Genomic DNA, 56,003 nt, shown 5'->3' on the forward strand with positions numbered 1-56,003 from the left:
CAAAGTTTGAAAAAAAGATGAAGACGCTAAGCGGCGTCGGACCATTTCTTGAGCAGTTAAAAAACATGTACAGTTTATTCATCAATGGACGAGGAACTCCTCGAGAATTGATGCTGATGGGAGGCGCACTCCTTTATTTCATTATGCCTGTTGATTTAATACCAGATTATATTTTTCCGATCGGCTATATTGATGACGCTGCCGCCGTGCAAGTCATATTAAACCAACTGACAAATAGGGCATAGCAGGAAAAGAAGCCATGAAAAAACAGTACAGCATTGACTTCGCACTTTTACTCACTGTTATTTGTTTATTTGTCATCAGCCTACTAGCTGTTTATAGCGGATCGGGACAGTATGAAACGCAAGATATGCTTTATTTCGTCAAAAGGCAAATTTTCTGGTATATCGTCGGTTTCGGTCTCATGGCAGCAGTTGCCTACTTTGATTATGAGCTGCTTGAGCGTTTATCTTTTCGGTTATTTGCATGTGGTATTTTTCTCATTATTCTTGTGCATTTTTTCGGAACGAGTCAAAATGGTTCCCAAAGGTGGATCAGCTTCGGTTCAATCAAAATTCAGCCATCAGAGTTCATGAAAATTTTTGTGATCCTGCTGCTTGCGGCTGTCTTGAACCAATACAAGCATCAGCGATTTTCTTTTCAAGAAAGCATCATTCCTACAACTAAAGTCATTTGCTGGACGATCGTCCCTTTTTTCCTCATCTTAATTCAGCCTGATTTAGGAACAGCTCTCGTGATCTTATCCATTGCCTTTACACTGATGCTTGTATCAGGGATTTCGAGCAAGATGACGGCTGCATTAATGGCTGCTTTTCTTGCACTTCTTGCCTTTTTGATCTATCTGCACAATCATCATTTTGAGCATTTTACGAAAATCATTAAGCCTCATCAGCTTGATCGCATTTATGGGTGGCTCTCTCCTGATGAATTTGATTCAACATACGGGTATCAGCTGAAACAATCGATACTCGGCATTGGATCAGGTCAATTATCAGGAAGCGGTTTTACAAAGGGGCAACAAGTACAAGGTGGCAATATCCCTGAAGCCCATACGGATTTTATATTTGCCGTCATTGGTGAGGAGTTTGGTTTTATTGGCGCCTCTCTTTTGATGTGTCTGTACTTAATGATGATTTACCGAATCATTCACGTGGCTATGCACGCTAATACACTCTATGGATTATACATATGTGCAGGTGTCGTTGGGCTAATCATGTTTCAAGTTTTCCAAAACGTAGGGATGACAATCGGTTTAATGCCTGTGACGGGACTTGCACTTCCTTTTATCAGCTATGGAGGCAGTGCGCTATTGACCAACATGATCGCCATTGGTCTCGTGTTTAGTGTCAATCTTAGATCATCATCCTATATGTTTGGTCGCAATTGGGGTTGAAGATGATGACATTCCTTTTATCCCATCTCAAAAGAATCGACCGCATTCTTGTTGGTACGATTGTGTTTCTCTGCTTATTTGGTTTACTGATGGTCTACAGTGCAAGTTATCCTTTAGGAGAAGTGAAGTATGAACAGGGCAGCTATTTCTTTATCAAACAATGGCAATGGCTCGTGATGGGGGGATTCTTTTTCTTCATTGCCGCTCTTCTCCCTTATCAGATTTATCGCAAATGGATAAAGTGGCTTGTCTTACTGTCATTGCTATGTCTCATCCTTGTCCTGCTTCCTGGAATTGGTGTTGTCAAAAATAATTCACAGCGGTGGATTCATCTAGGTTCTCTTATGCTCCAGCCTTCAGAAGCTGTGAAACTAGTGATGGTGATCTATTTTGCCTATGTGTATGCGAAAAAACAAGCGTACATTACATCTTTTAAAAAAGGTGTAATGCCGCCACTCATTCTTTTAGGGATTGTTTTTTTATTGATCTTAAAGCAGCCGGATTTAGGCACAGCTGTGTCTATTTTATTAAGCTGCGGCATTATTTTATTATGCGCTGGACTGAAAATGCGCCATCTTATTTTGCTGGGATGGACTGCCGCAGCGGGAATCACTTTTTTTGCTGTGACAGCTCCTTACCGTTTAAAACGGCTGACTTCTTTTCGTAATCCTTTTCAGTATGAAAATGGGGATGGATATCAGCTGATTCATTCGTATTTCGCGATGAATTCAAGCGGGCTGACGGGAAATGGCTTAGGCGGAAGCATTCAAAAACTGGGCTTTCTTCCTGAAGCCCATACGGATTTTATCATGGCCATCATCAGTGAAGAACTGGGAATCATGGGGATTTTGCTTGTGATTGGTGCATATCTCCTCATCATGTATCGAGCCATGCGAATTGTGCAAGCTTTACACGACCCATTTGGAAAACTGTTAACGATCGGGCTCACGTTTCAAATCATGCTCCAAGCAGCATTTAATCTAGGAGCTGTCTTCGGGCTTCTCCCCATTACAGGCATACCTCTTCCCTTTATTAGCTATGGCGGCTCCTCCTTAATGTTTATGATGATATCGGCTGGTATTCTCGTGAATCTTTCTTCATATGTAAAAAAGAATCCATATCGGGCGCATGCCAAATAGACACCTTCTGATGAAAGGTGTCTATTGATTTTATTCTTCTATTTGATGATTCGCTTTTTCGCTTTTTCTTGGTTGTTTGATCTCGTTTGTCAGCTCTTGAATGCTTTGCTTCACATTGCCTTTGCCAGAAAAGTTCTCAATAATTTCTTTCACATCTATTCCAGAGGATGCTTTCAGGCTTTCTTGCAGACTGGACATGAGGTTTGTGGCATAGCCAGTGACTTTATTAGCACCGCTGCCTTCCCCGTTACCGCCCGTATCCACAACAGTAATTTTATCAATGTTAGAAAGTGGCGCAGATACTTGCTTCGCATATTCAGGTAGCATTTTCACAATCATATCAAGGATTGCTGCTTGACCATACTGTTCGAATGCTTCAGCGATTTTCTCTTTCGCTTCGGCTTCTGCAAGTCCTTTTAGTCTAATGACTTCCGCTTCTGTTTCCCCTTTTGCACGATCCGCTTCCGCTTTGGCAAGCCCGTCAATACGGACTTTCTCAGCTTCTGCTTTGGCCATTGCTTCAATGCTGTATTTCTTCGCATCTGCTTCAGCGAGGCGTTTCGCTTTTTCCGCGGCAGCCGACTGCTCAACAGCATAACGGTCCGCATCTGCTTTCTTTTTCACTTCAGAATCGTATTGACGTTCACGACGCTGAATCTCTTTTTCTTCTAATTCAATTTGTTTCTGACGCTCAATGATTTTGACTTGCATTTCTTGTTCAGTTACGTGCTGTCGGTTACGAGCTGTTTCTAGATCGTACGCTTGGTCAGCACTTGCTTTTGCCGTATCCTGTTCACGTCTGAATTCTGCTCTTTTCAGCTCATTGATCTTTTCTGCTTCAGCGATTTCAGTAGCACGCTCAAGCTCAGATTTCTTCGCATCTTTATCTGCTTCGGCACGTTTGATACGTGTTTCTTTATCTGCTTCAGCTGTTGCAATATCTGCATCGCGTTTTACTTGGGCAATTCTTGGTTTACCTAGAGATTCTAAATAGCCATTTTTATCACGAACATCTTTAATCGTAAACGATACAATGACAAGACCCATTTTCGCTAGATCTTGAGAAGCGACACGTTGTACTTCTTGAGAGAATTTCTCTCTGTTTTTATAAATCTCTTCAACTGTCATTGATCCTAAGATGGAACGAAGATGGCCTTCTAATACTTCTCTTGCTTCGTTTTCACGGTCTTCTTTTGTTTTCCCTAAAAATTGCTCTGCAGCAGTCGCGATTTCTTCAATCGATCCGCCAATTTTAATGATGGCTGTTCCATCCGCCATGACTGGTACACCTTGTTCGGTATAGACTTCAGGTGTTGAAACGTCTAGCTTGCTAGATAGTAAGCTGAGCGGCTCTGCTTGTTGAAAGACTGGAAGTACAAAGGTACCGCCGCCTCTCACAATCTTAATCTTGTTTCCACCTTCATCCACGTGGACATTTTTACTTCCTAGGTAACTTCCTGTGACGATTAATGCTTCATCTGGACCTGCTGTCCGGTATTTAGAAACAAATACACCAATAAGTGCAATAAGAATCACAAGCACAATTCCAATGATCACTAAAATAGTTGTTCCTGGCATAGCATTCCCTCCTAGATTTCTTCATTTGGTATAACAGATAAGACGCCTTTGTTCACTTCGACAACTAGCACACGGGTTCCATATGGAATCTCCTCTTGGTCGAAACTGACAGCTGGCTTTGAGATTTTCCCGCTATTACTGATTAACAGCACTTCTCCAAATCCGTCTTTTGGAACAGATACAATGATCTCCCCAGTTCTTCCTTTTAAATCGGCCTCCGTATAAGAGAGAGATTCTTCAGCAGAGGAAAGCGGGACTAGTACAAATACATTCAAACAGGTCACAAGGATCACTGCGAGGATGGCAGATAATACTGCGCCAAGTCCACTTCCTACAATTGCTGTTTTTTCAGAGATAAACCCTCCAGCCGAGAAAAAGGTAAGAAATGCGAGGATCAATGTTGGTTGAAGGAATGGAACAGGGATCGCTTCAAACAATCCATCAAATACATCGCCGAAAAAGACGAAAACAAGTGTCAGGATTCCTGATATCATTAATATGTATAAATACAGCGTCTGAAGAGGCAGCCCGAACACATCCATCTTCCTCACCCTTTCTTCATGAAATGAACATCTTTTGTTTCATTTAGACCACACTCACCTCCAATGTATTCCTTCTAACAGGTAATACGAACCACTTTTGTAAAGGTTTCATATTTCATCACAATTCTTCAAAGGGTTTTTCGGATAGCTCAAGAATGATTGTCATGTACCATTATGTTAAAATTTGATCTTGAGGTGATGAAGAAAATGAGTTTATTACATGAAGCGAGACAAGAATTGTGGCACGAGCTGCAAGGTTTGAGCGAAGAACAATTGAACCAAAAATTATCTGATGATACTTGGAGTATTCAAGAGGTAGCAGATCATTTAAAGAAAATGGACCTAGTTGCAGCCAAACATCTAGCAGCTGAGGGTAAAAAAGCACCAATTAAAGAATATGAACCAAAGCCGGTAGAAATGGCAGAGGACCGTTCGAAAAAAGCCACTGCGCCTAGTATTGTTGAGCCTGAGCGCAAGCATGTCACACCTACACATTTAAAGGATGAGCTCGATACTGCACGTGAGCAGCTCAATCAAATTTTATCAACATTTACTGAGGAAGATTTCAAACGCGTCATTGCACACCCTGTGTTTAAAGAGCTATCCCTTAAGCAATACCTTGATTTTATCGGTGCACACGAAAAACGCCATATTCATCAAATCAAAGAAATTAAAGAACAACTATAGACATAAAAAAGACTCCCTTTTGGGAGCCTTTTTTCTTTGTTACACCGTTTTAGGTGTTAACTCAAAGCAGCGAGCATAAATCCATTTGTACGCTTTTTCGTTTAAATCTCTTGGGTTTCCAACTGTTTGCGGATCTTTCATCGCTTCTTTAGATAAACGATCAATCATATCTTTTGATACACCTTGTTCTTCTAATGAAGGAACTTCTAAATCCTCCACTAAATCATACATCCAGTTCACAGCTGCTTTGGCTGCTTCCTCTGTTGTCATTCTGCTTGTATCAATCCCAAACGCTTGCGCAATTCGAGCGAATTTTTCCGGATACCCTTTCCAGTTATACTCCATTACTGGTCCCATCATCGCTGCAACACACTGACCGTGCGCTACAGGAATAATACCTCCGAGTGTTTGACTCATCGCATGTGCAGCTCCAGCTGATTCACTTCCATAAGAAAGCCCGGCAAGCATCGCAGCTTGTGCCATTCCATATCTGGCTTCTAAGTCCTCGCCATCAGCAAAGGCACGGCGAATATAATGAGCAGCATATTCAATTGCCATGAGCGCTACCGCATCTGTAATCGGCTGTGCAAATTTCATCGTATAGCATTCAATCGCGTGAGCAAGCGCGTCAATTCCAGTCATTGCTGTCACATGAGGCGGCATGGACACATGAAGCTCTGGATCAATTACTGTTAGATGAGCTGCAATGAGAGGTCCACCAGTATTGAATTTGAATTCTCTTTCTTCATCAGTAATGACCGCCCACTGCGTTACCTCTGAACCTGTACCAGCAGTTGTCGGAATAGTGGTTAAAGGAGGGATTCTGTTTTCTAGCGGTTTTTTTCCCTCTGCCGCTTCGTAATCAAGGACTGAGCCTTCATGAGTCGCCTCTACTCCGATTGCCTTTGCTGTATCCATTGAACTGCCGCCGCCTACTGCGACTAATCCATTACATCCTTCTTTTTCATATAAAGCAGATCCTTCGTTCACTAGACGGACTGGCGGATTTGGTTCTACTTTATCAAATAGTACGACATCGATTTGCGCTTCTTTTAATGAAGCAATGACTGGGTCCACCACGCCGGCTTGATAAATACCAGGGTCTGTTACAAGCAATACCTTTGAAACGCCGTATGCTTTCACTTCTTCCCCAACATGTTTCACTGCACCAATGCCGTGTTTGATGACAGTCGGGATTTCAAATGTGTGGAATTTCTGCATGCTTTCAATTTTCATATTTAGTGTCATAAAGAATCTCCTCCAAATGCTTAATTTTTATTTAAACCAATGAACCGCTTCAGGTTTTGTATTTCGATATAAATGCTTCAGCTCGGTATATTCTTCAAGTCCCGTGCGTCCTAATTCGCGCCCAATGCCTGATTGCTTGTAGCCACCCCAAGGTGCTTGAGCAAAATAAGGATGGAAGTCATTGATCCAAACCGTGCCCAATCTTAATTGTCGAGCCACTCTTTCGGCCTTGCTGATATCAGAAGACCACACAGCTCCTGCTAATCCATAAATCGTATCATTTGCCAGCTTGATGACTTCTTCCTCTGTACGGAAGGATTCGACTGTCAGGACAGGTCCAAAGACTTCTTCCTGTACAATCCGCATATCTGACGTGCAGCCTGAGAAAATGGTCGGCAAGTAGAAGAAGCCATTTTGCAGCTCCTCTGCGTCAGGTCTTTTTCCGCCTGTCTCTAACTTAGCGCCTTCTTCTAAACCGATGCTAACGTATTTTTCTACTTTTTCTCGATGCTCAGCTGAGATGAGCGGCCCGCTCTGGGTGTCTTCATCAAAGCCGTTGCCTAGCTTGATTTTTTTCGTACGCTTCACCAGTTCTTCTAAAAATTCATCATGAATAGATTCTTCCACCAGCAAACGTGAACCTGCTGAACACACTTGCCCTGCATGGAAAAATACAGCATTCATTGCCTGGTCAACCGCTACGTCTAAATCAGCATCTTGAAACACAATATTCGGATTCTTTCCGCCAAGTTCAAGGGCTATTTTTTTCACATTCCCGCTGGCTCCCTGCATAATTTTCTTCCCTGTTTCAATACCGCCTGTAAATGAAATCAGATCTACTTGATCATTTACAGCAAGCTCATCCCCAACGGTTGCCCCAGGTCCAAGCACTAGATTTGCAACGCCTGCTGGAACGCCCGCTTCTTCCATGAGTTTAAATACTTTTATTGTGGTGAGAGGTGTGATTTCACTTGGCTTTAGAACAATTGTATTTCCCGCCGCAAGTGCAGGAGCGATTTTCCAGCTTGCTTGAAGCAATGGATAGTTCCAAGGAGTGATTTGTCCGCATACACCGACAGGCTCTCTGACTAATTCACTTTTCGAGTTTGGAATTGGTGATGCAATGATTTCCCCGCCATCTTTATCAGCCAGACCTGCGTAATATTGGAACACGTTCGCAATATCGTCCATATCTGCTTTGCTTTCCTCTAATGTTTTGCCTGTATCAAGCGATTCCAATTTGGCTAGTTCATCAAGATCACGTCTAATCAATTCAGCTATCTTAAACACAATATTTCCTCTTTCAAGTCCAGGCAGGTTTGCCCAGTCCCCTTGATCGAAGGCTTTTCTCGCTGCTTTAATGGCTAGCTGCGCGTCATTTCTAGATCCTTCGCTGACTGTCGCGATCACTTCTTGATTGAACGGATTGATGATATCCCGTGTGTCGCTACTTTTAGCGCCAACCCATTGTCCGTCTATAAATAGTGTTTGACTCATAGAAGGAACCTCCTCTGATTCTCTTTGGTAAGTTTGTTAAATAAAAATTTAACGTTTTGAACATAATTAATTTATCATGTTCAAATTTTTCTGTCAAAGGGAGATATGCTTCATTTATTTTGACATTTTGTATTCTTTCGTTAACATATAGTCCATAAAGATTTTTTTGAACGGATTGAATTTTCTTAATAGAAAGCAGGGACAAAATGAAAAAGCAGGAAAAACCGCAAGCAGAAGATCGTATTTTAGCTGCTAAAGATCTAGTCATTGATTCCATAGCTGAAACGATGGATCTCTATGGCATTACAAGAAGTGCAGGTATTCTATATGGAACGATGTATTTAAATGAGGAAATGACACTCGATGAAATGCGTGAAGAGCTGCAAATGAGTAAGCCGAGTATGAGCACGGGTGTGAAAAAGCTGCAAGACATGAATATTGTCAAAAAGACGTTTCACCGTGGCCGAAGAAAACACAGCTTTGTTGCGGAAAAAGACTTTTTTAAGTTTTTCACGAACTTCTTTCCGCAAAAATGGGAACGTGAGGTCGAGGTCAATTTAGCGGCAATTGAAGAAGCGCAAGAGCAGCTTCAAGAGGTGTCGCGTGATGATCAGCTGGAGGAACATGTAAGAGAAGAAGCGCAGCAGCTCATTGAGCAGCTTGAAAGCTCAAAAGCCTATTATGACTGGCTGAGACGATTAGCCCATTCTGTTCATTCTGGTGAAATTTTTGACTATATTCCGATTGAACAGAAAGAAAAATAGACGATGTGTTTACGTTTTACAGCTTGAATTTCACAGGAGGATTGATTATAATAAGTTATGTCGTCATACCTCGGGGCATTAGCTCAGCTGGGAGAGCGCTACGCTGGCAGCGTAGAGGTCAGCGGTTCGATCCCGCTATGCTCCATACGAAAAACCATTCTTGAAAAATCAAGGATGGTTTTTTTATATACATATCTCCTACAGTTCTGTTTGTTCTTTGGTTTTTCTTAATAACTTTATGATGCGGTATGTAATCACAGAAAGATACGTTAGGATGAGAATAATTGTGTAGGACAAAGGAAAATCGCTCGTCATTCCGTGATAAATGAAATAGATGAGCAGCACTGACAGCATGATGATCTGGAACAGTTCTTTTTTCATTTTTCTCTCCTCTCATGATAGTGATTTGGTTGATTATATCACACATGATGTCATTTTTTGTTAGCTATCAGCAAGGAGGTATTTCCTCACTTGCTGATAGCTTTTTTTATAGATCATCACTTCTTCTGTAGTTGTTCGATTTTGTTCTTCGTCTTCGGTCCGTAAATTCCGTCTGCAGCTAAGCCGTTCATGAGCTGGAACCGCTTGACCGCATTCGCCGTTTTCGGTCCATAATAGCCGTCAATCCCGTTGTTTTTTGCCCCTTTGTCTGGGTAATAATAGAGGGATGATAAGGCTTTTTGCACGGCAGTGACTTGAGGGCCTTTTGTTAAGGGCTTGGTGACTTTTAAAATGCCTGATGGCAGATTTGACGATTTCTGTTTGGAAACGGGTGCTTTGTGGCTCAAGCTTTCTGTCTGAACTGGTTTTCTTGTGCTTTTGCTGCCGGTATGTGCTGTGGCTATTCCAGCTTTAAACTGATCCCATCGTCCAAGAAGTTTCCTTGGACACTCTTTCCCGCTCCAATGTTTATGAGGCACTACATTTGATAAAGGAATTCCGAAATCTCCCATCAGCTTTCGAATGAGCCATTGGGCATTTTCAACTGCTTGTTCAAAGCTGCCGTCTGCATTTTCACAAATTTCAATTCCAATTGATTTCATATTGCCGGTGCCTCTGCCATCCCCTGCGTGCCAGCCGTTTTCGTTTAACGGTAAATGCTGATAAATCACCTGATCATCAACGGTGTAATGCCAGCTCACCCCGGTACTTGAACGTGCAATAAATGCTGCATGACTGGCTGCATTAGCACCTTTTGCACTGTTAGACGTATTATGCACTGTAATATAGAGCGGCTTCATTGTGTTTCCTGGTCTGTTGCGATGTTGTTTTGGAATCAAGGCTTGAATGATTTTTACCATGTTGTTTCTCCTTCAAGTATTATTTTGTTAGCCCTCTTTGTTTCAGAGCATCTTTTTGTAATTTGCCTTTGTAGGTCACATAATTGTTTTTAAACCAAGCTATTACCGCTGTGACCATAGTGAAAATTGTAGAACCTGCCACATAAAGTGCCTCACCTGCGGTTTGTACTTGCTCCTCACTAATCGGCAGCACCGTCTGTCCAAACATGACAAGTGTTTGATTGATCAGAGCAATAAAAAGAAGCACTGTGCGAATCACAGTGCCTTTGTCGAATGTTTTCATGAGTTTTCCTCCTATTTTAAATTTCGTTCTATTTTGTCGAGTTTGTCGATCACGACATCATACTTTTCACTAAACTTTGCTAACACATCATTTTGCGCCTCGATTTGCTCATTGAGCTTGTTTTCTCGTTCCTTTGTGGTGTTGAGAACATAGAACAGAATCCAGCAAAAGAGAACGGCAAATGGGCCTTGGGTCATTAAGTTTTGAACAACATCTACTTCCATTGGAATCACCTTCTTTCCGACAAAAAAATAAAGCCATTAGGCTTCGTATTTGTCTCCTGTTATGTCTTGATAGTCGTCTGCCGAGATCCAGCCGATGCTTACATAAAATGCAATGTCCTCTGGGCCGTAACATTGCCAGTCCCAAAATTGTTTGATATCTGCTACAGTTGGAAACATCATTTTGATTCAGCTCCTTTAAAGATAGCAAATAGCTGCGTTAATTGTTTTGATAATAAAGCATTTTGTTTCTTTAATAGTTCTATATCATTTGGCGGGAGAGGGGCTGGTTTTAAGCTATCTATATACTCCTGTGTCGCTGATTCATACCATTGTTGTTTTTCCACATCAAAAGCTGCTTTATAAAAAGAAGGATTATTGGGTGGAGCAATTGTTGTGCATTGATCTGGAATGATATAATTTCCTTCATCATCCCTCTCAAACACTACTATAGGTCTGACCAATTCATTTTGATGATTGTACTCATAAACTTGTATCATACTATCACTTCCTTAATTTAATGGGACGACTGTGTCTAAATAGTAGCCAGTTACTGCACTTTCATTTGCTGCGAGTAAACCAGTTAGCTTTAGTTCTCCTGTCTTATATATAAGTAATTTACTATGACCGGTTGTACCTGATACGGGAACTGACACCACAAGACCTTTCTCTGGTAAACCTTCGGCTGGAATCCGTCCACAGATGATTTCTCTATTTGCTTTTAGATGACCTCTCAGCAACAACAAATTTCCCCATTTCACATATTCAACGGGTCTATCCCCTATAGATGAACTTTTGTCTAAGGTAACACTAAGCCACGTGACATGTTCAAACTCAGCATTTGTCACTAGCTGTTTCCAGCCCTTGAAGATTCCATCAGTATGAGTAGTTCCGTACCAATGGCTGTTATCATAGCTTCGACTCACATGAAAAGTTTTGCGGTTATTTCCCGTTTCTAAAATATCTACATTAAACCAAGAAGCATCGGTCGTTGATGGCATATTTACTGCATTCGTTCCAGAGACATAATAAAAACCAGAAGGCAGAGTGAGTATATCTGTACCAGTAGGAATAAGCATTCTATTTCCATTCGCTTTCAATAATGGGTGCTCGTTCAACCTCTTCCAGCCGCTCCATTCTTGCTGAGTACCGGTAACATCTGTCGTCGATCGATTGATGTATACATCGCCTGTATTATTCGCCCCAATGATCCAACCATAAGTATTTTCACTAAAGACTGATAAGGCCCTCATAGAACTTTTTGTAGGCAGATCGGGGTGTGCTTCATGAATATACCAAGAATGCACGCCCGGTAATTTGATAAGTTTATCTAAAATACTAGGATCGTTTGCATTAATTCTTTCATAAGCTTTTCCATCGTCAGCAGTGATTTTAGATAGTTGTCCTGCGTCCCATTTGTTTTTTTCATTTTGTGTCGGCAATTGGAGCCAGTTAATTCCGACGTCATTCACATGATAGGAAAAACAAAATGCATTGCCTGATGTGTCAATCGCGATTCCTACGCCAATATTATTTTGACCTACAAGCTGAAAGCCTCTTAATGCAGTATTACCTATAGCAGGAGAATCGACTACTCCAGAACCTCCCGGAGCATAGAACGAGCAGGCACCTAACGATTTAATCCCGTTATAAATACTGCCGCCAGCAGGGATATTCACCAACTGGGACCCGTTATCATTTGTCATTTTATATAACTGAGATTGATCCCATTTCTGCTTTTCTGTTACAGATACATGAGATGTTGCATCATTTTTGTGTTGATTGATTTGATCCAAAAGTCCAACATCATTTTCAAGAATAACCTTGATCATGTCATTAAACAGATCTGCATGGGCTTTGTCACTGACTTTAAAAGAACGAGGTGTCTTTATCTCCATGAACATTCTCCTTTTATATTTCAGCTCTAAATATTGATTTTATTAGTTTCACCTTGTGCTGAACTTAAAACCAAATGTAATAAACTCAGTGGGATTGGCGTTATTTGAAGATGATTGTACACATACATTACCCTCTTTATCTATTAAGGTACGATGGAATTGTGGTACTCCTGGAGTCCCTATACTAGAAGCGACTCCTACAAAATGCATTGCCTGTTTCGGCCGATATTCTTCAGGCAAATTAAACACTGCATTATTTCCTAATGTCCCACCTTTTACAGCTCCTACTATCTCAACTTCACCTAGGAGATTCTTGCGATATTTTACTGGTAAATTAATAGGGTCATATTCCTTCCAATTGCTTTTAATCTCTTTAGGTGTTTCCCAAGATCCTTCTAATAAATCTGATAGCGTGATTTGCTTCTCCCATGGTGTCCATGATTCTGCATTGTGTTTAAGAACTCTAAAGTATGTGTTCTTCCCATAAACAGATTCGTATGCTATTTGCACTAATGTACTGCCATAACTCATGACCAATAAAAACACTCGATTAAAGGATGATGGACCGTTTATACCTTGGTTATAAATGAGGTACATTCCTGTCTGAGTGAGGGTGTTATAGTCTGTTTCGCTAGCAAATCCATGATAAATGGGTTTTCCATTATCTTGTGTGATTTTTACTAATTGACCGTTATCCCATCTATTCATATCACTTTCTGTAGGCAGCTTTGTCCATGAAATCGATGTATGTCCAGCATCATAATAGAAAAAATAAGCATTACCTGACATATCAATCGCAAAGCCAGATCCAATATTTTCTTGCCCTACTGTCTGCAGTCCTCTTATTGATATATTCGGTAAGGCAGGTGAATCCTCCACGCCAGCAGCTGCATAAAATGTACATGTTCCTTTGTCTTTTATCGCATTAAATATGCTTTCCCCGGCTGACACATTGATAAGCTGTCTTCCACTATCAGCCGTGATCTTATAACGCTGGGATTCATTCCATTTTTTCTTTTCTGTTTCAGATGCGTGTACTCCGCCATCATTTGTATGTTTTAAGAGATGGTCTAATAATCCAGTATCATTTTCAAGTAATACTCTGACCATGTCATTAAACAGATCTGCATGCGCTTTATCATTCACGTTAAATGGTTTTGGTTCTTTTATTTCCATTCGGTTTTCACTCCCTTGCCTTGAAATTTGGTTCAATCTCTTGCAGCTGCTCTAAAGTGAGTATCCTTTGCACGTATCCTGCATTTAGATCTTCCATTGAACAATCACCTAGTTCAATTGCCTGTTTGACCAATCCAGGTGTCACCCATTTGAAATATAATGCCATTACCCAATAATTCATGTTTCACTCTCTCCTTTAATGAAAAGGATGTCTTTTTTTAGCGCTTTTAGTTCGTTTGACAGAAGATCACATTGATGTTCAAGCTGTTTTCTCATCAGCTTTTCTTTTGCTACTTCTTGTGCTAGATAATCTAGCGGGAGCGGTGGTTGATACCTTGGATTGGCTTGTGATTCCTCCCACCATTTTTTCAACTCTTTCTCTGTTGGTTTGGGCACATCCAGATACCATTCATCTATATACGAACCAGCACCGTCATTTCTTAGTTCAAAATCCTTTTGCGGATCCGCAGCGGGATATTTATATTTAATGGCTTCATATAAAATCATCAAAACCCTCCTATACTCGCGGGAAATTTCGGCCGCCTACTTCTGTAATGTCAAAATAGTTGTACCAGCCTGAGTTATCTGATATATAACGACTAACGTCTCCGTCATATCCTGCGTACATGTAAATTTCTAAATAATCCCCTTTATTAGCCGGTACATTGGCAGAACCATAAAGTCCCATACTAAAACTCAACGTATCAGATGGGCTTGTCGGACTTTGTCTTTGATGTGAAATATTTTTATATCTTTTTCCATTTAAATAGATCGATAATTCAAAGTTTGCATACCGTTGAAAGCTTTCAATATACACACCAGCATTCACTGAATACATTCCGTTTTCAGGGCAGATGAAGCGATTATTTTTGATATCAAAATTGTTATGACTGTCTTTTATCTTTCGATTAAAAAGGACTTTTTGATACTCTCCCTTGGTTAATAACTGCTTCCCAGTTGTACCTATATTGGCATGACAGAACCCAGAGAGTTTATGCCAGTCGGTCCAACCCGACCCAGTCCACCAATGACGGCACCACGTACCTGTGCTATCAAAATAGCTGCCTGCTTCGTTTCCAGTCCCATAATAATATTGAACAAATCGAAAGTTACTATATTTTTCATTTTTCACAAAGCCGAATCTTGTAGGGTATCCCGTATCATTGGCTTGACCAATATCCATGAATGTAATACCTATTGGATATTCCTCGCCGCTGACTGTTGCATCTTGAATGGCTTGATCCCCTGTTAGTTTGAATAAGCTTTCATTTGTGATCCCTGCTATTTGTTTACTAAGCGCATTGTCATTTTCCACAAGTGTGTCGACCATCCGGTTAAACAAATTGGCATGTGCTTTGTCAGAGGTTTCAAACGGTAAAGGTGATTTTATGTCCACTTCATTTCTCCTCCATTAATAAATATCATCAATCTCAAAAACAAATTCGATGTCGCCATCTTTTTGTTTGTCTGTCATGGTGCGGATGGCGGTGAATTTACCGTCTTCGTCGACAAGTGCTAGTTCGTTGATCACTTCTCCTGCCAGTTCTCCTTCCGCGATCGTGCAGGTGTAGCGGATTTTTGCTGGTTCCATGAAAGTAAACGAATCAATATTTTTTTGAACTAGTTCTTTTTTGAGTTTTTGTTCAGTGCCGTCTAGTGAGATCGGTTTTCCATCCTTCGTTCCCCCATTTCCAAAGGCCATTTTGACGACTTTTGTAAGTTTTGTTCCTTCGGCTCTTGCCTTTGCCATTTGTTGACGTGCATACAGTGTTGTTACAGTTAATTGATCAGCCATTGTGATCCTCCTTATAAATCTATTTTTTTAGAAGTTGCTGCTAGCATTTTTGATCCGTCCAGCGGAACAGATCCATCGAGAATCCAGTAATGATCCTTGATCAGTAAGCTTCCACCCTGCTCAGTTTGGACATGTACTGGCAGACGGAACGTCATCTTCTTCTTGGTTTGATACTGGAGATGATTTTTTGTGCGTAAAGTCAATGCCGCTCCTTGCTTCGTTTCATGTACCGCTCCAGTCATGACATAGTTCATGCGATATGCTGTGTCTGACTGATGTTGAAGCGGCATTCTCATGTTTAATGAGTGCCGAAAACGAGCAGGCACATCCGTTGTCCCTCTTGTTCCGCTGAGATAAAACGTACCATTTAAGACAAATTCACCATTGAGTAAAATTGGAATATGATCGAAAAAACCCACTCTGCTGCGCAGTGTGAGCCTCACGTGATGATCATTTTTTTCATGTACATCAGTATGATGAAAAGCCGTGAACGTATAAGCCAAGTGTGCGGGTTTTAACGTTTCAAGTATTTCTACAATATATCTCGTGTTTTGCAAATCATCTAGGTTCACACGTAAAGCGAAGTGATAGCGATTGGTTGTGAGACGGATAACAGCACTTGGATTCTTGAGAAAGCGATTGACTGATTTCTCTAATGAAAGGTACGTGATTGGGGGAATATTTGACATCATATTGAGTAAGCGTGCCCTGCGCAGTTCAATTGAATCATCTGATTCCCGCTGCACCTTCAGCATTCTTTCCCATCTATTCAATCCCCATGTCGCTGTTAGAGGAAAGAACTGATCCGTTAAGTCGAAAATAGATTCGTCCAATCCCTCAAATTCCGGTGCCTCTGTCTTGAGCAGGTGATCAACTTCATAAATCTCTGTAAAATATGGCGGCAGGTAGTTTTTCATTTCATCCTGTTTGCTCAATAACCTTCACCTGCCTAAGACGCGGAATCTCAATGTCCTGTAATACTAAGTTTTTCGACTCTCCATTCAATAACACATCTGCATAATCTGACACACTTTCTGAATGGTACAGAATATCATTTAAGGCGGACATTCGAATGGTACTCTTTTCAAATGCGATTGATTTCAACAGTGTCTTGACCTTTTCTTCTATTTCTTTCTGAGCGCCTTCAAGGGTCCAGTCCATTTGAAGTTCGACAGCCACTTCAATGTCGATATCCAGCCATTTGGCGCTTTCAACGGTTGCTTTCGAGCCTATAGGCGCTTGTCCTTCTCCTTCACCTGGCACTGGGTCGATATATTCCTGTACCCTTTTGACAAGAAGGTCTGATGCAACATCTAGATTGCCATCTGTGATGACAATTTTGACTGTCCCTTCTCCGTTCCAAAGCGGGAACACTTTCGCTCTGCCAACACCGGGCACTTCCTCAGCCCATTTTTTATAATGCGCCCTGTTGGCACTGACAGCCTCCCGCCTCGCACGTATTAAATATCGATCATATAAAGAAGCGTCATCTTCCTCCTCTTGACCTGGTATCACCAGTTCTTTCATCTTAATCGATTCAAGTCCTGGAATTGTATCAAGTGACAGCAGCGGCTGATCTGTTAATTGAACATTGCCAGCTTTACCAGGTGTCTCGCATTCTAGCGTACCATCCTTCGAATACTGGAAATAAACGTCTTCAATAAAAAAACGTGAGCCAGCTGGTATGTTGATATTGTTTGGCTGAATGACCGCTGACCAAACCGCTTTAGTGGCTGATTTTCTTTCGATCCCTACTTCAGCAGCCCGCCGATCTAGAAACTCTCTTTGTGCTGTGTCTGCAAAGACCAGCTCAAACACTTGGTCAAGCCAAATATAGGACTGGGCCAGTTCAGCGGCAGCAGGTGCCAAGGCATTCCAAATGACGCTGTTTTCTCTTTTATCTATATCATCTGGCAGTCTATCCAGCATTCTTTCCATTAATGCTTCGTACGTCTGTTCCTCAAACATCGCCCTCCATCACCTCCTCTATTTCTAATGTGCCCTCATCTGTGACAATCGCTAGTTTGACATGAAACGAGTCATTTTGTTTTGTGACCTCTAACTCTTCAATATGATCAATCCGTTCGTCAACGAGCAGTGCTTCCTCTATCAGCCTTGGAATCTCCATTTCTTTGTATTCATCCGTAGCTTCTGTATCCGTCAACAGCTCCTGAATTTCAGTGCCAATGTCGTGGCTGTAGATAGGATGTGCATACCGCTCTGTCCTAAGTGTCATATAAATAAATTGCCGGATTGCCTCAATACCTGAAATGGTTTCGCCTGTCAGTCTGCCAGTTTCAAAATCTATTCGATACGTCGTTGAGGTTTCGACCTCTTCATCTTCTTCTATTTCCTCGATTTCTTCCTCTGGTGAAAGTGCCACGTTCATCACCTCCCTTACAATTTGTCGATGATGTAAAAGGACTGGCCTCCTGCCATTGCAAGCACCATAATACTGTCTCCCCTTTTCAGCTCATCATCCTCACCCTTATTTAAGCGCTTCGGCCAAATCAGTAATTCTTCTGGAATGATCAGCTTATGATTTTCATTTAATCGGATGCTCAGAGGGGAAACTGCCGTGACTTCTCCGATAACAAGATCAATTGGCGATTCTGCGTCTACTGCATTCACTGCTAATCGTTTAATCGCTTCACTTAATCTCACGCTTGATCACCCTTTGGCATGGAATTTTTCTCAACAACATCAATGGTCATGGTGTGTTTCACCCCACTGAATTCATGTTTGTCTTGATCGATCCAGTAAGTTTTTTTTACGTTGATTTCAGGAATTTTCAAATAGATTGGGAGACCGCTTTGCAGCTCAGGAATTCCTAGGGCTTGTATACTTTTGACTTCTTGTTTGACGCCTTTTTTCTCTGCCAGCTGTACTTTGGCTCTTTTTTGCAGCTGCGGTTGGTTGATTTGCCCAGTGACTGTCTCAACATGCTGTAAAATACCGTATTTATTCTGACCGGCTTTATCCTGTTCAATCACCACAATCTCGGATTTACTGCCTTTTTTCTTATTCTTCCCCTGTTCATCAGCTGACGTACGCATCTTGACCCGAGTGGCTGTCTCTTCGATCGAGGTGCTGTATTGATAGCTGATGAGATTGACGCCTGATTCAATGACCCAGACGTCCTCTGGATCAGGCCAGGCTCTCAGTCCCATCTTGCCTTTAGCAGAATAGATTTGATAGTTTCTTCCTGTTTGCCGCTTCGTTTCTTTCAATGCTTTCAATATCATGTCATACAAGCTCGTATCATTTTTAAACACTAGTGATTTTATGACATGTCCTGTATTGGCGATGGAGGTCATTGGAATTTGAAAGTCAGCTCCAATCCGCCTTAAGATTTGATCTGCTCTTTGATTTGAAAAAACATAGACATCTTGGTTTTTCACCAAATATTGGAGCATATCGTATGCGGTAAAGGTCATCTTCCCTTCAACAGGTGTACGGGAAAAAACAATGCCTCTAAACAGCTCTTTTCCTTTCCATTTAAAAAGAACCGTGTCCCCTTCCGAGACACGGTAATATGTTTGACTGCCTTGCTTTGTGATAATATTTGCCTGAATTGAGCGAGGGGCTTGATACCTTTGCCCCTGAAGTGTCACACTCTCTGTGACAAGCTCATACATGGTGCCGCTTCTGATGGCAAAAAGCTCGATCAATGCCAGCCCCCCTATTGTGGTATTTTTAACCTTTGTCCAGGGAAAATCCAATGCCCCGGCTGCTTAATATTGCGTCTGCTACGTTTAATCATCGCTAATTTATTGGCATTCCAAATACGCCGCCATTTTGTACTGTCGCCATAAAACCTGCCAGAAATGGCCCATAGCGTATCCCCTTTTTTGACGGTGTACATTTTTGGTGGTGTTTTTGAAGGCCGCTTCTTTTTCGTTTGTTTTGCTTTTTTCTTTCGTTTGATTTTCCTAGGCGATGCGGTTTTATATTCCTTTAACTCGATCGTAAATTCACGATCTCCAATATCATATGACCCTTCCTTGTGGGTGAAGCTTTCAATGCTGCACGTCATATTGATTTTTGTTCCAGTTACAATCAACCGCACGGATTTCTTTGAACGCATCATTCGTTCAATTTTCGCGATCGCATTCTCTGGTGATGGAATGTTTTTATATTCAGCAATCGGCGAATATTTCTTAGGAAATAATGAGGTGAATGATACTTGTTTCGCCGATGGTACGTCAATAAAGGTCAGTTCTCCAAAAGAGGCGACCTTTACCGTTTCATTTTGTACGTTATTTGTGATTTCGAGTTCGGATGGAAGGACAGGGAATCGCAACTTGTCCTTTCCTTGGGAAATCCACAATTGATACACTGATTTACCCATCAATTACGACCCCCTTCGTTCCTGTATGAATCTCTACTTCTAGTTCATCTACAAGCATTTTTTTAATTTTTTCGACTAGCGATTGCTGATCTTGTCCATTATGGAAATGCTGATCTCCATTGAATTGAATCGTGATTTGTTTATTACCTGGCGATGTTGTACTGCCAGTAGACTGAACTGAGGTAACTTGCTGCATCTGTGCTTCTGGTAAAGGAGCAGATGCATTTGATGGATCATATACTTGCATCCCAAGTGCTTTAGCTGCCTGCGTCAATAAATACCTTCCGCGAATGCCTCTTTCCTCAGGAATAATCCATTCGCGTTTATTTCCTTCACCGACTCTAGCAACCTGCTCTTGAGTAATCAATCCGCCATTTGCATAGCCTTTATAAGGGCCGCCTCTTCTCATACTTCGTAATCCCGGCGTGTTGAAGACTGTTCCATATCTTCCCTTAATGTAGTTAATGGCTGCTACGGCATTATGAATTGGGTTCCAAATGTCATTCATGCCTTTGCCTTTATTGGAATTAAAAGTCGGTCCAATGGTTTGCATTAAGCCTTTAGAAGGTGTTCCCTTTTTGGCGTTGGAATCCCATAAGTTGATCGCTCTCGGGTTTCCATTTGATTCATGCTGCGCGATGGTCATCAAACCAGGTAGCCAGCTCATAGATGTGCCAGTTGCCATGAGAGCTGCCATAAGCCATTGCTGAACACTAAGGCCTGAAGCACCCATACCGCTAAACGCTCCGATTAATGAACCGGCTTGATTCTCTGCGAATTTCTTCACGTCAACTGAATCAAGACCTTTGACGACACCAATCGATGCAAATTTACCAAGACTCATCATGACGCGTGAAGGGGAATGAATGTCTAATTCCTCTCTAAACGCCTGTTCTACTTTCTTCGCCATTTCTTTGGCCGCTTGCGTGACTTCGCTTCCTTTGGAACGCATGCCGCTGTTAAAGGCGTCAATCATTCCTGAACCCCATGAAGGTGATTCTTGTCGAGCGGATAAGAAAGGTTGTCTTACATTTTGATCTAAGAATTGATCTGTGTTAGTTGGTGTCATGTTTTGACCTGCAGCAAAGCCGGTGACAGTTTGTGCGCCATAAAGTGGTGTTGATGCTTGAATTTGAGAAAATGGTTGATTAATATTGTTCTGCTTCCATTTCTCCATTGAAATGATTTTATTGTTTAGTCCCTTCTCGAAATTAGAGGTGAACTGTTCCCCATATTTTGAAGCATTGCCTGTGTCTCCAATAGATACCGATCCACTTGCAGAAGTGGAAACTGATGAAGAAACTGCTGTTCTCATTGGAAACGATGAACCTACTAAAGAAGTTGGTGATGTACCGCTTGGCACAACAGACATTCCGAGATGTGAAGCAGCCTGTGCAAGGAGCATCTTTCCTCGTCCTTTGTTGTTTTCAGTGGGAATGACAAATTCTCTCCCTGCTTCTCCAATCCATGAAAGTGTCGGTTTTGTGATATAACCACCGGTGGCGTTTCTTTCTTCTTTCTTCCCTTTATGCGGTTTAGGTTTCCACCCTGTTTTTTCTTCACCTTTTTTAATAAAGATATTAAGAAAATTCCCACCAATTTTATTAACTGTATCAAATACATTTCCTACAACACCAAAGATGCCTTCCCAGGTTCTCTTTAAATTTTCAGCATGATCTTTCAAAGGATTAAATACTTTCTCTTCAAACCATGAACTCACTTTTTTCCAGATACCCTTGATCGTTTCCCATGCTTCATTAAATTTTTCCCACACGAATTCAATTGCTGGCTTGGCATATTTTTGATAGGGTTGCCATACATTTTCATCAAACCAAATTGAAACTTTCTCCCAGGTAGTTTTAATCCAGTTCCATGTATTTTGAAACAAATTCCACACAAATGTAATGGCTGGCAGGGCATATGTCTTAAACGGCGTCCAAACGTATTCATTAAACCATTCAGAGAATACACCCCATGTCTCCTGAATCCAGTTCCACGTTTCAACAAATTTATTCCATACCCAGCCAATTGCTTCTATCGCATATTGACCGAATGGGTCCCAAACATTTGTTAAAAACCATTCAGAGAATACACCCCATGTTTCCTGAATCCAATTCCATGTGTCAACAAGCTTATTCCATACCCAGACAATTGCTTCTACTGCATATTGGCCAAATGGTTCCCAAACATAATCCATGAACCATTTAGATGCTACTGCCCAAATATTTTTGATAATTGTCCAAGCAACATCAAATACACCAACTACAAAATTGATAATCGGGACTGAAAAATTATAAATAGGCAGCCAAACTTTTTCCATGAACCAAGAAGAAAGCTGTCCCCATTTTTCAGTGATCCAATTCCATGTCTCACCGAAGAACGATGTAATAGGAATTAAAACATTATTATTGATCCAGCTCGAAACTTTGTTCCAGATATCTTTAATCCACTTCACTGCATTTTCAGCACCTTTGACAATGTCATCCCATTTTTTCTTCAAGGTTCCATCATCAAACATTTTGCCGATCCATTTTCCTAAGCTTTCACCTAAAATACTACCTAAGATTCCGCCGATTGCTGTTCCAATACCTGGTGCAATCATTGTTCCTATCGCGGCACCACCCATACCACCAGCGACGCCCCCGCCGAATCCTCCTACTTTTTCGCCTACATTTTCTTTTGTTGTGCCGATTAATTCTGTTGCACTAAGCAAGGGCCCAAGAATTGGTACCTTTTTTAATAGCTTACCTGCTCCTTTACCTAAATTTTTAAATGTATCTCCTAAGCCTTTTAGCTTATCGGTATCTTTGAGCATCCCAGCGAGCCCTGCGATAGCCATAACACCTGGTATTTTTTTGGTTAGACCACCTAATTTAGTTGGGAGCTTTCTATTCTTTTCCACCCGTGAAGTTCCCGTTGGATTATTCGGTTGGTTTTTGGGTCCATTTCTATTATCTGTTCGGGCAGTTCCCGTTGGATTTAAACCTTTTGCACAGCAAGAACAGCAGCTTACTCTAAATAGACCTTTTTCATTTTGCCTTTGGTCTGAGTTTTGGTTACCCGGCTGCCCTGATGAAGCATTATCATTAGATCCACCCGAGTCATTCGTTTGATTTTTTGGACCAAGGATCCAATCTAATCCTTTGTTAACCCATTTATCTAGATAATCCTCAGGATTGATCTTAATCTTCTCACTAATTCGTCCAATCACTTCTTGCTTGTATTCGTCGATTTTTGTTTCGATCCAAGGTAGCGCCTTCTCATCCCAAAATTTTCTAGGACTCAATTTTTCCTTCAGTTTATCTGAAACGTCACCTGCATATTTTTCAATTTCCTTTATTGCTTTGTTTTTCAAATTTCCAAACCAACTCTGTTTGTTTTCATTCGTTTTTGTAGCAGCTGTTGCATTAGGTTGCTTTTTTACTTTCTTTTCTTTCACTACAGACTCTGCCTGATCTCGTTTTTTCAACTTACTTTTTGCATTGTCTTGAACTGACACTCTGATTTCGTGTTTGGACATCGTCAAGCTTTTGAGTGTCTTTTTGATTCGTTGAATTGCAGCGGTGGCTTGGTCAACCATGTTTAATCTCATATAGTACGTTCTGTTGATGAGCTGAAGGATTGATTTTTTGATTGATGATATTTTACCTGACAATTGATCGTTCAGTTTAAACGTCATCATAATGGGGGTTGTTCCCATTTGTTTTAAACGATTTATGCTGGATTTGATGACATCCAGCCCCTTCGCTTGAATGGATATGATCAGATGATTTGGAATCATATTTAACCGATTGTTCAATGCTTTTAGATCCCGATAGATTCCTTGATCCAGCCTCATAGAAAATACTGAAACTTTCCGCAGCGATAAAGTGAGGTTTCTTAATTTCTTTTCATCCATTTCCAGACTTATTTTCACTGGTTTTCTAAATGGTTTGAGCTGCTTCTCAAACGTTTGAAATCGTTTTTGAATGCGTAATAACTTCTTCGACACCCGGTCTTCTAATTCAAATCGTGCTGTAAGTTTCGCCAATTATTTACCTCCTTTCTTTGCTTCTTTTTCTAGCATGTCTAGCTTGTAGCTGATGAGTCCGAAAAGGAATGCTTTGAACGGTCTTGGTGATTCGTATAATTCCAGGAGTTCAGATGGGGAGTAGTGAAGCTCGTGCATCGCGTAATATAAAAACACCGCTTCTTTATCCCCATCTTTTATTAGTTTTTTGCTGCTTCTTCTAAATCTTCAATTTCATCTTCGAATCCGTTGATTTCGATCGCTTTGTTTAACCAGTTCGCATATTCACCGCCTACTGACAGGACACGTTTTGCTACTTCAACTGGATCTTGTGTGCTGTAGGCTTCTCTTAATTCCTTTGAGCGGAAATCTGGATAAATCGTCGATTCAATCGCAATACGTGCGTAGAAGCGCTGGCTGTCTAAGTCTTTCACGCGTCCTCTGCCTTTGACATTTTTGAAGGTTGTGTTTTCTTTTTCCAATTCATCAATACGTTCAGTTGTAATAGCTTTAAAGACAAAAGGAATGACATTTCCTTTTTTATCAACAAAACGCTTAGAAATCGGTACTTTGACTTCTTCCGCTTCTACTGTTTGTCCTGGCATAAAAAATGAAAGATCAAATGTTTGTTTTTCACTCATGTTTAAAAACTCCCTTTGTTATGTTTTTTTGAATGCAAAAAAGCACATCCATTTTTGAATGTGCTTTCCAATCTTTTCATGTATAATTTAAATTGTACAATTGAACGGCTTGCTCAAGGGCGTCTGGCTCATCCCCGATAGGAAGGGGGTGATGCATATGTCAACATTTGAAGCGATTTCCCTTATGCTTTTATTCGGGATGTTTATCTTTACTTTGTTGACGTATATAGACAAAAAATAGACTCCCCTTGAGCTGTGGAAGGTTAAAGGGAAGTCTACCTAAAGAACCTATTCGATAAGCCAGCCCCTTGAAGGGCCTCATTGTACATTGCCGGGATGTTAGAGCATCCTGGCTTCTTTTTATTTTATGCAAATTGCTTTGCATGTAAACATATTTTAATGAATCGAATACAAGACGTTACCAGACGAAATGAAGACGGCATCAAGACGGTTGTATTACAACTGCATTATAGCATATTCAGCTGTTATTTAGCTAATTAATTAGCTAATTTCCTCCACTTTTCTTAGAAAGTATTCTTTAACTTCTCAGGAAGATCAAAGTCTTCAAACGTGAAAGGAACTTCTTCTTCAAGTGCCTCTGAATCAACATCCAATCCAGCGATTTTAGCAGAATCAAAGTTGACATCAAATAATGTCACACGCTCAGTGCCACGGCCTGATGATTTATCGTCAATGACAGCTTGAAGAGTGAAATATGGATCTTCTCCTTTTTTCACATAATTGAGCATTAATTGAACGAAACGGGACGTAACTTTATAGAATGTTGCCGTTCCTGTTCCGTTTGCTCCCGTTGTTTTATGGCCAGTCATTCGGCGGCCCATGACGTTGACTTCTGATTTATTTTTCTCCACGTTTGCTTCGAAGGTTTTGATAAATGCAAGCTCCTCACCTTCTAAGAAAAGACGACCTTCTTTACCTGAAATTGTATTTTGCGCTTTAAAAGCCATCTTACTTCACCTCCACATTGAAATAGAATTTTTCTGCTGCATCTACTGGTTGAATCGCTAAATCGATGATAAATCCATCACGATCTTCATTGAGGCCAATTACGATATCTGTTTCTGAATTAAAGCCTGTAATGCCGCTGCCATCTTGAAGCTGTGTGAGATACTGGGTAATCAGTGTTTTCACAAGCTGCACTCCATCATCTGATGCTGGAATGTCATTGCCATTGGCTTTACGTAATTTAATCAGATTTTTTAATTCGAATGTTAAATCATTGTTGATCGCATCAAGCACACGAATGATTTTGTTTTTCGCCATTTGCTGGTTCTTTTCAGCTGTGAAGCTTGTCAAGGAGTTAATATCTTTTTCAACACTCACGGTACGATCTCGCGCATCAAAGGTGAAAAGGAACTCCCCTTGAGATAATCGGTATTCTACTTGATCATTGTCAAGGCGTTCTAATGTATCGACCGCTCCTTCGTATTCAACAAAGGTCAGTGACTGATTGAAATTTGCTCCGGCACTTGCACCTGCGACCCATGCTGTTGTTTGAGCAGGTGTTAGTTCGGTTCCATCTTCGAGTACAACACCGCTTGTCACATTGATGATTCCTTCTTGGTCAGCTGCATAATTCGCCACAACCCCTTGCACCTTACGTCCTTGCTTATCACGCAAACGCTCGATAAATGAAGCGAAGGTTGCTTTTAATTGCTCACTATTATCGACTGGAAGGGCAATAACATCGAAGTATTCTGTTTCTGCTACTTCTAGGAAAGCTGTATAATCTGCGACACTTGCCACCCCGTTTTTCCCGCCGCTTAGTGCCACACCAGCTGTGATGACAGCTTCACCTTCACCAGAAAATTGAACGTATTTGTTTTTCACAAGATCTTTGACATCAGTGACAACCTGTTTATCCACAATGTCTGTTCCAAGATAAGTGATCACATCGCGTTTTGCGCTATCAAGTACATTTTCTGCGACTTGTACTGTGATCTCATTTCCTTTTTGGCCGCCATAATTTGCTGTGACGACAAAATTTTCAGCAATTTCGGCTTTGGCCGGCTCTCCTTCATTGAGGCGGTAAAGCAAGACTGTTTGCGCTTTTTTCTTTGCTTCACGGAAAAGAAGAAGTGACTTATCATCAATGTTGAGTCCAACCTTTTTATTTAAATCTTCCATATTTGAAACGGAAATAAAGGTTTTTGGTTCTCCCCAGCTCATCACAAGAGGAAGTGCCACCGTACCTCGATCGCCTAAAGTAATTCGCTGCTCTGCTGTTGTTTTAAAATTAAAGTAAATACCAGGACGCTTTTTCTCTGTACCTGGTGTAAAAGTGCCTCCGTTCATCCTTTAAACCTCCTTGGACAAAAAAGCATCAATGTGCTTTTTCGCTTCTGTTTTTGTAATTGGTTGATGTTTGATATAAAAAAGAGCACCTTCAAGGATTTCTGGTTTGACCCCAAAAAGATCCTTACTGTGCTCCTTTAAGGCTTCAAATGAAAAGCCAAATTCTTTTTCTTCGCCGGCTGTTTGAGCGGGCTGTGCATGTTTAGTCTTGCTCACGTTTGATCACCCCATCTGAAAAGTTGATATCTTCAAGGCTTGCCTGTTTGTCACGGTTGTACCAATAGCTGCTATCCCACGTCAGGACAATCGCTGCTACGCCTTGATCTATCATTCTTGTTTCCACTCTCTTTATGCGGACATAATCATCAAGCACCTCTCCGTCTTCACTCATCATCTGAATGATTTGACGATCAGCAAGCAATGCATCAACGATTGTTTCTGCCGCATCATGTGCTTTTTCTGTATCAATATGAAAGACTTTCACTTGCAGCGAATAAGATTTCATAAAGGTAGAGACCGTATCTGGACCACTGATCACTGTCACAGGCGGCACATAAACGGATGGCACTTGAAAGCGTTCTGGCAAAAGACGATCATACATTGTCACAGGAAAGTGTGTGTAGATATAATGCATGATTGCCCCGACTTCTTGATTCATTCCATCACCTCCCAAAATGTCGATCGAACCAGCTTTGCAGCTTTCGATCCAGCGACTGTTCAAACATTTGCTCATAGAGCATGACAGCATGATCCCAGTAGCCATTGCCATCAATCCATTGAGAGGCAAGCATCATTCCTGTACTTGCATTCGGATCATATTCAAAGCGGCTGCCAGTCCATCTGCCAGGCACCCATCTTCGCTCTCCACTTGAAGAAGTGGCATGTCCGTCATTGACATAGGAGGCATATTCAAGCTGCGTTCCCACTTCAAGTGTGAGACCGCCTTTTGAAATGAGAAAATGATTCTCCTTATCGCCTTGTGTAAAGGATCTAAGAAGCCGGCCTGTATCGACAGCATTCTCCTTGATTAATTCATCCTGAATGATGTCTAAAAACTGCAGGCCCATGTCCTCCAGCCAATCTTGATATTCTGACTTTAAGCCGCCATCACCCGCTGTCTGCAGCTGTGAAATCAGCCGGTCAAGTCCATCAATTTTCATAGATTTTCCTTCCTGACTGCTATCACTTCGATGTGATGATTTTTCACTTTTTTAGGCTGCTGTAATTTGAGTGACACTCCATTCCACACCATTTTGTCATACAAGCGAATATCACTTCCTAAAGGAAAATGAACAAGATAGGATTGATAAATGACTGTATTCGGCTCTTCTTGCACAAGTGACTGGTTCTTTTCTATGACATAACAAGCTAGATCAGTCAGGCTGGGAGCATCGGGATAGGAAAGTGTTATTTGTAAATCATCAGCTGGAATTCCAAATTTCCCGCGGGCAGACTCCTGCTGTTCAAGGTGAAAAAGATCACAGCGATCTGTTAATAGAGATTGATAGCTCATAATGACCTCACCTTTAACTTGGCACTGCCGCCGGTCAATGTTGGTTCAATATAATCTACAAGCAGGGCATATACATAGGGTCTGCCTTTGACTTGATCAGCTGCCTTCGCATATGAATAATCGCCCATTTTTTCTGACGTAAAGCCTTTCATCATAGATTCGTCATCATTCAGCATGGCAAAATATTGGGCCATTTTTAATAATGCGATTCTTGCTTTTTCAGGGAGGGGCTGATATTTTTCGCTTGAGAAATCGTGACCTACGATCTGAAATACCGCAGCTTCTGCTTCGATAATATCTGCTGTCAGTCTTTCCACAGATCGATTTTTCACACGATCAAAGACAGAATAGGCTTGCAGTTCTTCAGCAGAAATGATCATGGCCTGCCGTCACCTACTCTTTCACTTTCATCACTTTTGCTACAGCATCCTCTTCCTCAAATTTGCTGTCTAGCTTCGCTGTGAGGACAATAATAAATTTACGGCTGCGAATATCTTTTTCTACTTCAATTCGAATATGACGAGAGAAACCTACGATAATATTTTTAGGGTGTGTCAGCAAAATATCTGATACGTCTGTTCCCGCTTCGTCATATGGCTGCATATTGGCAAGACCTTTGACCGGCACACCGAATGCAGAAGAAAGTCCGCCTTGAATGGCCGCATCTCCGAGGCCTGTCTGTCGGTTTGCTACTTGATCCTTCCACTCAACCTCTAAACTTGGGGATGTGTAGAAACGGAAATCCTGAGGCACACGTAAATATTTTGACGGCATCGCTTTATAGGCTTGCTTAAACATTTGGCGGCTGATTTCCGCTCCATTAGCATCTACGATATGAGATACCGCTTGTTTTCTCACGCCATCCATTTGAGCTAAAAATGGATCTGCTGAAGTCGTATCACCATTGACGATTAGCTCTTCAATGTCAACGGCTGCTCGTTCAGCGAGCATTTGCATAATCGTCTGCTGAATTCCGTCTTTCTCAATATTGTTTTCAATGCTGTCATAGGTCATATGAATCTCTGCGATGACCTCTTTCGCATTTAGCTGGACAGTGCTTGTCGCTGGGACAACACGGTCTTTCGCATCAAGTGCTTTGCCTTCTTCTGCTGGGCGTAAAATACGCTGGCCAAAGCCGATTTTTTCGATTTTTTGTGAATCACTTTCCATTGGAATGATACGTGCATCATTTAAAACGGTTGGTGTATTTTGCATCATTCTAATGAATGTGTTGGATTGGGTTGCGTTCATGAGACCGCCGGTTTTTAAGCTGGCAAGTGTCATTTCGGCCTTGCGAATCAACTCTTGATTTCTCACACTGTTTCCTCCTTATTTAGGCTTATAGTAAGCCATCCCATATGGGCTTTGTACTGTCGTTTTGTGTATCGTGGATTGTTTGTTTTGACATACCGCGCGCTTTTTCAAGCATGTGAATCCGCTCTGAAATAGGCAAAAGCTGCTGCTGAAGCACTTGCTCAAGCGATGCTTTTTCTCTGCTGGCTGATTTCTCTAAGGAAGAAAGCTGATGACGAATCGGTGCAACGACTTGCTCAAGCACCTTTTGGACAGGTTCTTCCTCTGTTTGATCTGTTTCCTGCTGTTCTGCCTGCTGTAAGACGTGTTCAATGGCCATTTTTGCTTTTTCAAGCTCTTGTACTTGCTCCGTTGTCAGAGCGGCATCTTGTTTTTGTACGGAGGCTGGCCTTTCACCAATCGTTTGAAGCACATCCTCTGTCTTCAAAATGTCCTGCACGATTGGCAGCAATTGCTCAAGCGCTGATCTTACACCCGCCTCATCACCATCACTTGACTGTAAGGTTTCCAGCAGATGGTCTAAAACGCTCCAAAATTGTTGTGACATGTTTGCACCTTCCTCTTTCAAAAAGAAATTTTTCAGCAAAGAAAAAAGCCCTCTCTCATTTGTGCTTTGAGATAGGAGCTGATCTTGTTCTTCTATTGCTACGATGTCCGCCGTTCCAGCCATTGAATACCCTGTAATGTGGCCTTTCTGAATTTGATCCCAAATCTCTTGGGAAGCCTTTGTTACAAGTACCCACGATCCTTTTCGAATCAGCTCACCGCCTACCTCAAAATCAGCGGGGGCAATGTATGATTCAACAACCTCGCCCACACCATGTTGAAAATCATGCTGCTTGTCAATGTGGCGGGCATCCTTCATAAAACCATGTGCCGCTCTTTCAATTTCTTTTGCAGACATAAAGTCTTGGTGTGCATCAGGTGTATTCGGTTCATACACGACACCATACACAAGGCGATGAGCATCTTCTGCCTTTGTCAGCACACTAACCTCCTTTTGAAAGTCAGGCTGACTCTTCTTTGCCTTCATCAAAAAGAATTTCTTTTTGTTTGCGGCTCTATCCACATAGGAAACATGCGTAATTTTTGCGTTTTTTAATTCTCTTGGCATATGTTCACCCCCTTTCAAAAAAGCGCATGCGCTTCGGTTTATTTCTTCAGCTGATTCGCCTCTCGTTGAGGCTGTTGTTCGGCTGATGTCATGCGGCTTTCTAAAGGTCTGTGATAAAGATCCTCCGGCCATTCCTCTAACGTTTTCCCAAGGATACGTCCCGCTAGATCTCGCAAATCGTTTGGTGACACTGCCCCAGCCTGAATAAACGGTGTCAGAACCTTGGCAATCTCTAATGGATCTCTAAAGTCAGGACCATTTAATAGGAAACGAACATGCCAAATATCAAGATCCGGCAAGAAAAGGGTATTGAGCTTTCCTGTGATGAGATGCCGTTCAGGCTGAAATACCTGTTCTTCTGTTGTTTTTCGCGCCGTATCGGCTGTCGCTTTGTTATAGTCTTGAGACTCACCTGTGTAAATAGGCGGCAGGCGAAAAGCAGAGCGGATTTTGTTTCTTGTTTTTTCATCGTATTCTAAAAAGAGTGCATCTTCTTGCAAGATCTCTGCTAGGGATTTAAAATTCACTTTGACATTTGAGACATCTTCTTCTCCAGTTAACCCTTTTTCCGTCGGGAGACCTTCGACTTCAAGCAATAGAAATTTATGTGCATGATCAGAGCCTTCAATATCGTCCATATAATCCTGAAGCTGCTGATAGGAAGACTCAGACAGCATTCCATTTTCGACAATGATGGCACCAGGTACATGCCGCCCTTGTTTAAAATAAAGATAGTTCAATTCTTCTGCCTTGCGTGCCCCATACATATTGACGATGTTGCCAATCCAGCGGGGAATCCCATACATTCCACTGCCGATTTTAAAATGAATCACTTCTGTTGCGCGCAGCGGCTCCGGGGTGGTGTCATCGTATTTGCCTGTTTCACAATGTAAAATGCGCGGATCACCATACTCCTTGAAGAAGACTTTCTTTTCATTAATCACCTGCACATATTTACGGAATCGTTTCTTTCGATTCATTGTTTTCAATTCGCCGTTTTCTGTATACCGGAATTCAACATCAACTGGCTCACTAAGCTTGCAAATACGGATATGGAGCGCATCTAAATACTCGATTCCTGCCGGCTTTCCCTGACCATCTCGGAGAACCTCTAAAAAACCATTCCCCGTTTTCTCCCGGTCTTCGATGACATAGCCAAGCACCACATCAGCAGACTCATCATAGTTCATGTATTTCGTAAACTCTTCAAGTCTTGTCCATTCCTTCTCTGCTGCTTTCTTTTTTGCCGGTTTCACACCTTCTGCATTAAAGTCAAAGGCATATTCTACACCAAAACCAAAGCCTAAAATATTGGTCTTATACGCATCAATACATTGCTGAAGAATGGTTGAATATTCTGCCATGCTTTTTAATTCATTGAAATTGTAAGGCGGGGGAACAATGTCATCTTTTTCGTAGGAAAATTCATCTGCATACATTTGTTTTGTATGATCAGACATGTTTGCCTTCATAATGGTTGCTTTCAATTGTTTCATTGTATGGACCTCCTCTCTCTGTTTGGACGGACACGCTCTGAGGCGGTCTGTTTCAAATCTGTCACTTCATAATCATCCAGCGCATACCAGATGGCTGATAAAGTGTGCGGATCGATTTGAAATTCATCTTCCTCTAGACGTCCATCCTTATCTGCCTTATAGGTTAGTGATTGAAGTTCATAGATGGTATATGGACAAGCATCAGAACAAATAATTTTCTTAAACCGTTTGATTTTTTTTGTATACTGCAAACGTGAGCCTTGGAATTTATGTGCCGCTATCATTTGAAAGCCGCGCTGCCGAAAATAGTGAATGGTTTTAGGTTCGGCTGCGTCGGCTTTAATCAGTTCCTTTGATTCAATGAACTCTTTCAAGTCAGTGGCTGTTTCATCATCTGTTTTCCCGCGATCGTAATATTCCCAATAAATATATAAGTACTTTTTTTCATGATCGACAGCTAACCGAATGAGCGCATTGTATGATTCAACAAATCCAAAATCCATCCCTGCTCGTTTCAGCGGTCTGTCAATCTGCTGAATGGCTTCTAATACATCAGAATGGTTTCTCACCTCAAATTGAGGAAAAACCTTTGTGCCATTAATGCCGAAATACCCCTTCCTCGCAATACGATAGAGATCTGGATCATACTCTTTCAGCTCATCCAGCTGCTTCACGTAGCTTTTAGGAAGGAATAGGTTATCTTCCGCCGTGGAGTGATGGTAATACGTATCCTTGATGACAACGGTTCGCTTTTTGTATAATGTTTCGTCATCTAAAACAAATCGCTTCAGCTGTTCATCTCGAAAAAAATGTCTGTACGTCCAATTATCCTGACCAACAGGATTCGTCGATAACATCATATAAAGCGGTAAGGATGGATGCCTCAGCCTTCCAAGCAGCTCTTTAAAACCTTCATAAGAAACCTCTGAACATTCCTCAATCCAAATGATCGAGATGTTGTTGATCGATTTCAATTTTTCAGGCTTGTCCAGTCCTTTAAATAGGATGCTGCTGCCGTTTCGAAATGTTAGTGCAAGCGGCGAACTTCGGCACTTCACCACGTGGTCGATGCCGAGGTCGCTAACGATTTCTTGTAATAAAGAAAAGGTTGATTCGCGGTGCGTATCATACACTTCTCGAATGACAAGTGCTGTCCGCTTTTCTTCCAACAGCTTTAAGACAAGCTTTAAAGCAATGTGATAGCTTTTAGAGGAGCCATAGCCCCCTACTAAAAATTGAAACTTTTGATTCCAATCGAATAGAAAATGTTCAAAATGAGGATTGACTTCTTTTTCAATCAATGGCGTCATGAGTCGTCCTCTTTTCGCTTGATCATAATTTGAAGATCTTCCTCTTTTTCTTCACGCACTGCTTTTTTCGTTTTTTCGATCGTCAGTTCAATTTGCTTCAGCCTTAATCTTCGTTCATCCTTCGCATGTGCGAGCTCTTCAAACTGTTTTATTAGACGTCTGAGTTCACCCATTGCACGGGATTGTGCATTTAAAAACGTGGCATGCCGATCCCATGAAAATTGAAACGAGTATTCTTCTGAGGTGATGTCTAGTTCTGGCTGAATGCCTTCGCCTGTTTCTTCTAATGAAGATGGCATGTATGCCGCCTTTTTCAGCTCTTTAATCATGTCCTCTTGATCTGCTACATACATGATTCGCTGCGCACGAATAATGGCTGCATATTGAATTTGAATTTGATCCCAGATTAAATCAAGCGATGTGCGTCCATCCATTTTCTCCATGATTTCAATCGTTTCATCTGAAAGAAATTGATTGAAAATCGAGTGTGCTTGCTTTGACGAAGTTTTTTGTCTTTGCCATCCGTATCGCCTTTTCCACGATTTGACGGTATGGATCGAGACATTGTAATAATCAGCAATTTGCTGGTACGTCATCCCCTTCATATAATCCTGCTTGGCCTCTATCCGTTTATCTTTCATTTACATTCACCTGCCGCCTCCTTTTAATTCGAATGATTCCCTCTGAAGGAATCATTTGTGTAGGGCTAGCAAACATTCGTTTGGTCTTTCTAACTATAGGTGGCAACTGTAAGACAAGCTTTAGCTGTTTTATTTTTGAACAGAAAAAACACCTATTCAGCAGCTCTGAATAGGCGTTCTTGTACTTTTTTGGACATCTTCGTCCGCGCTCTTTCCATATGTTTTTGGACAGTTCCTTTTTTGACATCCAGCATAACCGCAATCTCGCTAAACGATAACCCTTGTGTTGTGTGCATAAAGAATACGTCCTTTTCTCGATCTGTTAAAACAGACAAAGCTTCATCAATTCGTCTTTTGTCTCTCTCACTGACTTCTCTTTCTTTCTCTTGAATAAGGGTATATTCATGTGATAAAGCCTCTAACACTTCTGGATTTGCGAGAATGGTACGCTGATAGACTGAACGTCTGTCTAATCCTCTGCGCGCACCTGGCTCTCTTCCGATTTGAAGCCATTCTACTACGTATTCCAGATCGCTTACCATACTGGCGATCATTTTTTTATCATGCTTGTCTTGAACGGACAGCTGATGTTCTTCTTTTTCTTTAAATGGTTCATATTGTTTTCTAGCATTCTTTAAAGCTCTTTTATATTCAATGAGTAAATCTTGCATATTGGCTCTCTCCCTTTTTTAAGAAAATAAAAAACGGACACCAATCAAGCCCCCTTTTAGCAGGGTCTTGATCAGTGTCCGCAGGCTTTCCGTCTTGGACATAATATTGTGCTTTGATGTGTTCAGTCAGTTAGCTGATTTTAAAACCAATCTCGTGATCTACTCTTGCAAAATGACCTTTTGCCGTTTGAATAATGGTTTTTCCATGTTCAGGTACATCCATTTTATAAGCCGTTCCTACATTCCCATCTAACACAATGACTTGAATTTTTCCTTTTTCCATCTCACCGACAAATGTTTGGTTTTCTTGAATGAGTAATTGTTTTGGCTCGTTCATATGCTTGTCTCCTTTTTTAGTAATGGCCTCGTGCCACCACCTACCGTATTGATAATGATTTCAACTCTTGGGCACATACTATAAAACTGAGAAACTCTTAAATCGACCACCTGCAGAGGGACTTCATCAGCTATAGAATGAAGTGCTTCTTGAATATGCTGTAGACTTGGCTGAAAGATGCTGACGTGTACCGGGCGTATCAACCCTTTTTCTGCGTATGTACGCTTTTTTTGGCAGTCAGCTATGTCAAATGGCATGTGATCAAATAAACGAATTTCAAGTGATAGTGCGCCTTTTAATTTTTGCGGGCATTGCCCTTTTGCAGCTGATCGTATTCTTTTCATCAATGTCTCTTTTGTTAACAAATGCTCATGTTCAATAATTAAATGGATGACCATGTTATGATCTCCCGTCATCCTTTGACCACTGGCGGATGTCTTGTTCGTTTTTACTCGCTTTGAGCAAGCATTTCAAAAATGTCATGATTTGCTTCCATCGTTTCACGTTGCCCTGATTCCTCCTTTTTTGTATCATCGACCTTAGCCTCCAGGAGGGTCATATATGTCTCTTTATCTTCTGCTGTGGCAAAAACAAACATCGGTTTCTGACGATGAAAGGCGATCCAGCCGCCAGCTTGATCTAAACAAAGCTGCGCTTCTTTTCTAGCATCAAACGTCAGCTGATGTCTCATCTTCTTCAGCTCCCTCCAAGCTGTCCTCAATTTCTGTTTGGTATCCATATCGTTTCATGTCATATAACCAATAGCTTTTTGGATAACCAAAGTCACTCATCTGAGTCACCATCGGATGTTCAATATTCATTCTGCTCGTCTCCCCTTTTCTAAGAACCGATCTTCCCTTAAGGAATTACTCTTTTCGTGTAACTTTTGGTCAAAAAAAAGCTCTTGAACCCCGGTATTCAGCAAATCTGCAATATGCTTTGCTATTTCTAAGCTAGGCTTCGTTCTGCCCATTTCGATATTCGCATAGCCGCTTGTGTACTTATATCCCAATTTTTTCGCCATATAGGTTTGTATTTTTCCTTGCAATATGCGCTCTTCTCGTAAATTTTCAAGTTTCATCTTTCCACCTCTTACTCAATATGTGTAAGTTATATTCATTATGATAATATACACGAAACGAGTAAGTCAATCACATTTTTATTCTTTTTGTGTATTTATTTATCTTTTCCGTGTAATTCATGATAAAATTTATTCATAACAAGAAAAAAGGTGTTTCTGATGGATAATTTGACTGGGAAGATTCTAACTGAATTAAGAGAGAAGCATGGATGGAGCAAGTCAACAGTTGCTAAAAAACTCGGATTAAAGGCAATGTCCACTTATGCAAACTGGGAATACGGCTTGAGAAAACCCGACGGTGAAATGATTGTGAAAATTGCCGAGTTATATGGGGTCTCAACCGATTATCTTCTCACAGGTAAGGACAAAGGCAGGCCCGATGACGATCTTGCAGACGATCCTGATTTGCAAATTGCGTTTAAAGCAGCCTCAGATTTTTCCGAAGAAGCACGAAGACAAACCATCGATTTTATTAACTACATTAGAGAAAAAGAGAAGCAAAAAGGTCGTCAGCCAAAAAAGCGTGACGACCATTGAGCATCTCTTTTCATCTGCTTTACGCTGGGACGAACCCAGCTTTTTTTATACCTCTTTTTCCCTTAAAAAAGAAATAGCATATGAATAAAAAATCATGTCTTTTCCAACAAATATGTGACAATTTTCATCATAATTACTCTTTTTTTCATATATTTTAATTGACAAATAATTCTATTATTATTAATATATGTATATACCAAAAAAGAGGAGTGTTACCGATGAAAAAATTCATGAAAATCTGTACATTGTCTTTAGCTGCTGTAGGTGCTCTTACGTTCTCTCAAACTGAAGGTGCTCATGCAGCTGCACAGCCAAAAGAACCAGTCATAGCAAAAGCTCCTATTATGAATAAAGTAATTACGGTGAACCGTACACTTTCTGTAGGTTCTTCAATCGCCGTCTCTCTTCCAGCAAGCCAAATTTCTGTGTCGGGTGCAACGTATGCGATTCAATTAGATCAAACAGCTCCAAACTTTACTTGGATTCGCGCTGTACAACGCGGTTCTGTAACAGTTTCCTACTATAATTCACTAGGCGAGCTTGTGATTAACTATATTACTGTTCGATAAACAATCTAGCTTTACATATCTAAAGGCGATGACATGAAGTCATCGCCTTTTGGTGTTTAGAGTCGGTTTCATCTGAATCATGATTGCCAACATCCGCCCAATATGTTAACTTTTAATAAAAATAAGTTAACATATTAAGGGGGCATTCATGATGAGAGAGCAGCTGTCTTTGTCTTGGGAAGCGATAGTAGAGAAAGCGCTGAAAAATGAACCGATCACGGCGCAAGAGGGTCTAGACATTCTAGAAGCTGACGATAGAGAATTGTTATCTATTATGCAAGCAGCCTATCAGGTACGATTTCATTTTTTTCAAAAAAAGGTGAAATTAAATATGATTTTTAACGCGAAAAGTGGATATTGCCCTGAGAACTGTGGATATTGTTCACAGTCGATGATTTCAAAAGCACCAGTTGAAAGATATACAATGCTTGATCAAAAGACCATTGTAGCTGGTGCGCGTGAAGCTCTTAAAAGAAAAGCCGGGACTTATTGTATTGTGGCAAGCGGGAGAGCGCCTTCTCATAGGGAATTAGATGAAGTCACAGCAGCAGTCAAGGAGATCACTGAAACGATGCCTTTGAAGGTGTGTGCCTGTCTTGGGTTATTAAATGAAGAAAAAGCGAAGCGGCTGAAGGAAGCGGGTGTTCATCGGTATAATCACAATATCAATACACATCATGATCATCATGCTCAAATTACGACAACTCATACATACGATGACCGCGTGTCGACCATTGAGCAGGTCAAACAGTCTGGCATGTCACCTTGCTCAGGGGTCATTATTGGAATGGGTGAGACCAATCAGCAGATCGTTGAAATGGCTTTTGCGCTTAGAGCACTTGATGCGGATTCAATTCCAGTCAACTTTCTTCATGCCATCGAGGGAACACCGCTTGAGCATCAAAAACGAACACATCCTATCAAAGCATTGAAAGTGCTGGCAATGATGAGATTTGTCAATCCAACAAAGGAAATTCGGGTATCCGGGGGCAGAGAATTTAATTTACGGACGCTCCAGCCGCTCGCACTTTATGCGGCAAATTCCATTTTCGTTGGTGATTATTTAACAACAAAAGGCCAGCAAGTCCAAACGGATCATCACATCATTGAAGATTTAGGGTTTGAAATAGAAGAATGTGCGTTATAAAAAAAGTCTGCCGATTCACCGGCAGACTTCTAAGATTAGAATCTTTTATGAAAATCGACAGTTCCGCTTCCATCTTCTCGGTCAAAGCTGCCAACAAACGTCCAGTTAATATATCCACCGTCGCCATTATTGACAAACGTACCATCTTCAAATACCCAAATACCAAACGTAATACCGTCATATTCAACACTATCATAGTAAACAACATTGTTCAGACCGCTAAAGTCGTGGTCTTGGCTTAAGTTTTGGACAACTACGTTGTAGTTTTGACCTGCTTCATAGAACGCACTGTATGCTGCATTTTTTACGAATCCATCACGATTTTGAGATGACTTTACTGCTTGTTCAATTTTATCGGCAATGGCTACTGGATCAATTGAGACACTTCCATCAACACCTGTTGTTGTAGCAGCTTCAGCCGTTTGACCAAAAGTCGTAAGAGATAGAGGGGCAGCAATCATTGACGCAGCGATGACAGAACCAACAAACATTTTGCTTGTTTTTCTCATTATTTCTAACTCCTCCTTTAATTGGTATGTTTATGTACTACCCCTTTATCTGTCTCTTAAACACTAATTTATGAAAAAAATTCTTATTCTACCAATTAAGAGGGTGTTTTTACTGTTTAATTAGGCGAAATAACAAAAAAACTACTCTTATAAAAGAGTAGTTTACAGTATTACATGAACAGGATAAATAAAATCACACCTAGGATAATTCGGTATATCGCAAAAGGCACCAGTTTGATTTTATTGATCAGTTTTAGGAAGAATCGAACCACAAAGAGAGCCACAACGAACGCACTCACAAAGCCGACGATAAAGAATGGCAGCATGTCTGGTGTTAAATATTCGGCATTTTTCACAAGGGTTAACAAGCTTGCTCCTGCCATAATCGGCATCGCCATGATAAATGTAAAGTCTGCCGCAGCACGGTGATTCAAACCAAGAATAACCCCGCCTGCGATCGTCGAACCTGAGCGCGAAAAGCCTGGCCATAATGCTAAACATTGAAACAGTCCAATATAAAGCGCTTGTCTGTACGTCATGTTATCGACAGAGCTTGTTTCTGTTTTTCGTTTATTGATCCAGTCAGCGACAAGCATCAGCACTGCCCCTAAAATTAAACCGACAGCGACCGTTCTGACGTCAAATAAGTATTTATCAATATAATCTTCAAATAAGAATCCTAAAATGACGGCTGGAACAAGTCCAACTGCAATTTGGGCGATGGTCAGTTTATGCCCGCTGCGCTTTTGCTCTTCGGTGATATTTTTCTTTAAGCCCAATAAGTTTAAAATACGATCTTTAAACACGATCATAACAGCTAAAATTGAGCCTAACTGAATCACCACTTTAAATGTGTTAGCCGCTTCTGGCGTAATAATTTCCTTTGATTTTAGCCAAAGATCATCGACAATGATCATGTGACCTGTAGATGAAACAGGTGCGTACTCTGTTAATCCTTCGACAATTCCTAAAACCAGTGCCACGAATAAATCCCATAGATTCATGATTTTCTTTCCTTTCAATTCTGATCTTTTGAACACGCCAAACATCTATGTCCACATAAAGACAAGCTTCCTTCATCGAAAGCTCGTCTTTATGATACTATATTTTTTTCAAAAAAAGATTATGACATCAAACCTTTTCTTCTTTATACAAATTGGACCGCATTTTGAACCAATCAAATAAGTGAGTCGTGATGACCTTCAGAACGGCATACGTCGGAATAGCGACAATGATGCCGACCACGTTGAACAATTTACCAGCTGTTAATATAACGAAAATAATCGTAATGGGATGAATATGAAGGTTTTTCCCCATCACCTGAGGAGAAATGAATTTCCCTTCAACTAGTTGAACCACTGTCCAGACTATAATGAGTTTTAACAGCATTACTGGTGACGTCACAAGTGCAATCACAATCGCTGGTGTAATCGCAATTGTTGGACCAAGGTAAGGCACTATGCTTGTACATGCAGCAATGATAGCGAGCAGCAGCGCATAGTCAAGTCCAATGATCATATAACCGATTAACAGAAGAACACCGATACAGAAGCTGACAATGATCTGTCCGCGAATATACGAGCTCAGACGGTGGTTCATTTCGTGAAGCATGATATGTGTATGTTCCCTCATTTTACTTGGGAAAAATTTCAATAGATAGTCAGGCAGCTTTTTGCCGTCTTTTAAGAGATAAAACAGAATAAACGGCACAGTCACGATCGAGATGATGACTTCTGTGAGCGCCCCTAAGAATGTTCCTACACCGGTAAAGGTGCTTTCCAAAATCTTCGTCGCTTGACTGGATGCTTTACTTACTAATTCAGACACGTTAAAGTTCATCGAGTTTTGCACTTGATTAATAAAGTTACTTCCTGTTAATTGTCTAATTTGATCTTCTACTGTATCGACGTATTTCGGAAGATTATGAAATAGACTCATGGTTTGAGCTTGTAAAAAAGGAATAATGGACACGATGGTCACTGTAATAATCCCAATAATGACAATATATAAAAGCAAAATGGAATAGATCCGCTTAATTCTTGCTTTCTCTAACAAGTTGACAATTGGATTTAATAAATAATACACGACCCCCGTTAAAATAATCGGTAAGGCAATGGTTTTGACGAGTACAATGAGCGGTGTGAAAATAAATGATGTTTTCATGAAAACAAGGATATTCAATCCAATTAATAACAGGACGAGTAAAAAGAGAACAAACTTGTTATCAAGAAAAAATTTTCTAAATCGACTGCTCCACATTTGCATAGAGTTCATATCGTTCCTCCAAACACGGGCTATTTTATGAGTAAATTGTACACTACTTGATCATGATATGGTGGTCATTGTTTCAGCTTTTTTTCCCATTTTGCAATAGACATCACCCATACAATGAGAATCGGCTGTCCAATAAGCCTTATCCATAGCAAGGCTTGTTCTGTATTTTCTTGACCTGGAAATGGTATTCCCTCACGAGCAGCAAATAAGTTTGCAGGGAAAATGAGTACAAGATAGACAGCAATGGATTTTGCCGCTGTAATCCTGACATTTGGCAAAAGCAGCAGCACGGCCAGCAGCCATTCAAAACATGCAGTCGCATAGACCATTACATATGGAAATGGCCAGCCTGGCATCATGCGGGCAAAGCCGCTCGGCTCTATCACATGAAAAATGCCAGCCGTTATGAATAAAAGCGCAAAGATATATGTACTTCCTATATGCAGGACGCGCTTCATGTTTCCTCCTCTCCCTTCTATCCTGAGTATTACCCGAAGAAGGAAGAAACTACCCACTTTTCGTACATTTTTATCCTTTATGTAAGACGTTTCAGCCTATATAAAGGTTTCATCCGCTTATCAATAAAAAGAATATTCTTTCATACAAACGCTTTCAAAGCATGTATAATCAGAGAAAAGCAGAAGGAGGGAATCACATGATTCGATTTGCTGTCATCGGAACGAACTGGATTACAGATCGGTTCTTACAAGCTGGTGAAGAACTAGCTGATTTTACATGTACAGCCGTCTATTCACGGTCCGCTGAAAAAGGGCAGGCCTTTGCCGAAAAATATGGGATTGATACGATTTTTACGAACTTACAACAAATGGCGGAAAGTGATACGTTTGATGCCGTGTATATTGCGAGTCCAAATGCCCTTCATAAAGAGCAAGCCATGTTGATGATGGAGCATCAAAAGCATGTTTTATGCGAAAAACCATTCGCCTCTCATCGAAAAGAAGTAGAAGAAATGATTGCCGCAGCGAAAAAACATCAAGTATGTTTGATGGAAGCGATGAAAACAACATTTCTGCCAAACTTTCTTCAAATCAAACAGCATCTTGATCAGCTTGGACCTATCAGGCAGGTGGTCGCGCATTACTGTAAATATTCCTCAAGATACGATGCCTATCGAAACGGCGAGCTTCCAAATGCCTTTAAGCCTGAGCTATCCAATGGTTCTTTAATGGATATCGGGGTGTACCTCGTTTACCCAGTCATATCCTTATTTGGTCTGCCGAATCAAATCACCGCGAGAGGCTATAAGCTTTCTTCTGGTGTGGATGGGAACGGTTCAGTCCTTTTACAGTATGACGGGCATCAAGCACTTCTTTTTCATTCTAAAATTTCAACGTCTCATTTATCGGCTGAAATTCAAGGCGAGGATGCCACGATGGTGATTGATCAATTCCACCGTCCTTCACAAATTACGATACATGACCGTGACGGACATCAAACTGACATCTCTCTCAAAGATGATCAGCCAGCTATGTCTTATGAGATTAATCATTTTATTGAGTGTATTCAGCAGGGAATGGGGCAGTCTCCGGTCAATACATTTGCCTTATCTGTTCAAACCATGTCCGTCATGGACGAAGCGAGAAGACAAATGGGCGTGATGTATCCTGCCGACAGACAAAATGTATAGGGCATGAAATGAGGAACAAAGGGCGAATGATTGATTTGTTCGCCCTTTGTTTTTTACGTTTCGTGTCGGTCATTTATTTTGCCGCTAACACATCCGCAAATGCTTTCACATACGGCGGAAGGTCAGGCGGGCGTCTGCTGGAGATGAGGTGGCCATCTGTGACGACTGCCTCATCGAACCAGTCCGCACCAGCATTTGTCATATCATCTTTAATACCAGGTGTACTTGTCACTTGTCTGCCTTTCAGGATTCCTGCTGATATCAGCACCCAGCCGGCATGACAAATCTGACCGATTGGTTTTGCCTTCGCATCAAATGTACGAACGATGTCTAATACTTCTGGATAACGGCGCAGTTTATCAGGCGCCCATCCACCAGGGACAAGCACAGCATCATAATCATCAGCTTGAATGGAATAAAAATCTGCATCGGATACCGCCGGCACACCATACTTCCCAATGTACTCATGATTTGCTTTTTCACCTACAAGATGGACAGTTGCTCCCTCTTCTCTTAATCGCAGAACCGGATACCACAGCTCTAAATCTTCAAAATCATCGCTGACAAACGCAATGACCTTCTTATCTGATAAACGCATACTATCTCTCCTCTTCTTTCGATTTCCTCTATTGTACGAGATGTCCTGTTAAAAAGAAAAGCGGTTCCCCTTGAGGAGAACCACTTAACCTTATTCACTAATCTTGAATTTTTTAATTAAATCACGTAATTCTTCCGCCATTTGGGAAAGAGTTGTGGATGAAGAACTAATCTCTTCCATAGAAGCAAGCTGCTCTTCAGCAGATGCTGCGATATCTTGGATACTTGCTGAACTCTCTCTTGATACATCTGCAATTTCATTCACTGCTTTAGAAATTTGCTCAGACCCTTTCGACAGCTCGCGCACCGTTGTATTCATTTCGTTAATTCTTGCTGCGATTTCCGCTGTTTGTTCATTTATTTGTGAGAAGCTTTCTTTCGTTTGATCTGTAATTGTAAGACCATTCTTCACTTCTTCATTCACTGCTTTGAACATATTTTGAGATGTTTCAATTTCAGTGACGATTTCATTTACAAGCTTTTCAATCTCTTTTGCTGAATCCGATGATTGAACCGCTAGTTTACGCACTTCTTCAGCAACAACAGAGAATCCTCTGCCTGACTCGCCTGCGCGTGCTGCTTCAATGGCGGCATTTAGTGCAAGTAAATTCGTTTGATCCGCAATACCGTTAATCACGCCTAAGATGTTTGTGATATCTTTTGATTTATGCTCTAGCCCGTTGATCACGCCTTCAGCTTCTTTCACTGAATGGTCAATCGTCTTCATTTGGCCAACAGTTTGCTCCACAAGCTGTCCGCCTGTTTCCGCAACTGTTTTTGATTGAATAGATGACGCTGTGATGACATCAGACGTTTCGGCAACTTCGTTCAGACCCTCATTCATTTGTTTTAAATGAGCCGCGCTTTGCTCCACCATTTCGCTTTGATTTTCGTTGCCGTTTGAAAATGTTTCAATAGATGATGTAATATGTTCGGTTGCTTTTGTTGTTTGACCTGCGCTCGCCGTCAGTTCTTCAGATGATGAAGCGACATTCTCAACAGATGTTTGTACAGCTTGAATGACATCTCTTAGGGACTCACTCATTTCATTAAAGCTTGTGCCAAGCTGCCCAATTTCATCTTTTGAGCGGACATCAATTTTTTCTGTCAAATCTCCCTGACTGATCTTCTTCGAAGAAGAGACAAGAGTGGAAAGTGGTTTTGTAATGGAACGGATGATAAAGAAGATTAGAATCCCGCCAATGATAAGCGCGCCTGTTAAAATAATAGCAGCCATGTTAAAGACTGGCTGTGCAGCTTCTTCTACTTCACTGACAAACATCGTCCCGACAATCTTCCAGCCAGTCGCCTTGTTTGTGGTGAACTCCATTTGCTTTTCTTTTCCTTCAAACATATAACTCGTAGATCCTTGATCTTGTGAATACAGCTTTTCTAACCATTCACCACCAGATAATGTTGTTCCAGCTTTTTTCTTTGGATGTGCCACATATTTGCGATCTGGACTTGAAATAAAGGCATAGCCTTGTTTTCCAATATTAATACTATTTGATTCTTTTACAAGATTCGCAATGTCTAGGTTCATCGCAATAACGCCTGATCCATCCTCTAGTTTTTTAGAGATTGTGATTACAAGCGTACCAGTTGATGCTGTTGGATATGGTGCTGAAACAGACAGCTCACCGTTTTTCGCCCAGCCGTCTTTATACCAATCCCGCTCAGTGGCGACATAATCGGCAGGCATTTTTTGATTAGGATATCTTGAAAACACTTTACCGTCACTTGAAGCGACAAAAATGCCTTCTGTGTCATCATTCATACTCATGAACTGCTCAAAGCGTTCTTGAATATCGGTCGTTCCTTTTTGCTTGAGCTTTTTCTCCGTGATCCATTTGCTAAAGAAATCGGCTGCGTCTGTTTTCACTTTTACAACCTTCGTAATATTTTTATCTAGCTGCTCTACGTTTTCCTTAGCACTTTGCATAATTTGATCATTTAAGGAAGTGCTTGCCGTATGGTATGAAGAGAATGCCAATACGATGATTGGGCATAAAAGAATAAATAAGAAAGAGAATACGAGCTTTTTTGAAATAGATGGCTTTCTGAAATACTGTATGAATTTCATAAAAAAGAAAACTCCTTTTAGTAAGATAGTATATATATCGGAAGTACTACTAGGTTCTTTACTTTTTTAACTTATTAAAGTCTAAATAAGTCCAAATTACCCAATTTATATGCATCGAATGGAAAAACACCTGACGTTTTGGCGTCAGGTGCTTCGCTACTCTCTTACATTTTAAATTGTTTAATGAGCTCCCTTAGTTCTTCTGCCATCTGAGATAAAGTGGCAGAGGATGAACTGATCTCTTCCATAGATGCAAGCTGTTCTTCTGCTGATGCCGCGATATCTTGGAAGCCTGCTGAGCTTTCTCTTGAGAGCTCTTTGATTTGATTCACCGCATGAGAAATATCATTTGAGCCATGCGATAGCTCTTTGGCTGATCCGTTCATTTGTTTCATTTGTTCTGTCATTTCTGATGTTTTATCAGTGATTTTCTCAAAACTCACTTTCGTTTCATCTGTAATGTTTAATCCAGATTGTACTTCACCTGCTACTTGTTTAAACATTTTCTGCGATTTTTCTATTTCCTCCACAATTTCGTTCGTCAGGCTTTCAATTTCTTTTGAAGAGCTTCCTGACTGCTCTGCCAATTTGCGGACTTCTTCTGCGACAACAGAGAAGCCTCTGCCTGCTTCACCTGCTCGTGCGGCTTCGATCGCAGCGTTTAAAGCAAGGAGATTCGTTTGATCCGCAATACCGTTGATGACCCCAAGAATGTTTGTAATATCCTTTGATTTCTGCTCCAAGCCTGCAATGACAAGCTCTGCTTCTTTTACTGCCTGCTCAATCGTTTGCATTTGACCTGCTGTTTTTTGAACGAGTTCTCCTCCAGCCTGAGCGGTTTTGCTCGATTCGATCGACGATTCCATCATATGAGAGGTTGTGTCGACCATATGCGATAAGCTCCGATCCATTTCGTTTAACTGGACTGAGCTTTTTTCGATCATATCATTTTGATGTTCAGTGCTGTTTGAGAACTGTTCAATAGATGATGTGATATGCTCAGTCGCTTGAGCTGTCTGTCCTGCACTTGCCGTTAACTCTTCAGACGAGGCAGCCACATTTTCAATGGAATTTTGGACAGCTTGAATGACTTGTTTCAGCTTAGCTGACATGTCGTTAAAGCTTTGCGCAAGTTTACCAATTTCATCGTGTGTACGAACTTCAATATGCTGGGTCAAATCACCTTGACTGATTTTCTCAGCCGATTCTGAGAGCTCTATCAGTGGCTTCCGAATCGATTTAATAATAAAATAAATCGCGATTCCGCCAATGGCAATCGCAGCCGCAAGGATAATCAATGTTAAGTCGAGCACTGGCTGTGCGGCTTCTTTTACTTCATTCACATACATCGTTCCAGCTAGCTTCCAGCCGGTTGCTTCATTTGTGGCAAAAAACATTTGCTTCGGCTGGCCATTGTATTCATATTCAAAGCTGCCTTCTTTTTTATCATATAGTTTTGAGATGAAGTCACCAGTCAGCTTTGTCCCCGCCTTATCGGTTTTATGGGCCACATAACGCTGATCTGATGTGGCGATAAACGCATAGCCTTCTTGGCCAATTTTGATGCTGTTTGTATCTTTTACAACCGTATTTAATCGAACATTCACCCCAATCACACCAGATCCATCTGCTAACTGTTCAGATATTGTGATAAGCAGGTCATCTGATGACTTGTCAGTGAAAGGATCTGAAATGATGAGTTTCTTCTCTCCCATCGATTGCTGAAACCATGGTTCATTTTTTGCGCTCTTTGCATTACCTTTGTGAATCTCGGAATATTCAGTTAGTTTACCATTTTGATCTGCAACAAATACTTCTACTACATCATCATCTGTTTCCGATAATTGCTCTAATTTCACTTTGAGTAAATCTTTGTTTTTAGCAGTCAATTCTTCCTTTTTGACCGATCTGGATAAATATGAAACAATGTCAATTTTAGGCTGTATATCTTTATTAATGAGTTCGTTTAATTGTTGAACACCATTTGCAGCACTAGACATAATCTCATCATTGAGAGACTTTGATGCCACTTCATAAGAAAATGCGGCCAATACGAGAATTGGCACTAGGAGAATCGCTAAGAATGCAGTAATTAATTTCTTCGACATCGTAAAGTGCTTAAAAAAGTTGAATTTTTTCATGACTCTACTCCTTTTGATTTATGATTTGTGGTCTTTCTCTTCTATTCTTAGGTAATATGAATTATTTTTCAAGGAATAATGTTCAATAAAAACAAAAAATAAGTATAATTGCCCATTTCTTTTGGTTTATCCAATAAAAAAGAGCCTCTAGCTGGAGGCTCTTTTCTTCCTGTCTACTCAACTTTAAATTTGCTAATTAAATCGCGTAATTCTTCTGCCATCGAAGAGAGTGTGGCAGAGGACGAGCTGATTTCTTCCATTGATGCCAGCTGTTCTTCAGCTGAAGCAGCAATGTCTTGAATATTTGCCGAGCTTTCACGTGATACGTCTGCAATCTCACGAACAGCCTCTGACACATGTGCAGAGCCTTTTGAAAGCTGAACAACGGTTTGATTCATTGTTTGAAGCTGGTTAGAAATTTCTTTTGTCATGTCAAAAATATTGTGGAAGCTTACTTTCGTTTGTTCAGTGAAGCTTAGGCCTGATTGAACTTCTCGATTCACCGCAGTGAATACTTCCTGGGATACGTCGATGTCTTGCACGATTTCTTTGATCAAATTCTCAATTTCTTTTGCCGAGTTGGCAGATTGAACCGCCAGTTTTCTTACTTCTTCTGCTACAACGGAGAAGCCTCTGCCAGATTCACCAGCTCTTGCTGCTTCAATCGCTGCATTTAGCGCAAGTAAATTCGTTTGATCGGCAATTCCATTGATGACACCGAGAATTTGGGTAATGTCTTTCGATTTACTTTCAAGTGCACTGATGACATTCTCTGCTTTTTTCACGGACTGATCAATGACATTCATTTGAGAAGCCGTTTTTTCAACAAGCTGGCCGCCTTCTCCTGCGATATCTGTTGATTTGATCGATGAAGCCGTAATAGATTCAGCCGATTCATTCATATGTTGAAGACCACGGTTCATTTCTTCTAACTCGACTGAGCTCAATTCGACTTTATCATTTTGGCTTTCATTTCCGCTGGAGAATTGTTCAATGGCTAGTGTAATATGCTCTGTTGCTTTACTTGTCTGTCCTGCGCTGGCAGTCAGTTCTTCTGATGAAGATGCGACATTTTCAACTGAAGTTTGAACGGCTCCAATGAGGGATCGCAATGAATCAATCATCGTATTAAAGCCTTTACCAACTTGTCCAATTTCGTCATCTGACTGAATCTGAAGCTTATCGCGTAAATCACCTTCGCTGACTTTTTTCGAGAAGCGGGCAAGATTGGATAATCTTTTTGAAATAGAGCGGACGATAAAGAAAATGAGGGTTCCTGCTACAATGAGTGTGACACTGAATACGATAATGGCAGTATTGAAAACGGGCTTTGCCGCTTCTTCTACTTCAGATACGAGCATCGTCCCTCCAATTTTCCAGCCGGTTAATTCATTGGTAACATATGCAACCTTTTTATCTGTTCCTTTGAGGGTATAGCTGCCGCTTCCTTCTTTGTTTTTATAAATAATACTGGCCAGATTTTCATTGACCTGACTTCCTGACTTTTGGGTTGGATCTGCTAAAACCGTTTTATCTTTCTCCATCATGAAAGCATAGCCTTTTTGCCCAATTTTGATTTCTTTTAGTTTTTGGAGCAGGCTGTCAATTTCCATATCAAGACCAATGACACCTGAACCATCTTTCGTTTTTTGGGCAATTGTGATCACCATTTTGCCTGTAGATGCTGCTACATATGGTTTTGTGATGACTTGTTTGCCGTTTTCTGCTTTCAATGCCTCTTGATACCATGGACGTTCTCTTGGATCGTAGCCATCTGGCATCTTTTGAACTGGGTATTGCATAAACAATCCCTTTTCAGAGCCTGCATAGATCGCAGATACATCCTTTTCATTAATTTTTCCAAATTGCTGTAATTCTTTAATGGTCGCATTTCTATTTTTTTCTTGAAGATTAGACGCTTTGAGCGAGTCTGAAAACAGTGTCACAGCATCTGATTTGTTGCCAATATTCTCATTGATTAAGGTATCAAATGCATTGACCTGACTCATCGCACTGCCCATAATCTGTTTGTCTAGTTCTGTCTTTGATGTAAAAAATGCACTAATTGTCAGTGCCACGGTCGGCAGGATAAGAACTACCAAGAAGGCAATGATTAATTTCTTTGAAATGGATGGTTTTTTGAACCATTGGATCATTTTTCCCATTTTAACTTTCCCCCTTTACTTCTCTAAAGTTATTATCGGATGAAAGGTGTATTTTTAGAGGCAGGAAATGAGGTTTAAAAATAAAAAAAATACCCAGACAATTCTGGATACTTTTTCATTATTATTTAATTAATTTTAAATTGACTTGTAAGCTCTTTTAATTCCTCTGCCATGTTGGCAAGTGTCACAGAAGAAGATGTGATTTCTTCCATAGATGCTAGCTGCTCTTCTGCAGAAGCCGCAATGTCCTGAATGTTTGCTGCGCTTTCTCTCGAGACTTGGCGCATTTCCTGCATCGCTTGTGAAACAAGCTTTGAACCGCTCGATAGGTCAATGGCTGTATCGTTTAATTGCGACAGTTTTTTCGACATTCCTTCTGCCGCCTCATAAATGTGCTGGAAGCTTTCTTTAGCTTCTTCTGTCATACCGAGTCCTGCGTTTACTTCTCGATTGACTGCTTTGAACATATCTTGAGATTTAGCAATTTCTAACACAATTTCTTGGATAAGCTTCTCAATTTCTTTCGCTGAATCTGCGGATTGGACAGCTAGTTTTCTCACTTCTTCTGCAACGACGGAGAAGCCGCGTCCTGATTCACCTGCTCTTGCTGCTTCAATTGCTGCATTAAGCGCAAGTAAGTTTGTTTGATCCGCGATGCCGTTAATGACATTTAAAATACTCGTAATATCTTTAGACTTGTATTCTAATTCTTTCATGACCTGTTCTGCTTCTTGTACAGATGTATCAATATGTTTCATTTGGCTTGCTGTGCTTTCAACAATGCGTCCGCCTTGACCAGCCGCCTCTGTTGATTGAAGTGAGACAGCAGCCACTTCAGATGAGGTTTGTGACATATCTTGTAATCCTTCGTTCATTGCCACAAGCTGATTCGTACTGGATTCGACTTTCTCGTTTTGTGCTTCATTTCCATTTGAAAATTGTTCAATTGACATCGTGATATGCTCTGTTGCTTGACTCGTTTGGCTGGCACTTGCCGTCAGCTCCTCTGAAGCCGAAGCCACGTTGTCGACAGATTGCTGTACAGCGCGAATGACGTCACGAAGAGATTCACTCATCTTGCTGAAGCTTCTTGTGAGGTCTCCTATTTCATCCTTCGATTTGGTTTCAAGGGTTTCTGTTAAATCCCCTTCACTCACCTTTTCTGAGAAATCAACAAGCCTTCTCAGTCCAATGGTGATCGAGCGAACGATGAAGAAGATAGCGACACCGCCAAGGATAAATGAAGTAATTAAAAGAATAATGGCAGAATTCCAAACTGGCTGTGCTGCTTCTTCTGTTTCTGATACAAACATCGTTCCAGCAATTTTCCAACCTGTTAAATCATTTGTGACAAAAACGATCCGTTTTTGTTCTCCTTTATTCTCATAAGTTGATGTTCCTTCTTTGCCGCTATAAAGGATTGATGAAATATTTCCTGTGACCTCAGATCCTGATTTTTCTTCTGGATGGGCTACAATTTGTTTGCTTTTATTTGCAATAATTGGATATCCTTCTCGTCCAATTTTAATTTCTTTGATTTTATCAACAATGTCTTGCACATCAATGTCGATTCCGATCGCTCCCGACCCGTCCTTCAGTCGCTGGGCAATCGTAACCACCATGCCGTTTGTTGTAGCAGAAATGTATGGATTGGTGACAACTGGCTCACCTTTTTCATCCTGCATCGCTTGCTGATACCAATCGCGTGTTGTTGGGTCATAGCCTTTTGGCATGTCTACTTTAGGAAACTGAATGAAATCACGATTTTTACTTGCTGCATAAAATCCAACTACATCATCTTCGTTGATTTTGCTGTATATTTCAAAATGCTCATACAGTTCGTCCTGGTTTTTCTTTTTAAAGTCTGCAGCAGTAGTTGTTTGAGTAAAAAGTTTCACCGCGTTTTCTTTATTCAAAAGCTTTTGCTCGATCATGTCATTCATATCATTGACTCTTGCTTTTGCTCCGTACATGATTTCATGATCTAATTCTTCTTTGGCAATCTGATATGAAATCGTACTAAGTGTAATGATTGGCAAGACGAGAACAAGTGTGAATGAAATAATCAGTCTTTTGGAAATCGATGGTTTTTTCAACCATTTTATTGCACTTTTCATGTTTTTCCTCCTTTTAAACGATATGTTTTATATCGGACATCTTCATAGTATTTTCATGTTTTTCAAATAAAAAGGATGCTATTTTGTTTATTTTCACAAATTGATTCCTTGCCCAAGCACCCTGCATACGCTAATACAAAAGGGGGCGCTTTTCATATGATTATCCTTTCAGGACAGCCAGTGACAAATGAACAGCTGGCATCGTTTCAGCTAGAGGGACAAAAGCGGAGCATTTTGATGCAGTTACAGGCCTCGAATGATACGTTCCGCTATAGGCAAGCATCTGATTTGCTATTTGAGGTCACTTTAAGATCAAACATTATGAATGCTGCAAGAGATTTGAATAAAAGCGGTGCCTCATTTGCCATCTTTCAAAGATCGCGTGCAAATGATGCGTTTTGGCGAGTATCGGAAGCAGGAGCACTAGAGCTGCGCTATCAAGTGGAGCCATCTAGAGGCATTAAAGACATTTTTGAAAATGGTTCAAAATATGCATTTGAATGTGCAACCGCAATTGTCATTGTGTTTTATATGGGGGTCTTGCAAACAGTAGGAGAGGAGAAGTTTAATCGAAGACTTCGCAGTTTAACATTGTATGACTGGCACTATGATACTTTGTCGATTTATACAGAGCGCGGGAATGATTTTATCTATGGGGATTGTCTATATTTCGAAAATCCAGAGTTTAGCTATCAGCAGTCGCAATGGCGCGGAGAAAATGTGATTTACTTAGGAGAAGATCAATATTACGGTCATGGGCTTGGAATTTTAACAGCGGCAGAAATTATCGACAAACTAAATAAGAGAAGACGGCCAGGTGCGGTTCAATCCGCTTATTTATTACCGCAGACTACACGGATGGATGTCATTTATCTCAGGCAAATGTTTGGCAGCTAAAAAAAGCCTCTTGTCTCTTGGTTATGACAAGGGGCTTTTGTATGCCTTGCGTTTACGATAATTTTGGAGTGTGCCAAGCATCGTGTTCGCAAGGACCTCCATTTCTTCTAAATCTTTTCTTGTAACCGGCGAGTCGTGCCGGCTCCATTTCACGTAGCGAACAAAATAGTAATGACGAATGGGCGTAAGGACAGCAGGAGAATGAGGGAAATCATCAAACCAAAATTCAATCTGGCCTTTTTTTCGGTAGGAATGTTTTAAGATGTCCATCCTGTCACACCACCATCATGATTTTATGTCTGCGTCAGTTCGTGCATGATGTCTTCAACGCTTAAAATCGAGTGAATACGTCCAACCCCCTGTCCTGCCCACAGAGCCATTTGATCAGGGTTACCGCCGGCAGCAGCTGCTTTTCGCATCGGTGTTGTGCATACATGCTGAACTGGATAAGGAAGAACCCGATCTTCATGCAGGCTTTCATCCTCCATCCACTGATTCACAATACCTCTCGCTCTTTTCCCAGAAAAAAGTCTGGTCACCCTTGTTTCACTGCCTTCTGCCTGTAAAATAGCCTTCTTATATACTTCTGCCGCAGCACTTTCCTTGCTGGCTAAAAACCGTGTACCGATTTGGACCGCATCCGCTCCAAGCGCCAGCGCTGCTTTCACACCTGATCGGTCCGTGATGCCCCCTGCTGCAATCAAAGGCACACGGCAGACCGGTTTGACATCAGAGATCAGGCTGATGAGTCCCAGCAGAGCGTCTCCTTTTGCACGTAAAAATGTGCCGCGGTGCCCTCCTGCTTCACATCCTTGCAGAACAATGACATCCATTCCCTTTTCCTCTAAAAGCAGTGCTTCTTCTTTTGTTGTGGCCGTTCCGATTAAAAAGATCCCCTTTTGTTTTAGACGGTGAATCGTTTGTTCTTTTGGACAGGCGAATGTAAAGGAAACAATCGGAACGTCTTCTTCCAGAAGAATGTTGATTTTCTGTTCAAAATCATCCCACAATTCTTCTTCGCTTGGCATCCTATGAGCTTCGGGCCATACAGGCAGTTTCCTCTCCCAAAATGCCACATCCTCTTTTTTCACATCAGGAATTGGCTCTGGTACAAACACATTGACCTGAAACAGGCGAGATGTCAGCTGTTTGACCTGTCTAATCTGCTGTCTCAAATCGTCAGGCTGCACATATCCACTTGCCAGGCTGCCAAGCCCTCCGTAATTTGAAACAGCGGCTGCCAGCTGCGGTGTCACAGCTCCTCCTGCCATTGGCGCTTGGATGATTCCATGTTCGATTTGCAACTTTTTGATATCCCCCATTTATTTCCCCCATCTCTTACTCGTTTGACATCACTTGTACATAAAAATGACGATGCCTCGGCCCGTCAAACTCACAGAAATAGATTCCCTGCCACGTGCCTAGCACAAGATCTCCATCATGAATGAGAACATGCTGAGACGCCCCCATATAACTCGCTTTCATATGTGCTGCCGTATTTCCTTCCATATGGCGATCCTTTGGATGTTTCCACGGAAAGACTTCATCCAGCCGGCGAAGCATATCCCGTTTCACATCTGGATCCGCATTTTCATTAATGGTGATCCCAGCTGTCGTATGTGGACAATAGACGATGACAGTTCCGTTTTGTATGCCTGTTTCCCTGACATATTGGAGAACCTCGTGTGTGACGTCGAGCATGTCATCGCGTCTGTCTGTTTGTACATTGATTTTTTTCATATGAGCTGCTCCTTTTTGACGTTTCTATAAAAACCATACCCTTTTTATGTGAAACAAATCTTCTTATCTAAAGTTTACCAAGCAAAAAAACCTCGTCAAGCAATGCGATGTTTTTAAGAAAAGTGAACCTTTTTGACTTCAATGGTTCGAATATGGTGGTCTTCAGCATCAATGATCGTAAATTCACAGCCTTCTGCTTCAATCGTATCTCCAATGTCAAAATCAAATTTATGCGTCATCATCCAGCCTGCAATTGTATCAACATCATCATTCTCAATGGCTAAATCCAATAAATCATTTACTTCATCAATCAATGCTTTCCCATCCATCACATAATGAAAATCACCTTTTTTAACGATATGAGGTGTTTCATCCTGATCATATTCGTCTCGAATCTCTCCGACAATTTCTTCTAATATGTCCTCTACTGTGACAAGTCCCGCTGTACCTCCGTATTCGTCTACAAGCACTGACATATGAATCCGTTCCTTTTGCATCAAAATGAGCAATTCTTGAACAGGGGTGCTTTCAATGACCCGGATCACCGGACGCATTAAGTCTTCAATCGATACATCTTGATTTAGGAAACTCGCCTTAAATACATCTTTGCTATTGATAACACCAATCACATGATCTTTGTCTTCTTTAATAACAGGGTAGCGTGTGTACCTTTCGTTCAGCATATAATGGGTCACGTCTTCTAAGGTCTGTTCAATCTCTATGGCTGAAATTTCTGTACGCGGGATCATGATCTCTCTCGCCACTCGGTTATCAAATTCAAAGATTTTATTCACATATTTGTACTCAGATTGGTTAATCTCACCCTTCTCATAGCTTTCAGATAAAATGAGTCGCAATTCTTCCTCACTGATCGCCACTTCATGTTCTTTGACAGAATGATAACCAAATAATTTCACGATGCTTCGTGCAGCCCCATTTAATGCTTTAATAAACGGGTACATGACTTTATAGAAAAAGATGAGTGGTTTTGCTGTCACAAGGCTGACGGCCTCTGCCTTTTGAATGGCAATTGTTTTAGGCGCGAGTTCTCCCACCACGACATGTAAAAACGTAATGATCACAAATGCGATGATAAACGAAAGGATGTCAGTCAATGCAGAATGAAGCCCGATTTTTTCAAACAGCGGATGCAGAAAATGCTCCACCGTCGGTTCACCCAGCCACCCTAGACCTAAGGCCGTGATGGTAATGCCAAGTTGGCAGGCGGATAAATATTCGTCG

The 56,003-nt window shown here is 41.1% G+C and carries 66 protein-coding genes and 1 tRNA gene (2 of these 67 only partly in view); 11 read left to right on the forward strand and 56 right to left on the reverse strand.

The features are described from left to right. The 3 genes in view from MHB67_RS14040 to ftsW are tightly spaced (at most 14 nt apart) and all read left to right on the forward strand, a layout consistent with a single transcriptional unit that may run on beyond the window. Positions 1 to 245: the 3' portion of a DUF1232 domain-containing protein gene (locus MHB67_RS14040; protein WP_257802514.1), read on the forward strand. The gene continues 394 nt to the left of window position 1, outside the view; the window shows 245 of its 639 coding nt (coding positions 395-639); its start codon lies off the left edge, out of view; it ends in the stop codon at positions 243 to 245. 14 nt (positions 246 to 259) lie between these two features. Then, positions 260 to 1,414 (forward strand): rod shape-determining protein RodA, encoded by a 1,155-nt coding sequence (gene rodA / locus MHB67_RS14045; RefSeq protein ID WP_257802513.1) that lies wholly within the window; start codon positions 260 to 262, stop codon positions 1,412 to 1,414. Then, positions 1,411 to 2,553 (forward strand): putative lipid II flippase FtsW, encoded by a 1,143-nt coding sequence (gene ftsW / locus MHB67_RS14050; protein ID WP_342492580.1) that lies wholly within the window; start codon positions 1,411 to 1,413, stop codon positions 2,551 to 2,553. Before rodA ends, ftsW begins: the two co-directional genes overlap by 4 nt. A gap of 30 nt (positions 2,554 to 2,583) precedes the next feature. Here ftsW and MHB67_RS14055 read toward each other — a convergent pair whose 3' ends face one another. Together MHB67_RS14055 and MHB67_RS14060 are read right to left on the reverse strand one after the other, a co-directional pair. Continuing rightward, on the reverse strand, positions 2,584 to 4,131 hold the full coding sequence (locus MHB67_RS14055; protein WP_024425881.1) for a flotillin family protein: 1,548 nt from the start codon (positions 4,129 to 4,131) through the stop codon (positions 2,584 to 2,586). An 11-nt stretch (positions 4,132 to 4,142) separates the two neighbouring features. Then, entirely contained in the window at positions 4,143 to 4,673 is a 531-nt protein-coding gene (locus MHB67_RS14060) for a hypothetical protein (RefSeq protein ID WP_034284306.1), read from the reverse strand. 207 nt (positions 4,674 to 4,880) lie between these two features. Here MHB67_RS14060 and MHB67_RS14065 point away from each other — a divergent pair, with 207 nt between their 5' ends. Further along, a complete protein-coding gene (locus tag MHB67_RS14065) occupies positions 4,881 to 5,360 on the forward strand; it encodes a DinB family protein (protein ID WP_024423236.1) in 480 nt (159 codons plus the stop codon). A gap of 39 nt (positions 5,361 to 5,399) precedes the next feature. Here MHB67_RS14065 and MHB67_RS14070 read toward each other — a convergent pair whose 3' ends face one another. Then, positions 5,400 to 6,608 (reverse strand): iron-containing alcohol dehydrogenase, encoded by a 1,209-nt coding sequence (locus tag MHB67_RS14070; protein WP_025094230.1) that lies wholly within the window; start codon positions 6,606 to 6,608, stop codon positions 5,400 to 5,402. A gap of 27 nt (positions 6,609 to 6,635) precedes the next feature. Further along, on the reverse strand, positions 6,636 to 8,105 hold the full coding sequence (gene betB, locus MHB67_RS14075) for a betaine-aldehyde dehydrogenase (protein ID WP_342489581.1): 1,470 nt from the start codon (positions 8,103 to 8,105) through the stop codon (positions 6,636 to 6,638). A 206-nt stretch (positions 8,106 to 8,311) separates the two neighbouring features. Here betB and MHB67_RS14080 point away from each other — a divergent pair, with 206 nt between their 5' ends. After that, a complete protein-coding gene (locus MHB67_RS14080) occupies positions 8,312 to 8,869 on the forward strand; it encodes a GbsR/MarR family transcriptional regulator (RefSeq protein WP_034624521.1) in 558 nt (185 codons plus the stop codon). A 72-nt stretch (positions 8,870 to 8,941) separates the two neighbouring features. Continuing rightward, a tRNA-Ala gene (locus MHB67_RS14085) sits at positions 8,942 to 9,014 on the forward strand. A 53-nt stretch (positions 9,015 to 9,067) separates the two neighbouring features. On the opposite strand, the gene MHB67_RS14090 is transcribed toward MHB67_RS14085, so the two are convergent. The 39 genes from MHB67_RS14090 to MHB67_RS14280 form a co-directional block, all read right to left on the reverse strand. Beyond that, on the reverse strand, positions 9,068 to 9,250 hold the full coding sequence (locus MHB67_RS14090) for a hypothetical protein (protein WP_342492581.1): 183 nt from the start codon (positions 9,248 to 9,250) through the stop codon (positions 9,068 to 9,070). A 116-nt stretch (positions 9,251 to 9,366) separates the two neighbouring features. Next, on the reverse strand, positions 9,367 to 10,170 hold the full coding sequence (locus MHB67_RS14095; protein WP_342492582.1) for an N-acetylmuramoyl-L-alanine amidase: 804 nt from the start codon (positions 10,168 to 10,170) through the stop codon (positions 9,367 to 9,369). A gap of 19 nt (positions 10,171 to 10,189) precedes the next feature. After that, on the reverse strand, positions 10,190 to 10,453 hold the full coding sequence (locus tag MHB67_RS14100) for a phage holin (protein ID WP_024423242.1): 264 nt from the start codon (positions 10,451 to 10,453) through the stop codon (positions 10,190 to 10,192). Between the two features lie 11 nt (positions 10,454 to 10,464). Beyond that, positions 10,465 to 10,677, reverse strand: a complete 213-nt coding sequence (locus MHB67_RS14105) for a BhlA/UviB family holin-like peptide (RefSeq protein WP_017367922.1) — start codon at positions 10,675 to 10,677, stop codon at positions 10,465 to 10,467. A gap of 36 nt (positions 10,678 to 10,713) precedes the next feature. After that, positions 10,714 to 10,857, reverse strand: a complete 144-nt coding sequence (locus tag MHB67_RS14110; RefSeq protein WP_034624530.1) for an XkdX family protein — start codon at positions 10,855 to 10,857, stop codon at positions 10,714 to 10,716. Then, entirely contained in the window at positions 10,854 to 11,174 is a 321-nt protein-coding gene (locus tag MHB67_RS14115; protein WP_342492583.1) for a hypothetical protein, read from the reverse strand. The genes MHB67_RS14110 and MHB67_RS14115 overlap by 4 nt, the downstream gene beginning before the upstream one ends. A 12-nt stretch (positions 11,175 to 11,186) precedes the next feature. Continuing rightward, positions 11,187 to 12,572 (reverse strand): hypothetical protein, encoded by a 1,386-nt coding sequence (locus MHB67_RS14120; RefSeq protein WP_234107320.1) that lies wholly within the window; start codon positions 12,570 to 12,572, stop codon positions 11,187 to 11,189. Between the two features lie 48 nt (positions 12,573 to 12,620). Next, complete coding sequence (locus MHB67_RS14125) at positions 12,621 to 13,748, reverse strand: pyocin knob domain-containing protein (RefSeq protein WP_234107321.1); 1,128 nt, start codon at positions 13,746 to 13,748, stop codon at positions 12,621 to 12,623. A gap of 7 nt (positions 13,749 to 13,755) precedes the next feature. Continuing rightward, positions 13,756 to 13,929 (reverse strand): XkdX family protein, encoded by a 174-nt coding sequence (locus tag MHB67_RS14130; RefSeq protein ID WP_234107322.1) that lies wholly within the window; start codon positions 13,927 to 13,929, stop codon positions 13,756 to 13,758. Then, positions 13,926 to 14,255 carry an XkdW family protein gene (locus MHB67_RS14135; RefSeq protein ID WP_234107323.1) on the reverse strand — a complete coding sequence of 110 codons (330 nt, stop codon included), beginning with the start codon at positions 14,253 to 14,255 and terminating at the stop codon, positions 13,926 to 13,928. The genes MHB67_RS14130 and MHB67_RS14135 overlap by 4 nt, the downstream gene beginning before the upstream one ends. A gap of 10 nt (positions 14,256 to 14,265) precedes the next feature. Next, on the reverse strand, positions 14,266 to 15,144 hold the full coding sequence (locus tag MHB67_RS14140; RefSeq protein WP_142945037.1) for a hypothetical protein: 879 nt from the start codon (positions 15,142 to 15,144) through the stop codon (positions 14,266 to 14,268). A gap of 15 nt (positions 15,145 to 15,159) precedes the next feature. Beyond that, the gene (locus tag MHB67_RS14145) at positions 15,160 to 15,543 is read right to left on the reverse strand and encodes a phage tail protein (RefSeq protein ID WP_024423249.1); all 384 of its coding nucleotides are present in this window, start codon (positions 15,541 to 15,543) and stop codon (positions 15,160 to 15,162) included. Between the two features lie 11 nt (positions 15,544 to 15,554). Beyond that, positions 15,555 to 16,478, reverse strand: a complete 924-nt coding sequence (locus MHB67_RS14150; RefSeq protein WP_342492584.1) for a YmfQ family protein — start codon at positions 16,476 to 16,478, stop codon at positions 15,555 to 15,557. After that, complete coding sequence (locus MHB67_RS14155) at positions 16,462 to 17,511, reverse strand: baseplate J/gp47 family protein (RefSeq protein ID WP_342492585.1); 1,050 nt, start codon at positions 17,509 to 17,511, stop codon at positions 16,462 to 16,464. Before MHB67_RS14155 ends, MHB67_RS14150 begins: the two co-directional genes overlap by 17 nt. Then, positions 17,504 to 17,926 carry a DUF2634 domain-containing protein gene (locus tag MHB67_RS14160; protein ID WP_234107325.1) on the reverse strand — a complete coding sequence of 141 codons (423 nt, stop codon included), beginning with the start codon at positions 17,924 to 17,926 and terminating at the stop codon, positions 17,504 to 17,506. The genes MHB67_RS14155 and MHB67_RS14160 overlap by 8 nt, the downstream gene beginning before the upstream one ends. A gap of 14 nt (positions 17,927 to 17,940) precedes the next feature. Next, a complete protein-coding gene (locus MHB67_RS14165) occupies positions 17,941 to 18,207 on the reverse strand; it encodes a DUF2577 family protein (RefSeq protein WP_024423253.1) in 267 nt (88 codons plus the stop codon). Further along, positions 18,204 to 19,214, reverse strand: a complete 1,011-nt coding sequence (locus MHB67_RS14170) for a phage portal protein (RefSeq protein WP_342492586.1) — start codon at positions 19,212 to 19,214, stop codon at positions 18,204 to 18,206. The genes MHB67_RS14165 and MHB67_RS14170 overlap by 4 nt, the downstream gene beginning before the upstream one ends. An 11-nt stretch (positions 19,215 to 19,225) precedes the next feature. Beyond that, positions 19,226 to 19,894 (reverse strand): LysM peptidoglycan-binding domain-containing protein, encoded by a 669-nt coding sequence (locus tag MHB67_RS14175; RefSeq protein ID WP_041085438.1) that lies wholly within the window; start codon positions 19,892 to 19,894, stop codon positions 19,226 to 19,228. Continuing rightward, positions 19,887 to 23,924 (reverse strand): transglycosylase SLT domain-containing protein, encoded by a 4,038-nt coding sequence (locus tag MHB67_RS14180; protein WP_342492587.1) that lies wholly within the window; start codon positions 23,922 to 23,924, stop codon positions 19,887 to 19,889. Before MHB67_RS14180 ends, MHB67_RS14175 begins: the two co-directional genes overlap by 8 nt. After that, positions 23,925 to 24,062, reverse strand: coding sequence for a hypothetical protein (locus MHB67_RS14185; protein ID WP_095357030.1), 138 nt, complete (start codon positions 24,060 to 24,062; stop codon positions 23,925 to 23,927). Positions 24,063 to 24,103: 41 nt separating this feature from the next. After that, entirely contained in the window at positions 24,104 to 24,544 is a 441-nt protein-coding gene (locus MHB67_RS14190) for a phage portal protein (protein WP_012011040.1), read from the reverse strand. 524 nt (positions 24,545 to 25,068) lie between these two features. Further along, on the reverse strand, positions 25,069 to 25,512 hold the full coding sequence (locus MHB67_RS14195; protein WP_024423257.1) for a phage tail tube protein: 444 nt from the start codon (positions 25,510 to 25,512) through the stop codon (positions 25,069 to 25,071). 1 nt (position 25,513) lies between these two features. Continuing rightward, complete coding sequence (locus MHB67_RS14200) at positions 25,514 to 26,860, reverse strand: phage tail sheath family protein (protein ID WP_342492588.1); 1,347 nt, start codon at positions 26,858 to 26,860, stop codon at positions 25,514 to 25,516. A gap of 3 nt (positions 26,861 to 26,863) precedes the next feature. After that, entirely contained in the window at positions 26,864 to 27,076 is a 213-nt protein-coding gene (locus MHB67_RS14205) for a hypothetical protein (RefSeq protein WP_034282476.1), read from the reverse strand. Continuing rightward, positions 27,063 to 27,518 carry a hypothetical protein gene (locus MHB67_RS14210; protein ID WP_039180991.1) on the reverse strand — a complete coding sequence of 152 codons (456 nt, stop codon included), beginning with the start codon at positions 27,516 to 27,518 and terminating at the stop codon, positions 27,063 to 27,065. Before MHB67_RS14210 ends, MHB67_RS14205 begins: the two co-directional genes overlap by 14 nt. 4 nt (positions 27,519 to 27,522) lie before the next feature. Next, a complete protein-coding gene (locus tag MHB67_RS14215) occupies positions 27,523 to 28,020 on the reverse strand; it encodes an HK97 gp10 family phage protein (protein WP_151863269.1) in 498 nt (165 codons plus the stop codon). Next, entirely contained in the window at positions 28,017 to 28,373 is a 357-nt protein-coding gene (locus MHB67_RS14220; protein WP_151863268.1) for a YqbH/XkdH family protein, read from the reverse strand. Before MHB67_RS14220 ends, MHB67_RS14215 begins: the two co-directional genes overlap by 4 nt. Continuing rightward, positions 28,370 to 28,753, reverse strand: coding sequence for a DUF3199 family protein (locus MHB67_RS14225; protein ID WP_024423261.1), 384 nt, complete (start codon positions 28,751 to 28,753; stop codon positions 28,370 to 28,372). Before MHB67_RS14225 ends, MHB67_RS14220 begins: the two co-directional genes overlap by 4 nt. A 13-nt stretch (positions 28,754 to 28,766) precedes the next feature. Beyond that, positions 28,767 to 29,690 carry a phage major capsid protein gene (locus tag MHB67_RS14230; protein ID WP_024423262.1) on the reverse strand — a complete coding sequence of 308 codons (924 nt, stop codon included), beginning with the start codon at positions 29,688 to 29,690 and terminating at the stop codon, positions 28,767 to 28,769. A gap of 22 nt (positions 29,691 to 29,712) precedes the next feature. Further along, the gene (locus tag MHB67_RS14235) at positions 29,713 to 30,801 is read right to left on the reverse strand and encodes an XkdF-like putative serine protease domain-containing protein (protein ID WP_342492589.1); all 1,089 of its coding nucleotides are present in this window, start codon (positions 30,799 to 30,801) and stop codon (positions 29,713 to 29,715) included. A 38-nt stretch (positions 30,802 to 30,839) separates the two neighbouring features. After that, entirely contained in the window at positions 30,840 to 32,297 is a 1,458-nt protein-coding gene (locus tag MHB67_RS14240; RefSeq protein WP_342492590.1) for a phage portal protein, read from the reverse strand. Next, positions 32,294 to 33,595: a PBSX family phage terminase large subunit gene (locus tag MHB67_RS14245; protein WP_342492931.1), complete on the reverse strand. Its 1,302-nt coding sequence runs from the start codon at positions 33,593 to 33,595 to the stop codon at positions 32,294 to 32,296. Before MHB67_RS14245 ends, MHB67_RS14240 begins: the two co-directional genes overlap by 4 nt. An 8-nt stretch (positions 33,596 to 33,603) precedes the next feature. After that, complete coding sequence (terS, locus tag MHB67_RS14250; protein ID WP_041088556.1) at positions 33,604 to 34,248, reverse strand: phage terminase small subunit; 645 nt, start codon at positions 34,246 to 34,248, stop codon at positions 33,604 to 33,606. Positions 34,249 to 34,400: 152 nt separating this feature from the next. Further along, on the reverse strand, positions 34,401 to 34,919 hold the full coding sequence (locus MHB67_RS14255) for a sigma-70 family RNA polymerase sigma factor (RefSeq protein WP_024423267.1): 519 nt from the start codon (positions 34,917 to 34,919) through the stop codon (positions 34,401 to 34,403). Positions 34,920 to 35,049: 130 nt separating this feature from the next. Beyond that, complete coding sequence (locus MHB67_RS14260) at positions 35,050 to 35,256, reverse strand: XtrA/YqaO family protein (protein WP_025094214.1); 207 nt, start codon at positions 35,254 to 35,256, stop codon at positions 35,050 to 35,052. Beyond that, on the reverse strand, positions 35,253 to 35,654 hold the full coding sequence (locus tag MHB67_RS14265) for a holliday junction resolvase (protein WP_342492591.1): 402 nt from the start codon (positions 35,652 to 35,654) through the stop codon (positions 35,253 to 35,255). The genes MHB67_RS14260 and MHB67_RS14265 overlap by 4 nt, the downstream gene beginning before the upstream one ends. 50 nt (positions 35,655 to 35,704) lie before the next feature. After that, the gene (locus tag MHB67_RS14270) at positions 35,705 to 35,947 is read right to left on the reverse strand and encodes a hypothetical protein (RefSeq protein WP_080780803.1); all 243 of its coding nucleotides are present in this window, start codon (positions 35,945 to 35,947) and stop codon (positions 35,705 to 35,707) included. Beyond that, complete coding sequence (locus MHB67_RS14275) at positions 35,925 to 36,077, reverse strand: hypothetical protein (RefSeq protein ID WP_162860191.1); 153 nt, start codon at positions 36,075 to 36,077, stop codon at positions 35,925 to 35,927. The genes MHB67_RS14270 and MHB67_RS14275 overlap by 23 nt, the downstream gene beginning before the upstream one ends. Continuing rightward, positions 36,074 to 36,337 (reverse strand): helix-turn-helix transcriptional regulator, encoded by a 264-nt coding sequence (locus tag MHB67_RS14280; RefSeq protein WP_151863265.1) that lies wholly within the window; start codon positions 36,335 to 36,337, stop codon positions 36,074 to 36,076. The genes MHB67_RS14275 and MHB67_RS14280 overlap by 4 nt, the downstream gene beginning before the upstream one ends. 159 nt (positions 36,338 to 36,496) lie before the next feature. On the opposite strand from MHB67_RS14280, the gene MHB67_RS14285 reads away from it, so the two are divergent. From MHB67_RS14285 to bioB, 3 genes are all read left to right on the forward strand, one after another. Next, complete coding sequence (locus MHB67_RS14285) at positions 36,497 to 36,874, forward strand: helix-turn-helix transcriptional regulator (protein WP_024423272.1); 378 nt, start codon at positions 36,497 to 36,499, stop codon at positions 36,872 to 36,874. 218 nt (positions 36,875 to 37,092) lie between these two features. Next, positions 37,093 to 37,443 (forward strand): hypothetical protein, encoded by a 351-nt coding sequence (locus MHB67_RS14290; protein ID WP_024425911.1) that lies wholly within the window; start codon positions 37,093 to 37,095, stop codon positions 37,441 to 37,443. A 151-nt stretch (positions 37,444 to 37,594) separates the two neighbouring features. Then, on the forward strand, positions 37,595 to 38,590 hold the full coding sequence (gene bioB, locus MHB67_RS14295) for a biotin synthase BioB (protein ID WP_342492592.1): 996 nt from the start codon (positions 37,595 to 37,597) through the stop codon (positions 38,588 to 38,590). Between the two features lie 35 nt (positions 38,591 to 38,625). Here bioB and MHB67_RS14300 read toward each other — a convergent pair whose 3' ends face one another. The 4 genes from MHB67_RS14300 to MHB67_RS14315 form a co-directional block, all read right to left on the reverse strand. Next, positions 38,626 to 39,099: a stress protein gene (locus tag MHB67_RS14300; protein ID WP_234107329.1), complete on the reverse strand. Its 474-nt coding sequence runs from the start codon at positions 39,097 to 39,099 to the stop codon at positions 38,626 to 38,628. Positions 39,100 to 39,269: 170 nt separating this feature from the next. After that, the gene (locus tag MHB67_RS14305) at positions 39,270 to 40,103 is read right to left on the reverse strand and encodes an undecaprenyl-diphosphate phosphatase (RefSeq protein ID WP_025094210.1); all 834 of its coding nucleotides are present in this window, start codon (positions 40,101 to 40,103) and stop codon (positions 39,270 to 39,272) included. A 127-nt stretch (positions 40,104 to 40,230) separates the two neighbouring features. Next, positions 40,231 to 41,373, reverse strand: a complete 1,143-nt coding sequence (locus MHB67_RS14310) for an AI-2E family transporter (protein WP_024423275.1) — start codon at positions 41,371 to 41,373, stop codon at positions 40,231 to 40,233. A 65-nt stretch (positions 41,374 to 41,438) separates the two neighbouring features. Beyond that, complete coding sequence (locus tag MHB67_RS14315; protein ID WP_044332505.1) at positions 41,439 to 41,831, reverse strand: DoxX family protein; 393 nt, start codon at positions 41,829 to 41,831, stop codon at positions 41,439 to 41,441. A gap of 197 nt (positions 41,832 to 42,028) precedes the next feature. On the opposite strand from MHB67_RS14315, the gene MHB67_RS14320 reads away from it, so the two are divergent. After that, positions 42,029 to 43,021 (forward strand): Gfo/Idh/MocA family oxidoreductase, encoded by a 993-nt coding sequence (locus tag MHB67_RS14320; RefSeq protein WP_342492593.1) that lies wholly within the window; start codon positions 42,029 to 42,031, stop codon positions 43,019 to 43,021. A 73-nt stretch (positions 43,022 to 43,094) separates the two neighbouring features. Here MHB67_RS14320 and MHB67_RS14325 read toward each other — a convergent pair whose 3' ends face one another. The 5 genes from MHB67_RS14325 to MHB67_RS14345 form a co-directional block, all read right to left on the reverse strand. After that, positions 43,095 to 43,619: a type 1 glutamine amidotransferase domain-containing protein gene (locus tag MHB67_RS14325; RefSeq protein WP_024423278.1), complete on the reverse strand. Its 525-nt coding sequence runs from the start codon at positions 43,617 to 43,619 to the stop codon at positions 43,095 to 43,097. A gap of 90 nt (positions 43,620 to 43,709) precedes the next feature. Beyond that, entirely contained in the window at positions 43,710 to 45,701 is a 1,992-nt protein-coding gene (locus MHB67_RS14330) for a methyl-accepting chemotaxis protein (protein WP_103131540.1), read from the reverse strand. A gap of 164 nt (positions 45,702 to 45,865) precedes the next feature. Then, positions 45,866 to 47,842: a methyl-accepting chemotaxis protein gene (locus MHB67_RS14335; protein WP_024423280.1), complete on the reverse strand. Its 1,977-nt coding sequence runs from the start codon at positions 47,840 to 47,842 to the stop codon at positions 45,866 to 45,868. A 173-nt stretch (positions 47,843 to 48,015) separates the two neighbouring features. Then, positions 48,016 to 50,007 carry a methyl-accepting chemotaxis protein gene (locus tag MHB67_RS14340; protein ID WP_024423281.1) on the reverse strand — a complete coding sequence of 664 codons (1,992 nt, stop codon included), beginning with the start codon at positions 50,005 to 50,007 and terminating at the stop codon, positions 48,016 to 48,018. A gap of 125 nt (positions 50,008 to 50,132) precedes the next feature. Next, positions 50,133 to 52,124 (reverse strand): methyl-accepting chemotaxis protein, encoded by a 1,992-nt coding sequence (locus MHB67_RS14345; protein ID WP_281236979.1) that lies wholly within the window; start codon positions 52,122 to 52,124, stop codon positions 50,133 to 50,135. A gap of 156 nt (positions 52,125 to 52,280) precedes the next feature. Between MHB67_RS14345 and MHB67_RS14350 the strand changes: the two genes are divergently transcribed. Further along, positions 52,281 to 53,021 (forward strand): protein-glutamine gamma-glutamyltransferase, encoded by a 741-nt coding sequence (locus MHB67_RS14350; RefSeq protein WP_024423283.1) that lies wholly within the window; start codon positions 52,281 to 52,283, stop codon positions 53,019 to 53,021. Between the two features lie 21 nt (positions 53,022 to 53,042). Here MHB67_RS14350 and MHB67_RS14355 read toward each other — a convergent pair whose 3' ends face one another. The 4 genes from MHB67_RS14355 to MHB67_RS14370 form a co-directional block, all read right to left on the reverse strand. Then, on the reverse strand, positions 53,043 to 53,291 hold the full coding sequence (locus MHB67_RS14355; RefSeq protein ID WP_024423284.1) for a hypothetical protein: 249 nt from the start codon (positions 53,289 to 53,291) through the stop codon (positions 53,043 to 53,045). Between the two features lie 23 nt (positions 53,292 to 53,314). Continuing rightward, a complete protein-coding gene (locus MHB67_RS14360; protein WP_024423285.1) occupies positions 53,315 to 54,343 on the reverse strand; it encodes a nitronate monooxygenase in 1,029 nt (342 codons plus the stop codon). Positions 54,344 to 54,359: 16 nt separating this feature from the next. After that, entirely contained in the window at positions 54,360 to 54,761 is a 402-nt protein-coding gene (locus tag MHB67_RS14365; protein WP_103131543.1) for a secondary thiamine-phosphate synthase enzyme YjbQ, read from the reverse strand. A gap of 113 nt (positions 54,762 to 54,874) precedes the next feature. After that, positions 54,875 to 56,003: the 3' portion of a hemolysin family protein gene (locus MHB67_RS14370; protein WP_024423287.1), read on the reverse strand. Its footprint extends 164 nt past the window's final position; 1,129 of the gene's 1,293 nt are visible here — the last part of the coding sequence; its start codon lies off the right edge, out of view — the gene reads right to left on this strand; its stop codon occupies positions 54,875 to 54,877.

The organism is Bacillus sp. FSL H8-0516, from assembly GCF_038635285.1.
Classification (GTDB): Bacteria; Bacillota; Bacilli; order Bacillales; family Bacillaceae; genus Bacillus; species Bacillus safensis.

What these genes read in the sequence shown, in the direction of transcription:
- rodA (WP_257802513.1), top strand. Translation starts at nt 260, where the DNA reads ATGAAAAAACAGTACAGCATTGACTTCGCACTTTTACTCACTGTTATT.
- MHB67_RS14055 (WP_024425881.1), bottom strand. Translation starts at nt 4,131, where the DNA reads ATGCCAGGAACAACTATTTTAGTGATCATTGGAATTGTGCTTGTGATT.
- MHB67_RS14060 (WP_034284306.1), bottom strand. Translation starts at nt 4,673, where the DNA reads ATGGATGTGTTCGGGCTGCCTCTTCAGACGCTGTATTTATACATATTA.
- MHB67_RS14065 (WP_024423236.1), top strand. Translation starts at nt 4,881, where the DNA reads ATGAGTTTATTACATGAAGCGAGACAAGAATTGTGGCACGAGCTGCAA.
- MHB67_RS14070 (WP_025094230.1), bottom strand. Translation starts at nt 6,608, where the DNA reads ATGACACTAAATATGAAAATTGAAAGCATGCAGAAATTCCACACATTT.
- betB (WP_342489581.1), bottom strand. Translation starts at nt 8,105, where the DNA reads ATGAGTCAAACACTATTTATAGACGGACAATGGGTTGGCGCTAAAAGT.
- MHB67_RS14080 (WP_034624521.1), top strand. Translation starts at nt 8,312, where the DNA reads ATGAAAAAGCAGGAAAAACCGCAAGCAGAAGATCGTATTTTAGCTGCT.
- MHB67_RS14090 (WP_342492581.1), bottom strand. Translation starts at nt 9,250, where the DNA reads ATGAAAAAAGAACTGTTCCAGATCATCATGCTGTCAGTGCTGCTCATC.
- MHB67_RS14095 (WP_342492582.1), bottom strand. Translation starts at nt 10,170, where the DNA reads ATGGTAAAAATCATTCAAGCCTTGATTCCAAAACAACATCGCAACAGA.
- MHB67_RS14100 (WP_024423242.1), bottom strand. Translation starts at nt 10,453, where the DNA reads ATGAAAACATTCGACAAAGGCACTGTGATTCGCACAGTGCTTCTTTTT.
- MHB67_RS14105 (WP_017367922.1), bottom strand. Translation starts at nt 10,677, where the DNA reads ATGGAAGTAGATGTTGTTCAAAACTTAATGACCCAAGGCCCATTTGCC.
- MHB67_RS14110 (WP_034624530.1), bottom strand. Translation starts at nt 10,857, where the DNA reads ATGATGTTTCCAACTGTAGCAGATATCAAACAATTTTGGGACTGGCAA.
- MHB67_RS14115 (WP_342492583.1), bottom strand. Translation starts at nt 11,174, where the DNA reads ATGATACAAGTTTATGAGTACAATCATCAAAATGAATTGGTCAGACCT.
- MHB67_RS14120 (WP_234107320.1), bottom strand. Translation starts at nt 12,572, where the DNA reads ATGGAGATAAAGACACCTCGTTCTTTTAAAGTCAGTGACAAAGCCCAT.
- MHB67_RS14125 (WP_234107321.1), bottom strand. Translation starts at nt 13,748, where the DNA reads ATGGAAATAAAAGAACCAAAACCATTTAACGTGAATGATAAAGCGCAT.
- MHB67_RS14130 (WP_234107322.1), bottom strand. Translation starts at nt 13,929, where the DNA reads ATGAATTATTGGGTAATGGCATTATATTTCAAATGGGTGACACCTGGA.
- MHB67_RS14135 (WP_234107323.1), bottom strand. Translation starts at nt 14,255, where the DNA reads ATGATTTTATATGAAGCCATTAAATATAAATATCCCGCTGCGGATCCG.
- MHB67_RS14145 (WP_024423249.1), bottom strand. Translation starts at nt 15,543, where the DNA reads ATGGCTGATCAATTAACTGTAACAACACTGTATGCACGTCAACAAATG.
- MHB67_RS14155 (WP_342492585.1), bottom strand. Translation starts at nt 17,511, where the DNA reads ATGTTTGAGGAACAGACGTACGAAGCATTAATGGAAAGAATGCTGGAT.
- MHB67_RS14175 (WP_041085438.1), bottom strand. Translation starts at nt 19,894, where the DNA reads ATGGGTAAATCAGTGTATCAATTGTGGATTTCCCAAGGAAAGGACAAG.
- MHB67_RS14185 (WP_095357030.1), bottom strand. Translation starts at nt 24,062, where the DNA reads ATGCACGAGCTTCACTACTCCCCATCTGAACTCCTGGAATTATACGAA.
- MHB67_RS14190 (WP_012011040.1), bottom strand. Translation starts at nt 24,544, where the DNA reads ATGAGTGAAAAACAAACATTTGATCTTTCATTTTTTATGCCAGGACAA.
- MHB67_RS14195 (WP_024423257.1), bottom strand. Translation starts at nt 25,512, where the DNA reads ATGGCTTTTAAAGCGCAAAATACAATTTCAGGTAAAGAAGGTCGTCTT.
- MHB67_RS14200 (WP_342492588.1), bottom strand. Translation starts at nt 26,860, where the DNA reads ATGAACGGAGGCACTTTTACACCAGGTACAGAGAAAAAGCGTCCTGGT.
- MHB67_RS14210 (WP_039180991.1), bottom strand. Translation starts at nt 27,518, where the DNA reads ATGAATCAAGAAGTCGGGGCAATCATGCATTATATCTACACACACTTT.
- MHB67_RS14215 (WP_151863269.1), bottom strand. Translation starts at nt 28,020, where the DNA reads ATGAAAATTGATGGACTTGACCGGCTGATTTCACAGCTGCAGACAGCG.
- MHB67_RS14220 (WP_151863268.1), bottom strand. Translation starts at nt 28,373, where the DNA reads ATGAGCTATCAATCTCTATTAACAGATCGCTGTGATCTTTTTCACCTT.
- MHB67_RS14225 (WP_024423261.1), bottom strand. Translation starts at nt 28,753, where the DNA reads ATGATCATTTCTGCTGAAGAACTGCAAGCCTATTCTGTCTTTGATCGT.
- MHB67_RS14235 (WP_342492589.1), bottom strand. Translation starts at nt 30,801, where the DNA reads ATGCCAAGAGAATTAAAAAACGCAAAAATTACGCATGTTTCCTATGTG.
- MHB67_RS14240 (WP_342492590.1), bottom strand. Translation starts at nt 32,297, where the DNA reads ATGAAACAATTGAAAGCAACCATTATGAAGGCAAACATGTCTGATCAT.
- terS (WP_041088556.1), bottom strand. Translation starts at nt 34,248, where the DNA reads ATGAAAGATAAACGGATAGAGGCCAAGCAGGATTATATGAAGGGGATG.
- MHB67_RS14255 (WP_024423267.1), bottom strand. Translation starts at nt 34,919, where the DNA reads ATGCAAGATTTACTCATTGAATATAAAAGAGCTTTAAAGAATGCTAGA.
- MHB67_RS14260 (WP_025094214.1), bottom strand. Translation starts at nt 35,256, where the DNA reads ATGAACGAGCCAAAACAATTACTCATTCAAGAAAACCAAACATTTGTC.
- MHB67_RS14265 (WP_342492591.1), bottom strand. Translation starts at nt 35,654, where the DNA reads ATGGTCATCCATTTAATTATTGAACATGAGCATTTGTTAACAAAAGAG.
- MHB67_RS14270 (WP_080780803.1), bottom strand. Translation starts at nt 35,947, where the DNA reads ATGAGACATCAGCTGACGTTTGATGCTAGAAAAGAAGCGCAGCTTTGT.
- MHB67_RS14275 (WP_162860191.1), bottom strand. Translation starts at nt 36,077, where the DNA reads ATGAATATTGAACATCCGATGGTGACTCAGATGAGTGACTTTGGTTAT.
- MHB67_RS14280 (WP_151863265.1), bottom strand. Translation starts at nt 36,337, where the DNA reads ATGAAACTTGAAAATTTACGAGAAGAGCGCATATTGCAAGGAAAAATA.
- MHB67_RS14285 (WP_024423272.1), top strand. Translation starts at nt 36,497, where the DNA reads ATGGATAATTTGACTGGGAAGATTCTAACTGAATTAAGAGAGAAGCAT.
- MHB67_RS14290 (WP_024425911.1), top strand. Translation starts at nt 37,093, where the DNA reads ATGAAAAAATTCATGAAAATCTGTACATTGTCTTTAGCTGCTGTAGGT.
- bioB (WP_342492592.1), top strand. Translation starts at nt 37,595, where the DNA reads ATGAGAGAGCAGCTGTCTTTGTCTTGGGAAGCGATAGTAGAGAAAGCG.
- MHB67_RS14300 (WP_234107329.1), bottom strand. Translation starts at nt 39,099, where the DNA reads ATGAGAAAAACAAGCAAAATGTTTGTTGGTTCTGTCATCGCTGCGTCA.
- MHB67_RS14305 (WP_025094210.1), bottom strand. Translation starts at nt 40,103, where the DNA reads ATGAATCTATGGGATTTATTCGTGGCACTGGTTTTAGGAATTGTCGAA.
- MHB67_RS14310 (WP_024423275.1), bottom strand. Translation starts at nt 41,373, where the DNA reads ATGAACTCTATGCAAATGTGGAGCAGTCGATTTAGAAAATTTTTTCTT.
- MHB67_RS14315 (WP_044332505.1), bottom strand. Translation starts at nt 41,831, where the DNA reads ATGAAGCGCGTCCTGCATATAGGAAGTACATATATCTTTGCGCTTTTA.
- MHB67_RS14320 (WP_342492593.1), top strand. Translation starts at nt 42,029, where the DNA reads ATGATTCGATTTGCTGTCATCGGAACGAACTGGATTACAGATCGGTTC.
- MHB67_RS14325 (WP_024423278.1), bottom strand. Translation starts at nt 43,619, where the DNA reads ATGCGTTTATCAGATAAGAAGGTCATTGCGTTTGTCAGCGATGATTTT.
- MHB67_RS14330 (WP_103131540.1), bottom strand. Translation starts at nt 45,701, where the DNA reads ATGAAATTCATACAGTATTTCAGAAAGCCATCTATTTCAAAAAAGCTC.
- MHB67_RS14335 (WP_024423280.1), bottom strand. Translation starts at nt 47,842, where the DNA reads ATGAAAAAATTCAACTTTTTTAAGCACTTTACGATGTCGAAGAAATTA.
- MHB67_RS14340 (WP_024423281.1), bottom strand. Translation starts at nt 50,007, where the DNA reads ATGGGAAAAATGATCCAATGGTTCAAAAAACCATCCATTTCAAAGAAA.
- MHB67_RS14345 (WP_281236979.1), bottom strand. Translation starts at nt 52,124, where the DNA reads ATGAAAAGTGCAATAAAATGGTTGAAAAAACCATCGATTTCCAAAAGA.
- MHB67_RS14350 (WP_024423283.1), top strand. Translation starts at nt 52,281, where the DNA reads ATGATTATCCTTTCAGGACAGCCAGTGACAAATGAACAGCTGGCATCG.
- MHB67_RS14355 (WP_024423284.1), bottom strand. Translation starts at nt 53,291, where the DNA reads ATGGACATCTTAAAACATTCCTACCGAAAAAAAGGCCAGATTGAATTT.
- MHB67_RS14360 (WP_024423285.1), bottom strand. Translation starts at nt 54,343, where the DNA reads ATGGGGGATATCAAAAAGTTGCAAATCGAACATGGAATCATCCAAGCG.
- MHB67_RS14365 (WP_103131543.1), bottom strand. Translation starts at nt 54,761, where the DNA reads ATGAAAAAAATCAATGTACAAACAGACAGACGCGATGACATGCTCGAC.